Annotated in this window: 54 protein-coding genes and 2 tRNA genes (1 of these 56 running past the window's edge); 39 read left to right on the forward strand and 17 right to left on the reverse strand. The window is 73.0% G+C overall.

Going from position 1 to position 56,387, the window contains the following annotated elements; translation table 11 throughout:
- On the reverse strand, window positions 1-1,853 hold a 1,853-nt coding region (locus AWH51_RS14775; RefSeq protein ID WP_063072815.1), incomplete at its 3' end, for a glycoside hydrolase family 15 protein.
- A 57-nt stretch (window positions 1,854-1,910) separates the two neighbouring features.
- Here AWH51_RS14775 and AWH51_RS14780 point away from each other — a divergent pair.
- A complete protein-coding gene (locus AWH51_RS14780) occupies window positions 1,911-3,293 on the forward strand; it encodes a glucose-6-phosphate dehydrogenase (RefSeq protein WP_063072816.1) in 1,383 nt (460 codons plus the stop codon).
- Window positions 3,294-3,316: 23 nt separating this feature from the next.
- On the opposite strand, the gene AWH51_RS14785 is transcribed toward AWH51_RS14780, so the two are convergent.
- Window positions 3,317-4,009 (reverse strand): hypothetical protein, encoded by a 693-nt coding sequence (locus tag AWH51_RS14785; RefSeq protein WP_254654603.1) that lies wholly within the window; start codon window positions 4,007-4,009, stop codon window positions 3,317-3,319.
- Between the two features lie 210 nt (window positions 4,010-4,219).
- Here AWH51_RS14785 and AWH51_RS14790 point away from each other — a divergent pair, with 210 nt between their 5' ends.
- Window positions 4,220-5,449, forward strand: a complete 1,230-nt coding sequence (locus tag AWH51_RS14790) for a mechanosensitive ion channel family protein (protein ID WP_063072950.1) — start codon at window positions 4,220-4,222, stop codon at window positions 5,447-5,449.
- Window positions 5,450-5,489: 40 nt separating this feature from the next.
- Here the strand turns inward: AWH51_RS14790 and AWH51_RS14795 are convergent, their stop codons facing one another.
- Entirely contained in the window at window positions 5,490-5,678 is a 189-nt protein-coding gene (locus AWH51_RS14795; protein WP_063072817.1) for a hypothetical protein, read from the reverse strand.
- A gap of 163 nt (window positions 5,679-5,841) precedes the next feature.
- Here AWH51_RS14795 and AWH51_RS14800 point away from each other — a divergent pair, with 163 nt between their 5' ends.
- The 5 genes from AWH51_RS14800 (at window position 5,842) to AWH51_RS14820 (ending at window position 13,995) form a co-directional block, all read left to right on the forward strand.
- Window positions 5,842-6,996: an SLC13 family permease gene (locus tag AWH51_RS14800; RefSeq protein WP_063072818.1), complete on the forward strand. Its 1,155-nt coding sequence runs from the start codon at window positions 5,842-5,844 to the stop codon at window positions 6,994-6,996.
- Window positions 6,997-7,085: 89 nt separating this feature from the next.
- Window positions 7,086-7,664: a TetR/AcrR family transcriptional regulator gene (locus AWH51_RS14805; RefSeq protein WP_063072819.1), complete on the forward strand. Its 579-nt coding sequence runs from the start codon at window positions 7,086-7,088 to the stop codon at window positions 7,662-7,664.
- 55 nt (window positions 7,665-7,719) lie between these two features.
- The gene (locus tag AWH51_RS14810; protein ID WP_063072820.1) at window positions 7,720-10,653 is read left to right on the forward strand and encodes an MMPL family transporter; all 2,934 of its coding nucleotides are present in this window, start codon (window positions 7,720-7,722) and stop codon (window positions 10,651-10,653) included.
- Window positions 10,650-12,545 carry a YhgE/Pip family protein gene (locus AWH51_RS14815; protein WP_063072821.1) on the forward strand — a complete coding sequence of 632 codons (1,896 nt, stop codon included), beginning with the start codon at window positions 10,650-10,652 and terminating at the stop codon, window positions 12,543-12,545. The genes AWH51_RS14810 and AWH51_RS14815 overlap by 4 nt, the downstream gene beginning before the upstream one ends.
- Window positions 12,546-12,675: 130 nt before the next feature.
- On the forward strand, window positions 12,676-13,995 hold the full coding sequence (locus AWH51_RS14820) for a hypothetical protein (RefSeq protein WP_063072822.1): 1,320 nt from the start codon (window positions 12,676-12,678) through the stop codon (window positions 13,993-13,995).
- 75 nt (window positions 13,996-14,070) lie between these two features.
- Here AWH51_RS14820 and AWH51_RS14825 read toward each other — a convergent pair whose 3' ends face one another.
- Window positions 14,071-14,373 carry a putative quinol monooxygenase gene (locus AWH51_RS14825; protein ID WP_063072823.1) on the reverse strand — a complete coding sequence of 101 codons (303 nt, stop codon included), beginning with the start codon at window positions 14,371-14,373 and terminating at the stop codon, window positions 14,071-14,073.
- A 157-nt stretch (window positions 14,374-14,530) separates the two neighbouring features.
- Window positions 14,531-15,406, reverse strand: coding sequence for a sugar phosphate isomerase/epimerase family protein (locus AWH51_RS14830; protein ID WP_063072951.1), 876 nt, complete (start codon window positions 15,404-15,406; stop codon window positions 14,531-14,533).
- Between the two features lie 136 nt (window positions 15,407-15,542).
- Here AWH51_RS14830 and AWH51_RS14835 point away from each other — a divergent pair, with 136 nt between their 5' ends.
- The 15 genes from AWH51_RS14835 to AWH51_RS14905 all read left to right on the forward strand — a co-directional run bounded on the left by AWH51_RS14835 (window position 15,543) and on the right by AWH51_RS14905 (window position 32,113).
- Window positions 15,543-16,379, forward strand: a complete 837-nt coding sequence (locus AWH51_RS14835) for a fructosamine kinase family protein (protein ID WP_063072824.1) — start codon at window positions 15,543-15,545, stop codon at window positions 16,377-16,379.
- Between the two features lie 115 nt (window positions 16,380-16,494).
- Window positions 16,495-18,108, forward strand: a complete 1,614-nt coding sequence (gene otsA / locus AWH51_RS14840) for an alpha,alpha-trehalose-phosphate synthase (UDP-forming) (RefSeq protein ID WP_063072825.1) — start codon at window positions 16,495-16,497, stop codon at window positions 18,106-18,108.
- Between the two features lie 5 nt (window positions 18,109-18,113).
- Window positions 18,114-18,941, forward strand: a complete 828-nt coding sequence (gene otsB, locus AWH51_RS14845; RefSeq protein ID WP_063072826.1) for a trehalose-phosphatase — start codon at window positions 18,114-18,116, stop codon at window positions 18,939-18,941.
- 83 nt (window positions 18,942-19,024) lie between these two features.
- A complete protein-coding gene (locus AWH51_RS14850; protein ID WP_063072827.1) occupies window positions 19,025-22,036 on the forward strand; it encodes a Na+/H+ antiporter subunit A in 3,012 nt (1,003 codons plus the stop codon).
- Window positions 22,033-22,593, forward strand: a complete 561-nt coding sequence (locus AWH51_RS14855) for a Na(+)/H(+) antiporter subunit C (protein ID WP_063072828.1) — start codon at window positions 22,033-22,035, stop codon at window positions 22,591-22,593. The genes AWH51_RS14850 and AWH51_RS14855 overlap by 4 nt, the downstream gene beginning before the upstream one ends.
- Window positions 22,590-24,182: a Na+/H+ antiporter subunit D gene (locus tag AWH51_RS14860; RefSeq protein ID WP_063072829.1), complete on the forward strand. Its 1,593-nt coding sequence runs from the start codon at window positions 22,590-22,592 to the stop codon at window positions 24,180-24,182. The genes AWH51_RS14855 and AWH51_RS14860 overlap by 4 nt, the downstream gene beginning before the upstream one ends.
- The gene (locus AWH51_RS14865; RefSeq protein WP_063072830.1) at window positions 24,179-24,853 is read left to right on the forward strand and encodes a Na+/H+ antiporter subunit E; all 675 of its coding nucleotides are present in this window, start codon (window positions 24,179-24,181) and stop codon (window positions 24,851-24,853) included. Before AWH51_RS14860 ends, AWH51_RS14865 begins: the two co-directional genes overlap by 4 nt.
- Window positions 24,850-25,125 (forward strand): monovalent cation/H+ antiporter complex subunit F, encoded by a 276-nt coding sequence (locus tag AWH51_RS14870; RefSeq protein ID WP_081235155.1) that lies wholly within the window; start codon window positions 24,850-24,852, stop codon window positions 25,123-25,125. The genes AWH51_RS14865 and AWH51_RS14870 overlap by 4 nt, the downstream gene beginning before the upstream one ends.
- Window positions 25,122-25,697 carry a monovalent cation/H(+) antiporter subunit G gene (mnhG, locus tag AWH51_RS14875; protein WP_063072831.1) on the forward strand — a complete coding sequence of 192 codons (576 nt, stop codon included), beginning with the start codon at window positions 25,122-25,124 and terminating at the stop codon, window positions 25,695-25,697. Before AWH51_RS14870 ends, mnhG begins: the two co-directional genes overlap by 4 nt.
- A 63-nt stretch (window positions 25,698-25,760) precedes the next feature.
- Window positions 25,761-27,455, forward strand: coding sequence for a dihydroxy-acid dehydratase (ilvD, locus tag AWH51_RS14880; protein WP_063072832.1), 1,695 nt, complete (start codon window positions 25,761-25,763; stop codon window positions 27,453-27,455).
- A gap of 44 nt (window positions 27,456-27,499) precedes the next feature.
- The gene (locus AWH51_RS14885) at window positions 27,500-29,335 is read left to right on the forward strand and encodes an acetolactate synthase large subunit (protein WP_175345537.1); all 1,836 of its coding nucleotides are present in this window, start codon (window positions 27,500-27,502) and stop codon (window positions 29,333-29,335) included.
- Window positions 29,332-29,841: an acetolactate synthase small subunit gene (gene ilvN, locus AWH51_RS14890; protein ID WP_063072833.1), complete on the forward strand. Its 510-nt coding sequence runs from the start codon at window positions 29,332-29,334 to the stop codon at window positions 29,839-29,841. Before AWH51_RS14885 ends, ilvN begins: the two co-directional genes overlap by 4 nt.
- Before the next feature lie 164 nt (window positions 29,842-30,005).
- The gene (ilvC, locus tag AWH51_RS14895) at window positions 30,006-31,031 is read left to right on the forward strand and encodes a ketol-acid reductoisomerase (RefSeq protein ID WP_063072834.1); all 1,026 of its coding nucleotides are present in this window, start codon (window positions 30,006-30,008) and stop codon (window positions 31,029-31,031) included.
- Window positions 31,032-31,187: 156 nt separating this feature from the next.
- Complete coding sequence (locus tag AWH51_RS14900) at window positions 31,188-31,748, forward strand: hypothetical protein (RefSeq protein ID WP_063072835.1); 561 nt, start codon at window positions 31,188-31,190, stop codon at window positions 31,746-31,748.
- Between the two features lie 83 nt (window positions 31,749-31,831).
- A complete protein-coding gene (locus AWH51_RS14905; protein WP_254654604.1) occupies window positions 31,832-32,113 on the forward strand; it encodes a hypothetical protein in 282 nt (93 codons plus the stop codon).
- Window positions 32,114-32,126: 13 nt separating this feature from the next.
- On the opposite strand, the gene AWH51_RS14910 is transcribed toward AWH51_RS14905, so the two are convergent.
- Window positions 32,127-32,528, reverse strand: coding sequence for a DoxX family membrane protein (locus tag AWH51_RS14910; protein WP_063072837.1), 402 nt, complete (start codon window positions 32,526-32,528; stop codon window positions 32,127-32,129).
- 63 nt (window positions 32,529-32,591) lie between these two features.
- Here AWH51_RS14910 and serA point away from each other — a divergent pair, with 63 nt between their 5' ends.
- Entirely contained in the window at window positions 32,592-34,181 is a 1,590-nt protein-coding gene (serA, locus tag AWH51_RS14915; protein ID WP_063072838.1) for a phosphoglycerate dehydrogenase, read from the forward strand.
- A 129-nt stretch (window positions 34,182-34,310) separates the two neighbouring features.
- Here serA and AWH51_RS14920 read toward each other — a convergent pair whose 3' ends face one another.
- Entirely contained in the window at window positions 34,311-34,961 is a 651-nt protein-coding gene (locus tag AWH51_RS14920) for a TetR/AcrR family transcriptional regulator (protein ID WP_063072839.1), read from the reverse strand.
- Window positions 34,962-35,081: 120 nt separating this feature from the next.
- Between AWH51_RS14920 and AWH51_RS14925 the strand changes: the two genes are divergently transcribed.
- Entirely contained in the window at window positions 35,082-36,620 is a 1,539-nt protein-coding gene (locus AWH51_RS14925) for an MFS transporter (RefSeq protein ID WP_063072840.1), read from the forward strand.
- Between the two features lie 75 nt (window positions 36,621-36,695).
- On the opposite strand, the gene AWH51_RS14930 is transcribed toward AWH51_RS14925, so the two are convergent.
- Window positions 36,696-36,950 (reverse strand): DUF6458 family protein, encoded by a 255-nt coding sequence (locus tag AWH51_RS14930; RefSeq protein WP_063072841.1) that lies wholly within the window; start codon window positions 36,948-36,950, stop codon window positions 36,696-36,698.
- Window positions 36,951-37,061: 111 nt separating this feature from the next.
- Between AWH51_RS14930 and AWH51_RS14935 the strand changes: the two genes are divergently transcribed.
- The 9 genes from AWH51_RS14935 (at window position 37,062) to AWH51_RS14975 (ending at window position 44,223) form a co-directional block, all read left to right on the forward strand.
- The gene (locus AWH51_RS14935) at window positions 37,062-38,129 is read left to right on the forward strand and encodes a 3-isopropylmalate dehydrogenase (RefSeq protein ID WP_063072842.1); all 1,068 of its coding nucleotides are present in this window, start codon (window positions 37,062-37,064) and stop codon (window positions 38,127-38,129) included.
- Between the two features lie 8 nt (window positions 38,130-38,137).
- Window positions 38,138-39,262 carry a branched-chain amino acid aminotransferase gene (locus AWH51_RS14940; RefSeq protein ID WP_063072843.1) on the forward strand — a complete coding sequence of 375 codons (1,125 nt, stop codon included), beginning with the start codon at window positions 38,138-38,140 and terminating at the stop codon, window positions 39,260-39,262.
- Between the two features lie 76 nt (window positions 39,263-39,338).
- Window positions 39,339-40,112 carry a fumarylacetoacetate hydrolase family protein gene (locus AWH51_RS14945; RefSeq protein WP_063072844.1) on the forward strand — a complete coding sequence of 258 codons (774 nt, stop codon included), beginning with the start codon at window positions 39,339-39,341 and terminating at the stop codon, window positions 40,110-40,112.
- A gap of 2 nt (window positions 40,113-40,114) precedes the next feature.
- Window positions 40,115-40,888, forward strand: coding sequence for a hypothetical protein (locus AWH51_RS14950; protein WP_063072845.1), 774 nt, complete (start codon window positions 40,115-40,117; stop codon window positions 40,886-40,888).
- Between the two features lie 13 nt (window positions 40,889-40,901).
- The gene (gltX, locus tag AWH51_RS14955; RefSeq protein ID WP_063072846.1) at window positions 40,902-42,422 is read left to right on the forward strand and encodes a glutamate--tRNA ligase; all 1,521 of its coding nucleotides are present in this window, start codon (window positions 40,902-40,904) and stop codon (window positions 42,420-42,422) included.
- Window positions 42,415-43,380 (forward strand): NAD(P)/FAD-dependent oxidoreductase, encoded by a 966-nt coding sequence (locus AWH51_RS14960; protein WP_063072847.1) that lies wholly within the window; start codon window positions 42,415-42,417, stop codon window positions 43,378-43,380. Before gltX ends, AWH51_RS14960 begins: the two co-directional genes overlap by 8 nt.
- 90 nt (window positions 43,381-43,470) lie before the next feature.
- Window positions 43,471-43,542: transfer RNA gene (locus tag AWH51_RS14965), tRNA-Gln, on the forward strand.
- 181 nt (window positions 43,543-43,723) lie between these two features.
- Window positions 43,724-43,987: a CopG family transcriptional regulator gene (locus tag AWH51_RS14970; RefSeq protein ID WP_063072848.1), complete on the forward strand. Its 264-nt coding sequence runs from the start codon at window positions 43,724-43,726 to the stop codon at window positions 43,985-43,987.
- On the forward strand, window positions 43,984-44,223 hold the full coding sequence (locus AWH51_RS14975) for a hypothetical protein (protein ID WP_063072849.1): 240 nt from the start codon (window positions 43,984-43,986) through the stop codon (window positions 44,221-44,223). Before AWH51_RS14970 ends, AWH51_RS14975 begins: the two co-directional genes overlap by 4 nt.
- A gap of 97 nt (window positions 44,224-44,320) precedes the next feature.
- Here the strand turns inward: AWH51_RS14975 and AWH51_RS14980 are convergent, their stop codons facing one another.
- From AWH51_RS14980 to AWH51_RS15010, 7 genes are all read right to left on the reverse strand, one after another.
- Window positions 44,321-45,388, reverse strand: a complete 1,068-nt coding sequence (locus AWH51_RS14980) for a DUF4236 domain-containing protein (protein WP_175345538.1) — start codon at window positions 45,386-45,388, stop codon at window positions 44,321-44,323.
- Between the two features lie 202 nt (window positions 45,389-45,590).
- The gene (locus AWH51_RS14985) at window positions 45,591-46,601 is read right to left on the reverse strand and encodes an aldo/keto reductase family protein (protein WP_063072851.1); all 1,011 of its coding nucleotides are present in this window, start codon (window positions 46,599-46,601) and stop codon (window positions 45,591-45,593) included.
- Window positions 46,602-46,702: 101 nt separating this feature from the next.
- Window positions 46,703-46,999 (reverse strand): hypothetical protein, encoded by a 297-nt coding sequence (locus AWH51_RS14990; RefSeq protein WP_063072852.1) that lies wholly within the window; start codon window positions 46,997-46,999, stop codon window positions 46,703-46,705.
- A 232-nt stretch (window positions 47,000-47,231) separates the two neighbouring features.
- Window positions 47,232-48,242: an aldo/keto reductase family protein gene (locus tag AWH51_RS14995; protein ID WP_063072853.1), complete on the reverse strand. Its 1,011-nt coding sequence runs from the start codon at window positions 48,240-48,242 to the stop codon at window positions 47,232-47,234.
- A gap of 116 nt (window positions 48,243-48,358) precedes the next feature.
- The gene (locus AWH51_RS15000; protein WP_063072854.1) at window positions 48,359-49,450 is read right to left on the reverse strand and encodes a TerC family protein; all 1,092 of its coding nucleotides are present in this window, start codon (window positions 49,448-49,450) and stop codon (window positions 48,359-48,361) included.
- A 251-nt stretch (window positions 49,451-49,701) separates the two neighbouring features.
- Entirely contained in the window at window positions 49,702-50,121 is a 420-nt protein-coding gene (locus AWH51_RS15005) for a DUF3592 domain-containing protein (RefSeq protein ID WP_063072855.1), read from the reverse strand.
- A gap of 119 nt (window positions 50,122-50,240) precedes the next feature.
- Complete coding sequence (locus AWH51_RS15010; RefSeq protein WP_063072856.1) at window positions 50,241-50,879, reverse strand: MBL fold metallo-hydrolase; 639 nt, start codon at window positions 50,877-50,879, stop codon at window positions 50,241-50,243.
- 104 nt (window positions 50,880-50,983) lie between these two features.
- Between AWH51_RS15010 and AWH51_RS15015 the strand changes: the two genes are divergently transcribed.
- From AWH51_RS15015 to AWH51_RS15030, 4 genes are all read left to right on the forward strand, one after another.
- Window positions 50,984-51,059 (forward strand) — tRNA-Glu (locus AWH51_RS15015).
- A 106-nt stretch (window positions 51,060-51,165) separates the two neighbouring features.
- A complete protein-coding gene (locus AWH51_RS15020; RefSeq protein ID WP_063072857.1) occupies window positions 51,166-51,888 on the forward strand; it encodes a Type 1 glutamine amidotransferase-like domain-containing protein in 723 nt (240 codons plus the stop codon).
- Window positions 51,889-51,898: 10 nt separating this feature from the next.
- Window positions 51,899-52,585 carry a uracil-DNA glycosylase gene (locus AWH51_RS15025; protein WP_063072858.1) on the forward strand — a complete coding sequence of 229 codons (687 nt, stop codon included), beginning with the start codon at window positions 51,899-51,901 and terminating at the stop codon, window positions 52,583-52,585.
- 88 nt (window positions 52,586-52,673) lie between these two features.
- Entirely contained in the window at window positions 52,674-53,363 is a 690-nt protein-coding gene (locus AWH51_RS15030) for a GNAT family N-acetyltransferase (protein WP_063072859.1), read from the forward strand.
- Here the strand turns inward: AWH51_RS15030 and AWH51_RS15770 are convergent.
- Window positions 53,245-54,351, reverse strand: a complete 1,107-nt coding sequence (locus AWH51_RS15770) for a CPBP family intramembrane glutamic endopeptidase (RefSeq protein WP_081235158.1) — start codon at window positions 54,349-54,351, stop codon at window positions 53,245-53,247. The genes AWH51_RS15030 and AWH51_RS15770 overlap by 119 nt on opposite strands.
- 132 nt (window positions 54,352-54,483) lie before the next feature.
- Here AWH51_RS15770 and AWH51_RS15035 point away from each other — a divergent pair, with 132 nt between their 5' ends.
- A complete protein-coding gene (locus AWH51_RS15035; RefSeq protein WP_063072860.1) occupies window positions 54,484-54,681 on the forward strand; it encodes a hypothetical protein in 198 nt (65 codons plus the stop codon).
- Entirely contained in the window at window positions 54,678-55,694 is a 1,017-nt protein-coding gene (locus AWH51_RS15040; protein WP_063072861.1) for an NAD-dependent epimerase/dehydratase family protein, read from the forward strand. Before AWH51_RS15035 ends, AWH51_RS15040 begins: the two co-directional genes overlap by 4 nt.
- A gap of 79 nt (window positions 55,695-55,773) precedes the next feature.
- Here the strand turns inward: AWH51_RS15040 and hxlA are convergent, their stop codons facing one another.
- On the reverse strand, window positions 55,774-56,387 hold the 3' portion of the coding sequence (gene hxlA, locus AWH51_RS15045; protein WP_063072862.1) for a 3-hexulose-6-phosphate synthase. It continues 10 nt past the right edge of the window; 614 of the gene's 624 nt are visible here — the last part of the coding sequence; the start codon falls outside the window, past its right edge — the gene reads right to left on this strand; it ends in the stop codon at window positions 55,774-55,776.

The following is a 56,387-nucleotide window of genomic DNA, read 5'->3' on the forward strand; positions in this document are numbered from 1 at the left end:
GCCGCGGCCCGCGCCGCCTCCGCGTGCGCGAGCGCGGCGTTGCCCGCCTGGTGCGCCCGGTCGAGCTCGTCGGGGTGCGCCGCGGCGGCGGCCTCCAGGGCGTCCGCCGCGCGCACGAGCGCGAGGTGCGACAGGGCCTGCGGCACGTTGCCCGCCTGGCGACGCTGGACCGGGTCGTACTCCTCCGACAGGAGCCCCACGTCGTTGGACAGCCCGACGAGCCGCTCCATGAGCTCGCGCCCGTCCGCCTCCCGGCCCGAGCGCGCGTACTGCTCGACGAGCCAGAAGGAGCACGCGAGGAACGGGTTCTCGCCGGCGGGCAGGCCGTCGACGCCGGCGCTCGTGTCGTAGCGGAGCAGGAAGCCCTCGTGCATGAGGGTCCTCTCCATGGCGTCCACGGTGGCGAGCATGTGCGGGTCGTCGTAGGCGCAGAACCCGGCCTGGGCGAGGATCAGCAGCGACGCGTCGACCTCGGTCGTGCCGTAGTGCTGGCGGAAGGCGCCGGTGGCGGGATCCACGCCCCGGTCGAGGATCTCGTCGCGCACCCGGTCGCGCAGCGTCCGCCACTGCTCCACGGGTCCGTCGAGGCCGTGCCGCTCGACGCCCTGCACGGCCGCGTCGAGCGCCGCCCAGATCATCGCGCGCGAGTGGGTGAAGTGCTGCTCGGCGCCGCGGATCTCCCAGATGCCGCTGTCCTGCCGCTCCCAGTTCTCCTCGACGTAGCCGATGAGCGCGCGCTGCAGCGGCCAGGAGAACTCGGTCTCGCCGACGCCGGCGTCGCGCGCGGCCTGGAGCGCCATCATCACCTCGCCGATCACGTCGGCCTGGTACTGCTCGAACGCGCCGTTGCCGACGCGCACGGGGCCGGAGCCCTCGTAGCCGGGCAGGCTCTCCAGGTCGCGCTCGGGGAGGTAGCGCTCGCCGCTCAGGCCGTACATGATCTGCACGTCGCCCGGATCCCCGGCGATGGCCCGCAGGAGCCACGTGCGCCACTCGTCGGCCTCGTCGTCGAAGCCGTGGGCGAGCAGCACCTCGAGGGTGAGGGACGCGTCGCGCAGCCACACGTAGCGGTAGTCCCAGTTCCGCGGGCCGCCGAACTGCTCGGGGAGGCTCGTGGTCGCGGCGGCGACGATGCCGCCGGTGTCCTCGTGCGTGAGCGCGCGCAGCACGAGCAGCGAGCGGCGGACCGCGGCCTGGTGGGGGCCGGAGTGCTCGATGGAGCTCGCCCAGCTCTCCCACCACTCGGTGGTGTGCTCGAGCGCCGCGTCCACGTCGAACGCGGGCGGCTCGCTGCGGTGCGAGGGGTACCAGGTGAGCGTGAGGTCGACGGTCTCGCCGGCCCGCACGTCGAAGCCCACGCCGTGGTGGTGGTTCGTGGCGGTGAGCTCGGGGCCGCGGACCACGACGGCGTCGGGGCCGGCCACCGCGACGAGGCGCGGGTCGCCGTCGTCGAGCTTGCGGATCCACGGCAGCGCGGTCGCGTAGCCGAAGCGCAGGCGGAGGTCGCCCTGCATCCGCACGGTGCCGCTGATGCCGCGGACGCGCCGCACGACGTCGGCGCGGCGGTTGCCCATCGACATGAAGTCGGTGACCTCGACGGCGCCCTCGGGCGTCTCCCACCGGGTCCAGAGCACGAACGTGTTGCCGAGGTAGGTGCGCATCGAGACCGAGGCGTCCGGGTGCGCGGGGGCGAGGCGCCAGGACCCGTGCTCGTCCGTGCCGAGGAGCGCCCCGAACATGGACGCGGAGTCGAAGCGCGGCAGGCACAGCCAGTCGATGGAGCCGTCCCGCCCGACCAGCGCTCCCGTGTGGCAGTCCCCGATGAGTGCGTAGTCCTCGATGCGCATGGCCATGGCCCATCGTCCCATGTGCCGCCTGTCGATCCCGTCCGCCCCGCGTACCCTGGCCGCATGCCCGCGACCTCCACGCTCCTCATCCTCGGCGCCAGCGGCGACCTCTCCGCGCGCCTCCTCCTCCCCGGCCTCGGCGAGCTCCTCGCGCACCGGCCCGACCTCGACCTGCAGCTCGTCGGCGCGGGCACGGAGGACTGGGACGACGACCGCTGGCGCGACGTCGTCCGCACCTCGTTCGCCTCGCTCGGCGCGGAGGGCCCGGCGGTCGACCGCGTGCTGGCGGGCACGACCTACCTCTCGGCCGACGTCACCGCCCAGGCCGACCTCGAGCGCCTGTTCGCGGCGTGCGATGCGGCCCCGGCCGTCTACTTCGCGCTGCCGCCGGCGGTCACCGAGAGGGCGTGCGAGGCCATGACCGGCATGACGCTGCCCGCGGGCACGTCGCTCTCGCTGGAGAAGCCGTTCGGCACCGACCTCGCGAGCGCCCAGGCGCTCAACCGGCTGCTCGCGACGCTCGTGCCCGAGGAGCGCACGCACCGGGTGGACCACTTCCTCGGCCGCTCCACCGTGCGGAACCTCCTCGGGCTGCGCTTCGCGAACCGGCTGCTCGAGCCGGTGTGGAACGCGCAGCACATCGCGAGCGTCGAGATCGTCTACGACGAGCAGCTCGCGCTCGAGGGCCGCGCCCGCTACTACGACACCGCGGGCGCCCTCACCGACATGATCCAGAGCCACCTGCTGCAGGTCATGGCCGTGTTCGCGATGGAGCCGCCGGCCACGACGGACGCGCGCGACATCCGCGACCAGAAGGCGCTCGTGCTCCGGGCCACCCGGCCCTTCGGCGGCGACCCGGTCGCCTCCTCCCGCCGGGCCCGCTACTCCGCGGGCGACGTGGAGGGCCGCGAGCTGCCGGCCTACGCCGACGAGGAGGGTGTGGATCCGTCGCGCGGCACGGAGACGCTCGCCGAGCTGACGGTCGAGATCGCGAACTGGCGCTGGGCCGGCGTGCCCTTCCGCCTCCGCTCCGGCAAGGCGATGCGGGACCACCGCCGCGAGATCGTCGTGACCTTCCAGCCCGCGCCGCACGTGCCCACGGGTCTCTCGGGCGCGGGGGAGCCGGACCGCATCCGGATCCTCCTCGCGCCCGACGAGCTGCACCTGGAGCTCAACGTCAACGGGCCGGCCGACCCCGACGTCATCGACCGGGCCGAGCTCGTGACCGCGTTCGACGCGGGCGACCTGCCGCCGTACGGCCAGGTGATCGACGGGATCATCTCGGAGGACGAGAGCCTGTCGGTGCGCGGCGACACGGCCGAGGAGTGCTGGCGGATCGTCGAGCCGGTGATCGCCGCCTGGCGCGCGGGCGACGTGCCGCTCGAGGAGTACCCGGCCGGATCCGCGGGGCCGTGGGACGGGCCGCAGGTGGCCCCGAGGGGCTGAGCTGTCGCCGACGGCCGTCCTGGCTAGGCGCTTCGCATCCCGCGCAGCAGCGCGGGCACGCGTCGGGGGTCGCCCGCGAGCTCGGCGAGCGTGCCGTCGAGCGGATCCTCGTCGAACACCGCGAGCTCGCGCGTCACCGCGTCCTCCCGGGCGGACTCCGCACGGGAGGGCGATGCGGCGGAGCCGGTCGCGCGCGCGTCCGTGAGCGGGAGGTCGGCTGCGGCCGGAGCGGCGCCGAGCGCGAGGGCGACGTCGCGGGCGATGTGCGCGGTCATCAGCTCGTCGAAGAACCCGGCCGTCGTGTCGGGCGTCCGGCGCACGAGCGCCCACGCGCCGTCGGGACCGAAGTGATGCGCGAGCGCCGCGTGCACGATCAGCGCGAGCGGCCGGAGGTCGGGATCCGCGTCGGCGGGGGAGACCGTGGCGTCCGCGGGCGCGTCGTGCGCCGGTGCCCCCGCCGGGGCTCCGGCCTCGTGCGCGGCGACGTGCGGCGGACGCCCCGGCCCGCCGTGCAGCCGGGCCGCGCTGGCGGCGAGCTCGCCGGTGGCGAGCGACGCGGACGGGCTCTCCGTCGGCGTCGACGCCGGCGCGTCGGCAGCGGGCGCGTCGGCAGCGGGCGCGTCGGCAGCGGAGGCGCCGGTGCCGGCGGATCGTGCATCCGGCGCCGCGGGCGCGGCCTCGGTCGAGCGGGTCCTGCGCCTCAGCCATCGGAACATGATCCCGACCTCCCCGATCGCACCGCCGCGATCGGGACCATGATCGCCGCCGACACGCCCGGGCGTCCTCGCGACACGCCGAGCGGATCCGCATGGGGGCGCGGAGAGCGCGCCCCCGTCCCCGTCGACGGCCACGTCCCTCCCGGGCCGCGGCTGCGACACTGGATCCTCCCGGGACAGCGCGGTCCGCCCCACCCGACCGGAGGATCCATGGACCTGCCCGCCCTGCTCGCCCAGCCCGCCGTGGCCGTGATCGTCACGCTGCTCGCGGCCGTGGCCGCCGCCCTGCTCGTCACCGCCGTCGTCGCCCTCGTCGTGCGGGTCATCGCCCGTCGCCGCGAGTGGGCGGCCCGGCTGGTGACGCGCGCCCGGCGCCCCTTCCGCGTGCTGCTCCTCGTCGTGGCGCTGTGGGTCGCGCTCCGTGCCTCCATCGCCCCGGGCGAGCTGCGCGACGGGCTCGACCACCTGCTGCACGTCGTGACGATCGTCGCGTCCGCCTGGCTCGTCTGCGCCCTGGCCATCTTCTTCGAGGACCTCGGGCTCAGCCGCTACCGCGTGGACGTCGCCGACAACCGCGTCGCGCGCCGGGTGCGCACGCAGGTGCTCATCATCCGCCGGCTCACCGTGGTCGCGATCGTCGTGGTCGCCGTCGGCGCGATCCTCCTCACCTTCCCCGGGGCGCGGACGGCGGGGGCATCCGTGCTCGCGTCCGCCGGCCTCGTGTCCATCGTCGCCGGCCTCGCGGCGCAGTCGACGCTCGCCAACGTCTTCGCGGGGATGCAGCTCGCCTTCAGCGACGCGATCCGGGTCGACGACGTGGTCATCGTGGAGAAGGAGTGGGGCCGCGTCGAGGAGATCACGCTCACCTACGTGGTGGTGCACATCTGGGACGACCGCCGCATGGTGCTGCCGTCCACCTACTTCACGACCACGCCGTTCCAGAACTGGACGCGCACGAAGTCCGAGCTGCTCGGGGCCGTGGAGCTCGACCTCGACTGGCGCGCGACCCCCGCGAGCATGCGCGAGGAGCTCGACCGCGTGCTCGCGACGACCGACCTCTGGGACGGCCGCGTCTCCGTGCTGCAGGTGACGGATGCGGTGGGCGGCTACGTGCGGATCCGCGTGCTCGTCTCGGCCGTGGACGCGCCGACGCTCTTCGACCTGCGCTGCCTCGTGCGCGAGCGCCTCGTGACGTTCCTGCACGAGAGCAGCCCGCAGTCGCTGCCGCGCACGCGCGTGCAGATGGTGGATCCGGGCGAGCACGAGGACGCATCCCGCGCGCGACGGCGGACCGCGGAAGCGGAGCCCACGGGCCTGTTCTCCGGCACGGCGCAGGGCGACTCGCGCGCGGGGCTGTTCACCGGACCGATCTCGACCGTACCGGCCGCCGAGCGCATCGACCTCGGGGTCGACGGGGACCGCTGGCGCACGCACGAGTGACGCGCACGCCCGGGGGCATGCGCGTCACGGCGCGGGGCGGCTAGTTGCCGAGCTGCCCGTCGCGGGAGTCCTCGATGACGGTGCCGACGGCGATCGCCATCGTGATGCCCCAGCTCAGCCACATGAGGCCGAGCTTCCAGTCGCGCGGACCCCGACGGGTCGTCTGGAGCGTGCTCCAGCCGCCGATGAGGGCGCTGAGGACGCTGCCGTTCAGGATGTACTTGCGCATGACACCTCCCAGTGTGCTTCCACGGTACCGGGATCCGGTCGCCGCGACCGCCGCCCGGCGCGCGCCGCCCCGCCGCCCTCCCGCCGCCGTCCCCTTTCCGCAGGCGGTGCGGGCTCCCGGCGCGCGATGAGTACAGTGATCGCGGATCAGACAGGAGGCGCCCGTGCGCACAGCCCTCATCGGGGTGGTGCTCCTCGTCGTCGGCGCCGTCGCCGTGGCCACCGGAGCCCTCCCGCTCGACGACCTCGGCGTGCTGTACGAGCGGGTCTGGCCGATCCTCCTCTTCGTCGTCGCGATCACGGTGGTCACCGAGCTCGCCAGCGAGGCGGGCCTGTTCACCTGGATCGCCGAGCGGGCCGCGGGCCTCGGCCGCGGCCGCACCTGGGCGTTGTGGCTCGCGACCGTCGTGCTCGCGTGCCTCTGCACGATCTTCCTGTCGCTCGACACCACGGCCGTGCTCCTCACGCCCGTGGTCGTCGTGCTCGCGCGCCACTGCGGGCTGCCGCCGCTCCCGTTCGCGCTCACCACGGTGTGGCTCGCGAACACGGCGTCGCTGCTCCTGCCCGTCTCGAACCTCACGAACCTGCTCGCGGAGCACGAGCTCGGCGGCCTCGGCCCGGCCGGCTTCGCGGCGCTCACGGTCGCGCCCGCCCTCGTCGCCATCGCCGTGCCCGTGCTCGCGATCCTCGTCATCCACCGCAAGGACCTCTTCACCCGCTACGAGGTGGGGGCGCCCTCGGCGCCGACCGACCGCGTGCTCCTCGTCGGCAGCGCCGTCGTGGTGGGGCTGCTCGTGCCGGCGCTCGTCTCGGGCGTCGAGGTGTGGATCCCGGCGCTCGCCGCGGCCGTCGTCCTCGCGATCCTCACGGCCGTCCGCCGCCCGCGGGTGCTCCGGCTGGGGCTCCTGCCGTGGCAGCTCGTCGTGTTCGCGTCGGGCCTCTTCATCGTGATGGAGGCCGCGCAGTCGCTCGGGCTCACCGCCGTCATGGCCGCGATCTCGGGCCAGGGCCAGGACGCCGCGTCGCTCTTCCGCCTGGCGGGCGTCGCGACGCTGAGCGCCAACGCGGTCGACAACCTGCCGGCCTACCTGGCGCTGGAGCCCGTCGCCGGATCCCCGGAGCGGCTCGTCGCGATCCTGGTGGGCGTCAACGCGGGTCCGCTCATCACGCCGTGGGCGTCGCTCGCGACCCTGCTCTGGCACGAGCGGCTCGTGAGCATGGGGGTGCACATCAAGTGGTCGCGGTACGTGCTGCTCGGCCTCGTGGTCGCGCCGCTCACCGTCGGCCTCGCGATGCTCGCGTTCGTGCTCATCCGCTGACCCGCCGTCCGGCCGTCCCGCCTGACAGGCGGCTGGCAGTCTGACCGATCGTGCAGGACCTGACCGATCGGTCGACCTAGGCTCGACGGGTGACCCGAACCCCCCGCGCCTCCGCCGGCGACGAGCTGCGGACGATCGCCGCCGCGCGCTTCGCCCGCGACGGCTTCCAGGCGACCTCGCTGCAGCAGATCGCCGACGAGGCGGGCTACTCGAAGTCGAGCGTGCTCTACCACTTCGCGTCCAAGGAGGCGCTGCTCGACGCCCTCCTGGAGCCCACGATCGACGCGCTCGCCGAGGTCATCGAGCGCGCCGACTCCATCCGCGGCGACGCGGACGCGAGGCGGCTCTTCGTCGAGCGCTTCATCGACTTCCTCCTGCTGCACCGGCACGAGGTGGCGCTGTTCATCACGCAGGGCCGGTCGCTCGGCCACCTTGCCGTGATCGAGCGCGCGAACGACCTCGTGCGCACGCTCGGCGAGACCGCCGGCGCCCTCGACAGCACGCTCGACCAGCTGCGCTTCGGCGTGGCCCTCGGCGGCGCGGCGTACATCCTCGCCGCGAGCGACGACTGGTCCACCAACGAGCCGCTGCCCGACGACGAGCTCCGGGCCGCTCTCGTCGTGGTCGTGGGGGAGCTCCTCGCCCCCCTCGGCGCCCGCTCCGCCTGATCCCCGCTCCGCCCGTCCCCCCCCCGCACCACCCTCCGAAGGAGAGCCACCGCCCATGGCCACGCTGCTGTACCGACTCGGACGCATCTCGTTCCTCCACCCGTGGCGCGTCGTCGCCGCGTGGATCGTCATCCTCGGCATCCTGCTGGGCGGCGGCCTCGCGCTCGGCGGGAAGACCCAGGAGTCGTTCTCGATCCCGGGCACGGAGTCGCAGGAGGCCATCGACCGGCTGGCCGCCGTGTTCCCGCAGGCCGCGGGCGCGAGCGCCCAGATCGTGACGGAGGCGCCCGCGGGCGGCAAGGTCACCGACGACGCGGAGAAGGCCGCCATCGAGGCGACCGCGACGGCCGCGGCCGACGTGCCGGGCGTCGAGACGGCGCTCTCGCCCTTCTCGGAGTACGCGAGCGACGCGGTGTCCGCGGACGGCACCGTGGCGATCACGACCGTGCAGTTCGCCGGGCAGAGCGACCAGGTGACGCCCGCGACCCTCGACGCGCTCAAGGCGTCCGCGCAGGCGGCCGAGGATGCGGGGATGACGGTGTCGTTCGGCGGCCAGGTCTTCCAGGACGTCCACTACGGCGTCACCGTGACCGAGGCGTTCGGCGTGCTCTTCGCGGGCCTCGTGCTCGTGCTCACGTTCGGCTCGATGCTTGCGGCGGGGCTGCCGCTCATCGGCGCGCTCGTCGGCGTCGCGGCCTCGGCGGGTGCCCTGATGGCGGCTTCGAAGTTCGTCACGGTCTCGAGCGCGTCGCCGCTGCTGGCGGTGATGATCGGGCTCGCGGTCGGCATCGACTACGCCCTCTTCATCCTCATGCGGCACCGGACGCAGCTCGCCAACGGCATGCCCGTCGAGCGCTCGGCGGCGACCGCGGTCGCGACCGCCGGCAGCGCCGTGATCTTCGCGGGCGTGACGGTGATCATCGCGCTGCTCGGCCTCCTCGTGGTGCAGATCCCGTTCCTCACGGTCATGGGCCTCGGCGCGGCCTTCGCGGTGCTGCTCGCCATGGGCGTCGCCACCACGCTGCTGCCGGCGATGCTCGGCTTCGCGGGCGAGCGCCTCCGGCCGAAGGAGGGCTCGCGGGCCGCGCGCCGCGCCAAGGCGCAGGCCGAGGGCACCCAGCGCACGCTCGGCGCGCGCTGGGTGGCGGTCGTCACCAAGGTGCCGATCATCCCCGTCGTGATCGTCATCGGCATCGCCGGCCTCCTCGCCGTGCCCGCGTCGCAGCTGCAGCTGGGGCTGCCGAGCGGGGCGACCGAGCCCGCCGGATCCACGAGCCGCGTCGCGTACGACACCGTCTCGGACGCGTTCGGCCCCGGCCACAACGGCCCGCTCGTCGTGCTCGTGGACATCACGCAGACCACCGACCCCATCGGGGTGCTCGGGAAGATCGGCGACGAGATCCGCGGGCTCGACGACGTGGCCTTCGTCGGCACCGGCACGCCCAACCCCTCGGTCGACACCGCGATCATCCAGGTGCTCCCGGACAGCCCGCCCGAGTCGGCGGAGACGACCGCGCTCATGCAGTCGATCCGCGACCTCGCGCCCGGCCTCCGGGACCGCTACGACACGCGCGTGTCCGTCACCGGCACCACCGCGGTGCAGAACGACATCTCGCAGCGGCTCGACCAGGCGCTCGTGCCGTTCGGGATCGTGGTGGTGGGGCTGTCGATCATCCTGCTGATGATCGTGTTCCGCTCGGTCTTCGTGCCCGTGAAGGCCGCGGTCGGCTTCCTGCTGAGCGTCGTCGTCTCGTTCGGCACGGTCGTGCTGATCTTCCAGCAGGGCGCGTTCGCCGACGTCCTCGGGGTCACGCCCGGCCCGATCCTCAGCTTCATGCCGATCCTCCTCATGGCGATCCTGTTCGGGCTCGCCATGGACTACGAGGTCTTCCTCGTCTCCGGGATGCGCGAGGACTTCGTGCACCACGGCGATGCGCGGCGGGCCATCGTCACGGGCTTCTCGGGCGCCGCCCGGGTCGTGACGGCGGCCGCGCTCATCATGTTCTTCGTCTTCGCGGCCTTCGTGCCCGAGGGCGCGGGCGTGATCAAGACCATCGCGCTCGGCCTCGCCGTCGGCATCTTCTTCGACGCGTTCCTCGTGCGCATGACCCTCGTGCCGGCCGCCATGGCGCTGCTCGGGAAGCGCGCCTGGTGGATCCCGCGCTGGCTCGACCGGATCCTCCCCGACGTCGACATCGAGGGCGAGGGGCTCCGCGAGCACCAGGACGACGTGGACTGGGCGCATGCGTCCGGCGCCGCCGTCGCGGCCGAGCGGCTCGTCGCGGGCGTCCCCGGGCGCCGGCTCCTGCCGGTGGACCTGCGTGCGCCATCCGGATCCCTCGTGCTCGTCGAGGGCGACGTCGCCGACCGCCGGCTCCTCGGCGCCACGCTCGGGGCCCGGCTCACGCCGCTCTCCGGCCGCGCGCAGGTCGCGGGCCACCCGCTCGCGTCCGAGTCCGGCCGCGTGCTCACGAGCGTCGCCATGGCCGACCTCGGCAGGGTCGACCGGGTGGACTCGGGGCTGACGGTGGGGGACCTCCTCGCCGAGCGCATCGACCTGTCCGAGCCGATGGGCCGTCACAGGCGAGCCCGCGCCCGGCAGGCCGAGTGGCTCGAGCGGATCGACCAGGCGGCCGACGCCGCTGGCGCGCTCCGCATCGGCGCCGACGACCCGGTCGGATCCCTCCTGCCGCTCGAGCGCGCCATCGCCCTCACCGCCATCGCCGCCTCGGGACGCGCCCCCGTGCTCGTGCTCGACGTGGTGGACCCATTCCCGGACGCCGCCGCCGAGCGCGCGTTCCTCGCCGCCCTGCCCGCGCTCGTCCACGAGAGCACGACCGTCCTCCTGGGCGCGCCGTGGTTCCCGGACGACCACGGGATCCCCGGGCGGCCGACCGTCCGCCTCCGGCTCGAGGCCGACACGGCGCCGCCAGCCGACCAGCCCGGCCACGACCAGACCGTCACCACCGTCGAGGAGACCCTCCGATGACCGCTCGCTCCACCCGCCGACGCCTCGCCGTCGCCCTCGTCGCGATCGTGCCCCTCGCGGTCGCCGGCCTCTTCATCGGCTCGCTCTCGGACGTCGCGAAGGGCGTCGAGCGCGTGCCCGCCGCCATCGTCAACCAGGACGAGATCGTGCAGCAGAAGGCGCCCGACGGCACGGAGTCGCCCGTGCTCGCGGGCCGCCTGCTCGTGACGCAGCTCACCTCGGACGACAACCAGGCCTTCGACTGGACCATCACCAACGCCGACGAGGCCCAGAGGATGCTCGACGACGGCGAGGTCTACGCGGTGCTGACCGTGCCGAAGGACTTCTCCTCCTCGATCGTGTCGCTCTCGACCGATGCCCCGAAGCGCGCGCAGATCAGCGTGGAGACCGACGACGCGCACGGCTACCTGACGGGCGCGGCCACGCAGGCCGTCGGGGTCGGCATGACCAGCGTGTTCGGCAACGCCATCACGTCGCAGTTCGTCTCCGGCATCTACACGACCTTCGGCGGGCTCAAGGGCTCGCTCACCGACGCGGGGACCGGCGCCGACAAGCTCGCGGACGGAGCCACGCAGCTCTCCTCGGGCGCGACGACGCTCGGCGACGGGATCACGCAGCTGGGCGACGGCATCGGCCGCACGCAGCAGGGCGCGTCGCAGCTCGCGGACGGCCTCGGCACCTACACGGGCGGCGTCTCGCAGCTCTCCTCGGGACTCGACCGGCTGCAGACCGGGGCCGCCGGGCTCTCGCAGGTCTCCGACGGCGTCGGGCAGTACGCGGGCGGGGCCGGGCGGATCGCGACGCAGGTCCAGGGGATCCGGCAGCAGCTCGCCGCGAACCCGCAGACGGCGCCGATCGCCGCGCAGCTCGCGCCGCTCGAGCAGGGGATCGACGAGTACGCGGCGCAGGGGCAGGCCCTCGCGACGAAGACGGCGGCCGGGATCCAGGGCGTGCAGCAGGGCATCGGCCAGAGCGCGTCCGGGGCCTCGCAGCTCGCGGCGAACGGCGGGGCCCTCGTCTCCGGCGCGCGCCAGCTGGACGACGGCCTCGGCCGGCTCCGCACGGGCGCGACCGGCGCGGCCACGGGAGCGGGCGACCTCGCCACGGGCGCGACGGCGCTCTCCTCCGGCGCGACCGAGCTCGGCCAGGGCCTCACGCGGGGCGCCGAGCAGATCCCGTCGCTCGACGCCGACCAGGCGGCCTCCGCCTCGGGCGTCGTCGCGGATCCGGTGGGCCTCACCGTGCAGCGCGAGAACGAGATCGAAAACCCGGGCGACGCCGTCGCCGCGATCTTCGTGCCCATCGGCCTCTGGCTCGGCGCCTTCGCGACCTTCCTCGTGCTGCGTCCGGCCGCGCGCCGCCTGCTCGCCTCGTCGGCCGCGACGGGCCGCGTCATGGGGCGCGTGCTCGCCCGCGCCGCGCTCATCGCGCTCGCCCAGGTCGTGCTGCTCGTCGCCCTCGTGCACGCCGCGCTCGGGCTGTCGCTCGCGCTGCTTCCCGCGACCCTCGGGTTCGCCGCCGTCACCGCGGCGGCCTTCACGGCGATCCACTACCTGCTGCGCCAGGCGTTCGGCCGCACCGGCATGGTCGTCTCGCTCATCCTGCTGGCGGTGCAGGCCGCGGCGATGGGCGGGGTCATCCCGCTGCAGCTCGTGGCGGAGCCGTTCCAGGTCATCAGCCCGTTCCTGCCGCTCACGTACGCGGCGTCGGGCATGCAGGCGATCATCGCCGGGGGAGCGCCCGCCGTCGCGTGGGGAGCCGCGGGCACGCTGGCCGTGTTCCTGCTGCTGAGCCTCGCCGTCTCCTACCTGGTGACGCGGCGCTCGCGGCGGGCGCGGAGCCTCGGCCTCCTGCCGGGCAGCGCGCCGGCGTCGGCGGCCGTCGCCGTCTGACGCCTTCCGCACGACCCGACGCCGGGCGCTCCCGCGGGTGCCCGGCATCGCGCGTCTGGGGGGCGTGACGGAGACGAGGCCGCCGCACCGCCTAACATTCGAGAACCGTTCTCGACAAGGAAGTCGCCCCATGCGCACCCCCTCCCTCCTCGGCGTCGGCCTCGTGGTCGTCGGCCTGCTCGCCGGCGGCGTCGGATCCGTCGCCGCCCCGCCCGAGACCGCGTCCGCCGCCGGCCGCGCGTCGTGGCTGCTCGTCGCCGACCCGGTGGCGCACGCCGTCTCGATCGTCGACTCGGCGACCGGCCGCACCACGGGCTCCCTCAGGGACACGACGCTGGGCGCGCACGCCGGCGTCGTGCAGCTGGGGCACGGCCGCATCGCCTTCGTCGACGAGAGCGGCCCCCGGCTCGACGTGGTCGACATCTCCTCCGCCGGGGTCCCGCGCCTCGCATCGGCGACCCCGATCCCGTCCGCGGCCGGCGCCTGGACGCGCGCCGGCTGGATCTCGGACGACGCCGGCCACCGGTACGTCGCGGTCGGGTCGGACCTCGACGGATCCACCACGCAGCAGGTCACGCTCGTCGACACCCGCACGGGCCGCGCGAGCACGGCGGCCGTCCGCACGAGCGAGGTGGCCCTCGCGACCACGGGCGAGCGCGGCACCGAGGAGATGGAGACGTTCCTCGTGGGATCCCCGCTGCGCCTCGTCGTGAGCGCCGGCGGGCACCTCGACGCCTACGACGCCGGTGCCATCCTGCGCGGCGACGAGCACCCGGCCCCGATCGCCTCGACGCCGCTCGGCGCCTACCCGCACGGGCCGATCGCCGACGCGCGCGGCACGGTCGTCGGCTCGACCCTGCACGACGGCGTCGAGACGGTGCCGGTGACCCGCGACGGCTTCGGCCCGGCGACCACGCGGCCCTACCCGGAGCGCGCGCAGCAGAGCTACCGGCCGCGGATGGCCCCCGACGGCACGACGGCCGTGGGCGCGCAGGCGGGCGCCACGGCGGCCGACCCGGCGGTGCTGACCTCGTCGTCGATGCGCGGCGCGGGCATCGCGAGCGTCGCCCTCGGCACGGGCACGCCCACGCGCGCGGCCGTCGCGCCGTCCTACGCGGCGGCCGTGGTGACGGCGGACGGCGTCGACACGCTCGACCTCGTCGGGCGCGGTGCGGACGGCCTCTACGACGGGGCGGTCACGCGCGTGCGGCTCCCCGCGCTCGGGCAGGCGGCGGGCACCGGATCCTCCGCGCGCTTCCTCGCGGCCTCGGCCGACGGGTCGGAGCTGTTCCTCTCTCGGGCGGGCACGGGATCCGTGCTGGAGATCGACGTGCGCGGCACGACGGCCACCGTCCGCGGCACGATCGCCGTGCCGTCGGCCCTGGCGGACGGCGGCTACCTCGCCACCGTGGACCAGCACCAGCGGCCGTACGACCTCAGCGGGCGCTGACGCGCACGGCGCACCGCACGCACGACGAGGGCCGCCCGGATCACCGGGCGGCCCTCGTCGTGCGTGCGGTCGCGGCTACAGCGCGAGCGCGATGCGCCCGCTGAACACGCGGGTCACGGGCGGCGCGGCCAGCACCTCGCCGAGGCGCGCGGCGCCCTCGGGGGTGGCGCGCCAGGCGACGTACGCGTCGTGGTCGGCGGTCGACGCCCACTGCTCGACGACGACCATGCGGGCCGGGTCGGCGTCGTCGACGAGGACCTCGAGGCCCTCGTTGCCCGCGAAGGCGCGGGTGGCCTGCAGGGTCTCGGCGAGGACGTCCGCGACGTCGCCGAGGCGCGTCTCGTCGACCTGGATCTCGAGGTGCACGGTGGTGCTCATGGTGTCTCCGGTCCCGACGCCGGGCGGGCGGGGCCCCGTGCGACGTCGCTCATGTGCGGGGACGTTCCCCTCGTCCATCCAACCCCGGCCGCCGTCGGGGCATGCCCGCACGCCCGGCGCGGGCGTGTCGGCCGAGCGACCCAGGCGGCGGCGCCGCTCAGCGATCGCGGCGGAGCGCGGTGCGCAGCTTCCGGTACCCGGAGAGCGTGGGCGGGGCGACGGGCGTGCGCTCGGGCGCCGTGTCGAGCCGGAGCTGGCGCTGGGCGAACTCGCGCGTCTCGATGAGCATCGCGAGCCGCTGCTCCTCCGTCTTCGCCTTGCGGGTGTTGACCTCGGCGACGACGCCGCCCTGCCAGCCCTGCTCGGCGAGCCAGCGGAGGGTCTCGGCGACCGGCTGCGTGCCGCGGCCGGGGAGGAGGTGCTCGTCGAGGATCCGGCCGTCGTCCTGCGAGCCGGATCCGTCGCACAGGTGCACGTGGCGGAGGCGCGGGCCGAGGGCCTTCGCCATCTCTAGGGCGTCCTGGCCGGAGAGCGAGGCATGCGAGAAGTCGAGGGTGGTGGCGTCGCAGTCCATGTCGCGCGGATCCCAGCCGGGTGAGTACGCCTTCATGCTGCGGCCGGCGACCTGCCACGGGAACATGTTCTCGACCGCGATCTCCACGCCCGTCTCCGTCTGGATCGAGCGCACGATCTCGAGGAACGACTCGGCGTAGCCGGCCTGCCAGCGGAACGGCGGGTGCACCACGACGGCCGGGGCGCCGACCGCGCGCGCGAGCTCGGCCGACCTCTCCAGCTTCACCTTCGGATCCCGCCCCCACACGAAGTGGGTGAGGAGGAGGACGGGCGCGTGGATCGACAGGATCGGCAGGCCGTGCTTCTCCGACAGGGCGCGGAGCGCGTCGGCGTCCTGGGTGACCTGGTCGTTCGTCACCATGATCTCGACGCCGTCGAATCCGGCGCGCTTGGCCATGAGGAAGGCGTTCTCGACGGGCTGGGGGTACACGCAGGTCGTGCTCATGCCTACTCGGATCACGTCGGCGACCATACCCGGCGCCGCTGGGCCCGAGGGGTACGCGCGCGGTCCGGCGCGTGTCGGGTGCGCGACGCGGACAGGCGGCGTCGGCATGCTGGACGCACGCGGCGCACGTCCGCGGCGGGAGGAGGCCGGCATGGCGTCGGACGGATCGGACGGCGCGGCGGACGCGTACCGCAAAGAGCGGGCGGATGCTCCCCACGGCTTCTTCGAGGCGGAGGCCGCGGGCCTGGCCTGGCTCGCCGAGGCGGAGCCGGCCGGGGGAGCGCGCGTCGTGCGCGTGCTCGGCGTCGCGCCCGGCCGCATCGACCTCGAGCGGCTGCGACCGTCGCGCCCCACGCGGGAGGGGGCGCGCGCGTTCGGGGCGGCCCTCGCGATCACGCACGACGCGGGGGCGCCGGGGTTCGGGGCGCCGCCCGCCGGGCACGACGGCCCGGCCTTCATCGGGCGGCAGCCGCTGTCGGTCCTCCGCGGCGGTGCCCGGGGCGACGGCGCGGGCCCGGCCGACGACGCCGGATCCGGCTGGGGCGCCTGGTACGCCCGCGAGCGCGTCCTGCCCTACCTCCGCCGGGCGGTCGACGCCGGCAACGCCACCGCCGCGCAGGCGGCCGACGTGGAGCGCGCGTGCGCCGCCGCATCTGACGGCCGGTTCGACGACGGCGCGCCGCCGGCCCGGATCCACGGCGACCTCTGGTCGGGCAACGTGCAGTGGACCGACGGGGGAGCGGTCCTCATCGACCCGGCCGCGCACGGCGGCCACCGCGAGACCGACCTCGCGATGCTGGCGCTCTTCGGCTGCCCGGGCCTCGACGACGTGCTCGGCGCGTACGCCGACGCCGGATCCCTCGCCCCGGGCTGGCGCGACCGCGTCCCGCTGCACCAGCTCCACCCGCTCGCCGTGCACGCGGCGTCGCACGGCCCGGCCTACGGCGACGCGCTCCGCGACGCGGCGCGCGCGGTCCTCCGGAGGTGAGGGGCGGACGGCCGCCGTCACGAGCCGACGCGGACCCGGTCGGTCGCCGACCGCACTGGTAGCCTCGGATGACCGAGCAGGCACGACAGACCTCTGCGAGAACGAGACGGGAACCGTGACTCCGCCACCCTCATCCACGCCCTCCGCGACCGAGCCGACCGAGCCGACCGAGCCGACCGCCGCCGAGCAGGCGGACGGCGGAGACGTCCGGCCCGGCATCTACGACCTCGTCGTCGTCTCCAACCGCCTCCCGGTCGACCGGGTCGTCGCGGCCGACGGCACCACCTCGTGGCGGCACTCCCCGGGCGGCCTCGTCACGGCCCTCGAGCCCGTCATGCGCGCCAACGAGGGCGCGTGGGTCGGCTGGCCCGGCATCGCCGACCACGACGTCGACCCGTTCGTCGACGCGGGCATCTCGATCATCCCCGTCACGCTCAGCGAGCAGGACCTCGCCGAGTACTACGAGGGCTTCTCCAACGACACCCTGTGGCCGCTGTACCACGACGTCATCGCGCAGCCGAGCTACCACCGCGAGTGGTGGGACACCTACGTCAAGGTCAACCAGCGCTTCGCCGACGCCGCCGCGAAGGCCGCCGCCCCCGGGGCCACGGTGTGGGTGCAGGACTACCAGCTGCAGCTCGTGCCGAAGATGCTGCGCGAGCAGCGGCCGGACCTCACCATCGGCTTCTTCAACCACATCCCGTTCCCGCCCTACGGCATCTACTCGCAGCTGCCGTGGCGCACGCAGATCATCGAGGGCCTCCTCGGCGCCGACGTCATCGGCTTCCAGCGCGTCGCCGACGCGGGCAACTTCACGCGCGCGGTACGCCGCCTCTTCGGGTACACGACCCGCGGATCCACGGTCGACGTGCCCGTGCGCGGCGGCATCCCGCTCACCGTCCCCGGCACCAAGCCGTCGAAGCCCGTGCGCGAGCTCCGCACCCGGCAGGTCGTCGCCAAGCACTACCCGATCTCGATCGACGCCCGCAGCTACGAGGAGATGGCCAAGGACCCGGCCATCCAGGAGCGCGCCCGCCAGATCCGCGCCGACCTCGGCAACCCGAAGACGATCCTCCTGGGCGTCGACCGGCTCGACTACACCAAGGGCATCGGCCACCGCCTCAAGGCGTTCGGCGAGCTGCTCGCCGAGGGCCGCGTCACGGTGGAGGACGCGACGCTCGTGCAGGTCGCGAGCCCCAGCCGCGAGCGCGTGGAGACGTACAAGCAGCTGCGCGACGAGATCGAGCTCACGGTCGGCCGCATCAACGGCGACTACGGCTCCATCAGCCATACCGCCATCAGCTACCTGCACCACGGCTACCCGCGGGAGGAGATGGTGGCGCTGTGCCTCGCGGCCGACGTGATGCTCGTCACGGCCCTCCGCGACGGCATGAACCTCGTGGCCAAGGAGTACGTCGCCACGAAGCACTCCAACGAGGGCGTGCTCGTGCTCAGCGAGTTCGCGGGCGCCGCGGACGAGCTGAAGGCCGCGCTGCTCGTGAACCCGCACGACATCGAGGGGCTCAAGGAGGCCATCCTCCGCGCCATCGAGATGCCGAAGGCCGAGCAGCGCAAGCGCATGCGGTCGCTCCGCAAGCGCGTGTTCGAGAACGACGTCGCCGCGTGGTCGAGCTCCTTCCTCGCGGACCTCGGCCGCACGCACGCCGCCGCGATCCACGAGGGCCCCGACGAAGAGGTCGTCGAGCCCCTCATGGACGAGGGCTGGTAGCGGGCGTGGCCGAGCTGACCACCGACATCCAGGCCAAGGGCGGCCGCGGCTTCCCGGGCCGGCTGTTCGAGGCGCTGACGGAGCTCGCGCGCACGCCGCGCCTGCTCGTCGCGCTCGACTTCGACGGCACGCTCGCGCCCGAGGTCGACGACCCGGAGAAGGCGCGCGCGGTGCCCGAGGCGCGCGCCGCCGTGCTCGCGCTCCTCGCCCTGCCCGACACGCGGGTCGCGCTCGTCTCGGGTCGCGCGCTCCGCAGCCTCGAGGCCGTCGCCGACCTGCCGGACGACGTGCTCCTCGTCGGCTCGCACGGCGTGGAGATCCGCCTCGACAGCGACGACATCGAGCTCACCCTCGACGAGGGCGAGCTCGCGCAGCGCGGCGTCCTCTCGGACGTGCTCGGCCAGGTCGCCGACTCCCTCGACGAGGTGTGGATCGAGGAGAAGCCCGCGGGCTTCGCCCTGCACACGCGCCTCGCGACCGAGAAGCACAGCCGCATCGCGCACCTCGTCGCGACGCAGGAGGCGCACGCCGAGGTCGACGGCCTCAAGGTGCGCTCCGGCAAGGACGTGCTGGAGTTCAGCATCCGCCAGGCCACCAAGGGCGAGGCCGTCGAGCACCTGCGGCGGTACGCCGAGGCGTCCGCCGTCTTCTACGCGGGCGACGACGTCACCGACGAGGACGCCTTCGCCGCGCTCCAGGCCGGCGACCTCGGCCTCAAGAGCGGCACCGGCGCGACCGCGGCGGACTTCCGCGTCGACGGCCCGCACGACGTCGCGCGCGTGCTCCAGGTGCTCGCGGACCTGCGCGGCGAGCCGGCCGTGCTGCCCGACTGAGCTCGCGGGCGGATCCATCGCGGTCTCCCAGGCAGGGCCCAGGTAGACTGGGGAAATAGCCGACTCGCGAGAGGAGACCGCAGTTGCTCGTCCTCCTCTCGGCGTTCCTGATCGCCTCGATCGTCCTGCCGTTCCTCACCCGGGCCCTCGGCGTCCGCGCGTTCGTCGTGGCCGCGCTCGTGCCCGCCGCGGCCTTCGCCTTCACCGCCCTGCAGGGGCCGGCCGTGCTGCCCGACGGCGAGGTCGTCGAGCGGCTGGAGTGGATCCCGTCGCTCGGCATCACGCTCGACATGCGGATGGACGCGCTGTCCTGGCTCCTCGCGCTCGTCGTGACGGGCGTCGGAGCCCTCGTCCTCCTCTACTGCGCGCGCTACTTCCGCTCGAGCGAGGACGGGCTCGGACGGTTCGCGGGCCTCCTGCTCGCCTTCGCCGGGGTGATGTACGGCCTCGTGCTCGCCGACGACGTGTTCGTGCTCTTCACGTTCTGGGAGGCGACGAGCGTCCTGTCCTACCTCCTCATCGGCCACTACACGGGCAAGAAGGCGAGCCGCGGCGCGGCGCTGCAGGCCCTCCTCGTGACGACCGCGGGCGGGCTCGCGATGCTCGTCGGCCTCGTGATCCTCTCGGTCGCGGGCGGCACGACGAGCCTGGCGGCCCTCGTGGCGGATCCGCCCGGCGGCCCGCTCATCCCGGTCGCCGTGGTGCTGATCCTGCTCGGCGCGCTCTCGAAGTCGGCGCTCGTGCCCTTCCACTTCTGGCTGCCCGCCGCGATGGCCGCGCCCACCCCGGTGAGCGCGTACCTGCACGCCGCCGCGATGGTGAAGGCCGGCATCTACCTCATCGCCCGCCTGGCCCCCGGCTACGCCGACGTGCCGGGCTGGCGCGTGCTGCTCGTGTCGCTCGGCGTCGCGACGATGCTCGTCGGCGGCTGGCGCGCCCTCAAGCAGATGGACCTCAAGCTCGTCCTCGCCTACGGCACCGTCAGCCAGCTCGGCTTCCTCACGGTGGTCGTCGGCTACGGCACGCGCGACGCCGCGCTCGCGGGCGTCGCCCTCCTCCTCGCCCACGCGCTCTTCAAGGCCACGCTCTTCCTCGTCGTCGGCGTGGTGGACCACCGGGCCGGCACCCGCGACCTCCGCAAGATCAGCGGGCTCGGCCGCAAGGCGCCCGTGCTCGCGGTGATCACGGCGCTCGCGCTCGCCTCGATGGCGGGCCTCCCGCCGTTCCTCGGCTTCGTGGCCAAGGAGGCCGTGCTCTCGGCGCTCCTCCTCGACGCGGAGCTCGGCGGCGGCCTGGGCTGGGTCGCGCTCGTGGGCGTCTCGGTCGGATCCTGCCTCACGGTCGCGTACAGTGCCCGGTTCCTGTGGGGCGCGTTCGCCCGCAAGCGCGGCGTGGACGAGGTCCAGCCCGTGCACGAGCACCTCGACTTCCTGGTGCCGCCCGCGGTGCTGGCGGCGACCGGCCTCGTGCTCGGCTTCCTCGCCTCGTCCGTCGACGGGTGGATCGCCGGCTACGCGGACACGCTGCCGGCCGTGAGCGCCGGCGCCTCGGGCGAGCCCGACCACACCTACCACCTGGCGCTCTGGCACGGGATCGAGCCGGCGCTCCTCATCTCCGCGGGCACGCTGGTCGTCGGCCTCGCGATGTTCCGGTTCCGCGACGGCGTCTTCGCGCTGCAGTCGCGTGTGCCGTCCTGGGTCGACGCCGCGCGCGTCTACTGGGCCTCGATGCGCCTCATCGACCGGGTCGCGGCGCGCACCACGGCCACCACGCAGCGCGGCTCGCTGCCCTTCTACCTCGGCGTGATCCTGCTCGTGCTCATCGGCTCGGTGGGATCCGCGCTCGCCCTCAACCGTTCCTGGCCCGCCACGGCCGTGCCCTTCGACCACCCGGCGCAGCCCGTCATCGGCGTCGTGATGATCGTCGCCGCCATCGCCGCCGCCCGCGCCGGCAAGCGGTTCCAGGCCGTCGTGCTCGTGGGCGTCACGGGGTACGGCATGGCCGCGCTCTTCGCGCTGCACGGCGCCCCCGACCTCGCGCTCACGCAGGTGCTCATCGAGACCATCACCCTGGTCGCCTTCGTGCTCGTGCTCCGCCGCCTGCCCGTGCGGCTGGGGGAGCGGAACCGGTCGGTGCACCCGATCTGGCGCGCGTCCATCGGCATCGCGGTCGCCGCGCTCATGTCGACTGTGGCCGTCGTCGCGCTCGGAGCCCGCGTGGCGACGCCCATCTCGCTCGAGTTCCCGCGCCTGGCCTACGAGCAGGGCCACGGCAGCAACGTCGTCAACGTCACGCTCGTGGACCTCCGCGGCTGGGACACCATGGGCGAGATCTCGGTGCTCATCGTCGCGGCCACGGGCGTCGCGAGCCTCATCTTCCTCAACCGCCGCACCGACTCCCTGCCCCGGCTCACGGCGCCGTCGCGCCGCAGCCTGCTCGCGCGCCTCTCCGGCCGGCACGACCCGGCGACCACCACGGAGGCGCCCCTCGAGGTGGAGCAGGGCGCCGCGGGTCCACGCATGGCGGCGCGCGAGGCGGTCAAGGACCAGGGCCGCACCGAGCGGAGCCCCTGGCTCCTCGCCGGGCGCACGCTCGCGCCGCAGAACCGCTCGATCCTCCTCGAGGTCGTGGTGCGGCTCCTGTTCCACAGCCTCATCGTGGTGTCGGTCTACCTGCTGTTCTCCGGCCACAACCTCCCCGGCGGCGGCTTCGCGGGCGGGCTCCTCGCCGGCATGGCGCTCGTCGCGCGCTACCTCGCGGGCGGCCGCTACGAGCTCGGCGCCGCCGCGCCCGTGGATGCGGGCCGCGTGCTCGGCACCGGCCTCGTCTTCGCGGTCGGCACGGCCATCGTGCCGCTCGTCTTCGGCGCCGACGCCCTCACCTCCACCTGGATCGACACCGAGGTGCCCTTCGTCGGCCACGTCGAGTTCGTCACCAGCACCTTCTTCGACGTCGGCGTCTACCTCGTCGTCGTCGGCCTCACGCTCGACGTGCTCCGCAGCCTCGGCGCGGAGGTCGACCGCCAGGAGGAGAGCGACCGGACGGTCGAGCAGGGAGCGGACGGCATGGAGACCGAGCAGGGGGTGAGCGTGTGAGCGTCTCCGTCACCCTCATCGTGATCATGGCCGCGCTGTACGCGACCGGGATCTACCTGATGCTCGAGCGCAGCATGACGCGCGTGCTCCTCGGGTTCCTGCTCGTGGGCAACGCGACGAACATCCTCATCCTGATCATGTCGGGCCGCGTGGGCCTCGCGCCCATCTACGACCCCGAGGTCGACCCGTCGGAGTACGCCGACCCGCTGCCGCAGGCCCTCATCCTCACGGCCATCGTGATCACCTTCGGCGTCTCGGCGTTCCTCATGGCGCTCATCTACCGCTCCTGGCGGCTGGCCAACGCCGACGTGGTGACGGACGACGAGGACGACCTCGCGATGCGCGGGCCCCGCACGGGCCTCGGCGAGGAGCCCACCGTGCCCGACGACGACGACACCGAGTTCGGCACCAACGCCGAGGCGGCCATCGCCTCCGCCCGCGAGCTCCGCGGCAATCGATCCGACCTGGAAGAAGCCATCGACGACTCCGCCGACGACGACGACGACCGCGACTTCCGCACGAAGCGCGCCGAGAAGGGGGAGGGGGAGGGCTCGTGACGATCTTCCAGACCCTCATCCCGCTGGTCGTGCTCGTGCCGCTGCTCGGCGCGGCGGCGGCCCTCGTCGCGGCGCGCCAGCGCCGCCTGCAGGTCGCCGTCTCGGTGCTCGCGCTCGTGGTCGTCGTCGCGATCAGCGCGGTGCTCCTCGTGCTGGTGGACCAGCAGGGCGGCCAGTCCGTGGAGGTCGGCGGGTGGGCGGCGCCGTTCGGCATCGTGCTCGTGGTCGACCGGCTCTCGGCGCTCATGCTGCTGATCTCGTCGATCGTGCTGCTCGCGGTCCTGATGTTCTCGATCGGCCAGGGCCTCGAGGACGGCGACGGCGAGACGCCCGTCTCCATCTTCAACCCGACCTACCTGATCCTCGCGGCCGGCGTCTTCAACGCCTTCGTCGCGGGCGACCTCTTCAACCTCTACGTCGGGTTCGAGATCCTGCTCGTGGCGAGCTACGTGCTGCTGACGCTCGGCGGCACCGAGGCGCGCATCCGGGCGGGCGTCACCTACATCGTCGTGAGCCTCGTCTCCTCCATGCTGTTCCTCGCGTCCATCGCCATGATCTACGGCGCCCTCGGCACGGTGAACATCGCGCAGATCTCGGTGCGGCTCGACGAGATCCCGCCGGACGTGCAGCTGATCCTGCACATCATGCTGCTGGTCGCGTTCGGCATCAAGGCGGCCGTCTTCCCGCTGTCGTTCTGGCTGCCGGACTCCTACCCCACGGCGCCCGCGCCCGTCACCGCGGTCTTCGCGGGCCTCCTCACGAAGGTCGGCGTCTACGCGATCCTCCGCACGGAAACGGTCATGTTCCCCACCGACCAGCTCTCCACGGCCCTCATGGTGGTGGCGGCGCTGACCATGGTGATCGGCATCCTCGGCGCGGTCGCGCAGGCCGACATCAAGCGGCTGCTGTCGTTCACGCTCGTGAGCCACATCGGCTACATGATCTTCGGCATCGCGCTCAACACGGTGGCCGGCATGACCGCGACCATCTACTACGTGATCCACCACATCGTCGTGCAGACGACGCTGTTCCTCGCGTCCGGGCTCATCGAGCGCACGGGCGGCAGCACGTCGATCAACAAGCTCGGCGGCCTGCTCAAGGCGGCGCCGGTGATGGCGATCCTGTTCTTCATCCCGGCGCTCAACCTCGGCGGCATCCCGCCGTTCTCGGGGTTCATCGGCAAGGTCGCGCTGTTCGACTCCGGCGCCGAGGTCGGCGGCTGGCTCACCTACGCGGTCATCGCGGCGGGGGCGGCCACGAGCCTCCTCACGCTCTACGCCCTCGCCCGCGTCTGGAACATGGCGTTCTGGCGCGGGGCCGAGGAGGTCGAGGACTACGAGTCGCCGCTGCTCGAGCAGCTGTCCGAGCGGCCGGGCGGCGAGGGCACGACCACCGTGCGGAAGACCCCCGTGCTCATGACCGGCGCGACCGCCGGCATGGTCGTCGTCAGCGTCGCCCTCACCGTGTTCGCCGGCCCGGTCTACGCCCTCTCCGAGCGCGCGGGCGAGAGCCTCACCGGCCCCGGATCCGGCAACGGCTCCGGCGAGCAGGGCTACGTCGAGACCGTCTTCCCGGGCGGCGTCCGATGACCCCGCGCCGCGCCCGCGCGCGCGCCGAGCGGCTCACGCTCCTGGTGCAGCTGCCGCTCCTCGTCTGGCTCGTGATCCTGTGGCTCCTGCTGTGGGGCCACGTCACCGTCATCTCCGTGGTCACCGGCATCGTCCTGGCGCTGCTCGTCACGCGCGTGTTCTACCTGCCGCCCGTGGAGCTCTCGGGCCGGTTCGACATCCGCTGGGCGCTGATCCTGCTCGGGCACTTCGCGGTCGACCTCGTGCGCGCGTCCTTCCAGGTCGCCGCGCAGGCGTTCGACTGGCGCCGCGTGCCCGTCAACTCGGTCATCGCCGTGCACCTCCACACGCGCAGCGACTTCGTCATGACGCTCACGGCCGAGGTCGTGTCGCTGGTCCCCGGCTCCATCGTCGTCGAGGCCGACCGGGAGCGGTCGATCCTCTACCTCCACGCGCTCGGCACCTCCACCGCGGAGGACGTCGAGCGCGTGCGGCGCACGACGCTCGACGTGGAGAGCCGCATCGTCTTCACGCTCGGCACCGCCGACGACGTGTGGCGCGTCAACCGCGAGCGGCGCGAGACGGGCCGCGAGCCGCTGCTCCAGACCCGTCGGCAGCGCGCGCACGAGCTGGTGCGCGACCGCGACCTCGAGGCGGGGCTCATCACGACGACGGGGGAGGAGCTCGCGTGAGCATCGTCATGCAGGTCGGCTGGGTGCTCGTCGGCGCCCTCTTCTTCTCGGCCGCGGTGATGGCGCTCGTGCGCATCGTGCGCGGTCCGAGCATCCTCGACCGGATCATCGCGTCCGACGTGCTGCTCACCACGCTCATCTGCGTGCTCGGCGCCGAGATGATCTTCAACGGACACACCCGCACGGTCCCGGTGATGCTCGTGCTCGCCATGACCGCGTTCCTCGCGACCGTCGCCGTCGCCCGCTACGTCTCGAAGCAGGACCCCTCGTGAGCGACGTGCTCGCCTCCGGTCCGCTCGCCGACGCCCTCGACGTCGTGAGCCTCGTGCTCCTCCTCCTCGGCGGGGTGCTGTCGGTCGCCGCGGGCGTCGGCCTCCTGCGCTTCCCGGACCCGCTGGCGCGCATGCACGCGGCGACCAAGCCGCAGATCCTCGGCGTGATCCTGGTGCTCCTGGCCCTCGCCCTCCAGTCGCAGAGCCTCAGCACGGTCGCGATGCTCGTGCCCGTCCTCCTCTTCCAGATGCTCACGGCGCCCATCTCCGCCCACATGGTCGGCCGCGCCGGCTACCGCCTCCGCCACTTCCTGCGCGAGGACCTGCTCGTCGACGAGCTCGAGGAGGCCATCGACCGCGCCCACGAGGAGCTGCGGGACGCGGAGGAGGTGGACGCGTCGACCCTGCCCGTGGGATCCGCCGAGAACATCGCCGCCGAGGAGGCCGGCCACGTCCCGGGCGGCGCGGGTCCCCGCGACGAGGCGGCGCCCGTGGCATCGCCCGCCGACCCCGGGCACGGCGGCCGCGCGGACGAGCCGGACGACGGCCGCCTGCCGCCCGGCATCGGCTGACGCGTCGGTCCGCCGACCCCCAGGCCGCCGGGACTGCTCCGCGCGAGGATCTAAGCTCGTGCCATGCCTGAGATCGACATGAAGCCCCGGAGCCGTGACGTCACCGACGGGATCGAGGCCACCTCCTCGCGCGGCATGCTCCGCGCGGTCGGCATGGGCGACGAGGACTGGGAGAAGCCCCAGATCGGCGTCGCCAGCTCGTGGAACGAGGTCACGCCGTGCAACCTCAGCCTCGACCGCCTCGCCCAGGGTGCCAAGGAGGGCGTGCACGCGGGCGGCGGCTACCCGCTCCAGTTCGGCACCATCTCCGTCAGCGACGGCATCGCGATGGGCCACGAGGGCATGCACTTCTCGCTCGTCTCGCGCGAGGTCATCGCCGACAGCGTCGAGACCGTGATGATGGCCGAGCGCCTCGACGGCTCCGTGCTCCTCGCCGGCTGCGACAAGTCCCTGCCCGGCATGCTCATGGCCGCCGCGCGCCTCGACCTCTCCTCCGTGTTCCTCTACGCGGGATCCATCGCCCCCGGCTGGGTCAAGCTCTCCGACGGCACGGAGAAGGAGGTCACCATCATCGACGCCTTCGAGGCCGTCGGCGCGTGCAAGGCCGGCACGATGAGCCAGGAGGACCTGACCCGCATCGAGAAGGCCATCTGCCCGGGCGAGGGAGCCTGCGGCGGCATGTACACCGCGAACACCATGGCCAGCGTGGCCGAGGCCCTCGGCATGAGCCTCCCCGGCTCCGCCGCCCCGCCCAGCGCCGACCGCCGCCGCGACTACTTCGCGCACCGCTCCGGCGAGGCCGTCGTGAACCTCATCTCGAAGGGCATCACCGCGCGCGACATCATGACGAAGGAGGCGTTCGAGAACGCCATCTCCGTCGTCATGGCGTTCGGCGGATCCACGAACGCCGTCCTCCACCTCCTCGCCATCGCGCGCGAGGCCGAGGTCGACCTCCAGCTCTCCGACTTCAACCGCATCGCCGACCGCGTGCCGCACCTCGGCGACCTCAAGCCGTTCGGTCGCTTCGTGATGAACGACGTCGACCGCGTCGGCGGCGTCCCCGTCGTCATGAAGGCGCTGCTCGACGCGGGCCTCCTGCACGGCGACGTCATGACGGTCACGGGCCGCACCATGCGCGAGAACCTCGAGTCGATGGACCTCGCGGGCCTCGACGGCACGGTCCTCCGCACGATGGACGACCCCATCCACGCCACCGGCGGCATCAGCGTGCTGCACGGCTCGCTCGCCCCGGAGGGGGCGGTCGTCAAGACGGCCGGCTTCGACCTCGACGTGTTCGAGGGCCCCGCCCGGGTCTTCGAGCGCGAGCGCGCCGCGATGGACGCCCTCACCGAGGGCCGCATCTCGAAGGGCGACGTCATCGTCATCCGCTACGAGGGCCCCAAGGGCGGCCCCGGCATGCGCGAGATGCTCGCCATCACGGGCGCCATCAAGGGCGCCGGCCTCGGCAAGGATGTACTACTCTTGACGGACGGTCGATTCTCAGGCGGCACAACCGGACTGTGCATCGGCCACATTGCTCCCGAGGCGGTGGACGCAGGTCCCGTCGCCTTCGTGCGCGATGGAGACCGGATCCGCGTCGACATCGCCGCTCGCACGCTCGACCTACTGGTCGACGACGCCGAGCTCGCCGCCCGCCGTGAGGGGTGGGCCCCTCTCCCGCCGCGCTACACGCGCGGGGTCCTCGCCAAGTACGCCAGGCTCGTGCACTCGGCCGCCGAGGGCGCCATCACGGGATGATCCCCTCCCCACCTCCCGCACCACCTCCCAGGAATCGCGCACTCATGCCAGCTCTGCCCACCCCGCCCCCCACGCCGCAGGCGCCGACCGCCCACCAGGGCGACGAGATCCTCACGGGCGCCGAGGCCGTCGTCCGCACGCTCGAGCTCCTCGGGGTCGACGACATCTTCGGCCTTCCCGGCGGCGCCATCCTCCCCACCTACGACCCGCTCATGGACTCGACGAAGCTGCGCCACATCCTCGTCCGCCACGAGCAGGGCGCCGGCCACGCCGCCGAGGGCTACGCGTCCTCGAGCGGACGCACGGGCGTCTGCATCGCCACCTCCGGCCCCGGCGCCACGAACCTCGTGACCGCCATCGCCGACGCCTACATGGACTCGGTGCCCCTCCTCGCCATCACCGGCCAGGTGTTCTCCACCCTCATGGGCACCGACGCCTTCCAGGAGGCCGACATCGTGGGCATCACGATGCCCATCACGAAGCACAGCTTCCTCGTCACCAAGCCCGAGGACATCCCGGCGACCATCGCGTCGGCGTACCACATCGCCTCCACGGGCCGCCCGGGTCCCGTCCTCGTCGACATCACGAAGGACGCCCAGCAGCTCGAGGCGCCGTTCGTCTGGCCCCCCAAGATCGACCTGCCCGGCTACCGCCCCGTCGTCAAGGCGCATGGCAAGCAGATCCAGGCCGCGGCGCAGCTCCTGGTCGAGGCGAAGAAGCCCGTCCTCTACGTCGGCGGCGGCGTGATCCGCGCGAAGGCCCACGAGGAGCTCCTCGCGCTGGCCGAGGCGGTCGGCGCCCCCGTCGTCACGACGCTCATGGCCCGAGGTGCCTTCCCCGACTCGCACCCGCAGCAGCTCGGCATGCCGGGCATGCACGGCACGGTGCCGGCGGTGCTCGCGCTCCAGGAGTCCGACCTGCTCGTCTCGCTCGGCGCCCGCTTCGACGACCGCGTCACCGGCAAGGCGTCGCTGTTCGCGCCGCACGCCAAGGTCGTGCACGTCGACGTCGACCCGGCGGAGATCTCCAAGATCCGCATCGCCGACGTGCCCATCGTGGGCGACGCGAAGGACGTCATCGCCGACCTGGTGGTCGCGTTCCGCGAGGCGAAGGCCGCGTCCGCCGCGGAGCAGGACATCGCCGAGTGGTGGACGTACCTCGACGGGCTGCGCGAGCAGTTCCCGCTCGGCTACACGGAGCCCGCGGACGGCCAGCTCGCGCCTCAGTACGTCATCCAGCGCATCGGCGAGATCACCGGCCCGGAGGGCGTGTTCGCCTCGGGCGTCGGCCAGCACCAGATGTGGGCCGCGCAGTTCATCAAGTACGAGCGCCCCAACTCGTGGCTCAACTCGGGCGGCGCCGGCACCATGGGCTACTCGGTGCCCGCGGCGATGGGCGCGAAGGTCGCCCAGCCCGACCGGCACGTGTGGGCGATCGACGGCGACGGCTGCTTCCAGATGACCAACCAGGAGCTCGCCACCTGCACGATCAACGACATCCCCATCAAGGTCGCGATCATCAACAACTCCTCGCTCGGCATGGTGCGGCAGTGGCAGACCCTCTTCTACGAGGGCCGCTACTCCAACACCGACCTCAACACGGGCGGCGGCACCCGCATGGTGCCCGACTTCGTGAAGATGGCCGACGCGTACGGCGCCCTCGGGATCCGCGTGACGAAGCCGGAGGAGGTGGACGACGCGATCCGCCTGGCGCTCGCGACGAACGACCGCCCCGTCGTCATCGACTTCGTGGTCAGCCGCGACGCCATGGTGTGGCCGATGGTGCCGCAGGGCCTCAGCAACAGCGCCGTGCAGTACGCCCGCGACCACGCGCCCGACTGGGACGACGACCTCGCCGAGACCGGGAGGACCGAGAAGTGAGCCACATCCTGAGCCTCCTGGTGGAGGACAAGCCGGGCCTCCTCACCCGCGTCGCGGGCCTGTTCGCCCGCCGCGGGTTCAACATCGAGTCCCTCGCGGTGGGCGCGAGCGAGATCGAGGGGCTGTCGCGGATCACCGTCGTCGTCGACGTGGAGGCGCTGCCGCTCGAGCAGGTGACCAAGCAGCTGAACAAGCTCGTCAACGTCATCAAGATCGTCGAGCTCGATCCCGGCCAGGCCGTCGAGCGCGAGCACCTGCTCGTGAAGGTGCGCGTGGACAACGCGACCCGCTCGCAGGTGCTCGAGGCCGTGAACCTCTTCCGCGCCCGCGTGGTCGACGTGGCCACCGACGCGCTGATCATCGAGGTCACGGGCGACTCGGGCAAGGTGCAGGCGCTCCTGCGCGTGCTCGAGCCCTTCGGCATCAAGGAGCTCGCGCAGTCGGGACTCCTCGCCATGGGGCGCGGATCCAAGTCGATCACCGACCGCGTCTTCCGCACATCGTAGGGAACGTGCGGCTACGCCCGCGGCCCAGCCGCTAGGCTCCCCGCGCACGGCACGATGCACGCACCCGAACGTCCACGACCCACGCCCCGCGCGAGCGCGGGGCGCCTCGGCACGACCGCCCCTCGCACCACCCGCGGGGACGACAGAACAAGGAGATCCATCACGTGACTGACATCGTCTACGACAAGGACGCCGACCTCTCGCTCATCCAGGGTCGCAAGGTCGCCGTCATCGGCTACGGCTCGCAGGGCCACGCGCACGCGCTGAACCTCCGCGACTCCGGCGTCGAGGTCGTCATCGGCCTCAAGGAGGGCTCGTCGAGCCGCGCCAAGGCCGAGGAGCAGGGCTTCGAGGTCAAGACGCCGGCGGACGCGTCCGCCTGGGCCGACGTGATCGTCATCCTCGCGCCCGACCAGCACCAGCGCGGCCTCTACGCCGACAGCGTCCGCGACAACCTCACCGAGGGCAAGACGCTCGTCTTCGCGCACGGCTTCAACATCCGCTTCGGCTACATCGAGGCGCCCGAGGGCGTCGACGTCATCCTCGTCGCCCCCAAGGGCCCGGGCCACACCGTGCGCCGCGAGTTCGAGGCCGGCCGTGGCGTCCCCGTCATCGTCGCCGTCGAGGTCGACGCGTCGGGCAAGGCGTGGGACCTCGCCTGGTCGTACGCCAAGGGCATCGGCGGCCTGCGCGCCGGCGCCATCCGCACCACCTTCACCGAGGAGACCGAGACCGACCTGTTCGGCGAGCAGGCCGTGCTCTGCGGCGGCACCTCGCAGCTGGTGCAGTACGGCTTCGAGACGCTGATCGAGGCGGGCTACCAGCCGCAGATCGCGTACTTCGAGGTGCTGCACGAGCTCAAGCTCATCGTCGACCTCATGTGGGAGGGCGGCATCGCCAAGCAGCGCTGGAGCATCTCCGACACCGCCGAGTACGGCGACTACGTCTCCGGCCCGCGCGTCATCACGCCGGACGTCAAGGAGAACATGAAGGCCGTCCTCGCGGACATCCAGTCGGGTGCCTTCGCCAAGCGCTTCATCGAGGACCAGGACGCCGGTGCGCCCGAGTTCCTCGAGCTGCGCAAGAAGGGCGAGCAGCACCCCATCGAGTCGACCGGTCGCGAGCTGCGCAAGCTCTTCGCGTGGAACAAGGCCGACGACGACTACACGGACGGCTCGGTCGCCCGCTAGCCGACGCCCCCGCATCACCGGACGCCCGGTCGCCTCGTGCGACCGGGCGTCCGTGCGTGCGGGCCCGGCGTCCCGCCAGGTGGGCGCCTGGGGTGTGGGCGCCCGCGGTGTGGCGCCCGCGGCGGCCGCTCGGTGCGGAGCCCGTACCATCGGGGGATGCCCCGGACTCCCGATGACGACGCCCTGAGCTGGGCCGGCGAGGAGGCGGACCCGACGCTCGCCCGCTCGCCGGAGCCGCAGCGCGCCCAGCCGCACCGCACCTCCGCCGACCCCCGCGCCGCGGGCGCCGGTCGCGCGTCCGCCCTCGGGGCCACGGCCGCGCGCCGGGCCGCCTCGGCCGACGCGTCCTCGGCCGGCGCGTCCTCGGCCGACGCGTCCTCCGGTGACGTCCCTTCCCCGCGCGGCCGCCTGGTCGCCGACGACGAGGTCGCGCCCGAGGCGTCGCCCGAGGTCGTCGGGCTGGCCTTCTTCGGTGCCGTCGCGATCCTCGAGGCCATCGCCTGGTTCTTCGTGGTGCGCGACAACCCGTCGAACGCGGGATCGGCGTTCCAGGTGGGCGTCGCGCAGGCCACCGAGGCGCTCACCGTGCTCGCGCCCGTGCTGTGGCTCGCGGCCGTGATCGCCGCCGGGCGCGGGATGCGCCTCGGCGGACGCATGCTCGTGCTCGCCGTCGGCGCCGTGATCCTGTTCCCGTGGCCCTGGCTGGTGACCCGGTGAGCGCCCGTCGCACCGCGTCAGGGTCGCCGGCGTCCGTCCCCGTCCGCCCGCGCCGTGGCCGGCCCACGCGCACCGGCTGGGTCGTGGGGATCCTCGGGGCCCTCGCCCACGGGGTCCTCGTGTGGCAGGCGGTCGACCAGTACACGGCCTTCCGCGACATCGCGGCGGCCTTCGGCGGGACGCTCCGCGGCGGGACCGTCGCGGCCCTCGTCGGCGCGATCGTGGTCCCCGTCGCGGCGTTCGTCGTCGCCGCGCGCGCCACGCGCGGGCGGCCGGTCGCCGCGCGCGTCCTCGTGATGCTCGCGGGCCTCGCCGCCGCGAGCGCGCTCACCGTCGGTGTCGCGACCCTGGTGCCGATGCTCTGAGGCCGGCGTCGGCCTAGAGCGGCCAGCCCGCGAACAGCACGAGCGCGATCAGCACGACCTGCGCCACGAGGCGCGGCACCAGCGGGATCGCGATGCGGCCGAAGCGCTCGGGGTGCCGGGCCGCGAAGGCGTTCGCGGGGAAGACCGCGACCAGGAACACGGCCAGCGCGATGCCCGCCGCGAGCCGCACGGGGTCGACGAGGAGGCCGACGCCGCCGGCGATCTCGCACACGCCCGTGATCCACACGAGCGCCAGCGGAGAGGGCACCCCTGGACGCCGGAACGACGGCGGGATGATCTCCGCCATGACCCGCGCGGCCTTCGGCGCGAAGTGGTTCACGCCCATGCCGACGAACACGAGGGCCAGCAGGATCCGCACGGCGAGCTGGATCGCAGCCCACGTCTCATCGCTCATCCGCCCATTCTGGGGCCACTAGCATGTGAGGGTCCCAGCCGCCCCCGCCCGAAGGACCGCCTCTTGACGAAGCCCGTCGTGTTGATCGCCGAAGAACTCTCGCCCGCCACCGTCGACGCCCTGGGGCCCGACTTCGACGTCCGCTCCGTCGACGGCACCGACCGCCCGGCGCTGCTCGCGGCCCTCGCGGAGGCGGACGCGGTGCTCGTGCGCTCCGCCACCCGGATCGACGCGGAGGCCATCGCGGCCGCCCCGCGCCTGCAGGTGGTCGCCCGCGCCGGCGTCGGCCTCGACAACGTCGACATCAAGGCCGCGACCACCGCGGGCGTCATGGTCGTCAACGCGCCGACCTCGAACATCATCTCGGCCGCCGAGCTCGCCATCGGCCACATCCTCTCGCTCGCGCGGTTCATCCCGGATGCCAGCGCGTCGCTCAAGCAGGGCCTCTGGAAGCGCTCGTCCTTCACGGGCGTGGAGCTCTACGAGAAGACCATCGGCATCGTCGGCCTCGGCCGCATCGGCACGCTCGTCGCCCAGCGCCTCGCGGGCTTCGGCGCCACGCTCGTGGCCTACGACCCCTACGTCACGCCGGCCCGCGCGCAGCAGCTCGGCGTGCGGCTCCTCCCGCTCGACGAGCTCATGGCGGCGTCCGACTTCATCACCATCCACATCCCCAAGACGCCCGACACCACGGGCCTCATCTCCACCGAGCAGTTCGCGCTCGCGAAGCCCTCCCTGCGCATCGTCAACGCCAGCCGCGGCGGCATCATCGACGAGGACGCGCTGTACACGGCGCTCAAGTCGAAGCGCATCGCGGGCGCCGGCCTCGACGTGTTCGTGAGCGAGCCGCCCACCGGGTCGCCGCTGCTCGAGCTCGACAACATCATCGTCACGCCGCACCTCGGCGCCTCCACCGACGAGGCCCAGGAGAAGGCCGGCGTCTCGGTCGCGAGGAGCGTGCGCCTGGCGCTCGGCGGCGAGCTCGTGCCCGACGCGGTGAACGTCGCCGGCGGCGTCATCGACCCGTACGTGCGCCCCGGCATCCCGCTCATGGAGAAGCTCGGCCAGGTGTTCTCCGGGCTCGCGCACGAGGCGCTCACGAGCATCGACGTCGTGGTGCGCGGCGAGCTCGCCGGCTACGACGTCAGCGTGCTCAAGCTCGCGGCGCTCAAGGGCGTGTTCACGAACGTCGTCAGCGAGAACGTCTCCTACGTCAACGCGCCGCTCCTCGCCGAGCAGCGCGGGCTCGAGGTGCGGCTCATCACCGACGCCGTCTCGGAGGAGTACCGCAACGTGCTCAGCATCCGCGGCGCGCTCTCGGACGGCACGACCGTGTCGGTCTCGGGCACGCTCACGGGCACGAAGCAGATCGAGAAGCTCGTCGAGATCGACGGCTACGACGTCGAGGTGCCCTTCAGCCGCCACCTCATCGTCATGAAGTACGAGGACCGCCCCGGCATCGTCGCGGTCTACGGCAAGGAGTTCGGCGACGCCGAGGTCAACATCGCGGGCATGCAGATCGCCCGCCAGGAGGCCGGCGGACGCGCGCTCAGCGTGCTGAGCGTCGACTCGCCCGTGCCGGACGGCGTGCTGGAGAACGTGCGCCGCGCGATCCAGGCCACGTCGCTGCGCGAGATCGACATCGCCGACTGATCCCGGTCGGGCCGGACCGCGCGAGGGCGGCCGCTGCGGCGGTCGCCCTCGCGGCGCGTCCGGGGACGGTCGGCTGCGAGTCGGTCGGCTGTGAGCGTTCGGCCGTGAGCGGCTCGGCCGCGGGGCCGGTCAGCCGCGGGTCGAGCGGAGCCGCACGAGGTCGTCGACCACGCGGATGAGCTCGTCGAGCGCGGAGTCGGCCGGCGCGGATCCGCCCAGCCACGGCTGCAGCGCCGAGTTGTAGTAGAGCCCGTCGCCGATGAGGAGCACGGCGCGCGCGACGGCGGGGTCGCCGACGGCCTCGAGGATCACGGCGGCCCACTCGTCCTGGAGGTGCGTGAGCGTGTCGCGCGCCCGCGAGTGGTTGCCCTGCGCGAGGCGGGACGTCGCGACGTAGGCGCGGTCGAACGGCGTCGCGGTGGAGAGCGAGCCGCGGATCCACCGGTCGACCGGCCCGCGCTCGGCCCGCCGCAGCCGCTCCACGTCCTCGCGGGCGAGCGCCGACATGCGAGCGAGGAGCCCTTCGACGAGCGCCTCCTTGCCGCCGAAGTGGTACAGGAGGCCGCCCTTGGAGACGCCGGCCGCGGCGGCGACCGACTCGAGCGTCGTGCCCCGCTCGCCCTGCTGGACGAGCAGCTCCTCGAACGCATCGAGGATCCGGTCGCGCGCGGTGGCGGTCGCGGTGGTCGCGGGGGAGCCGGCGCCGGGCGCGACGGCCTCGATGGAGGCGGACGGATCGGCGGCGTGGGGCGCGGGCGAGTCGGGCGGTGCGTCGGGCATGACCCCAGCGTAACCGCGGCTTGCCCGCTGTACCGACCGGACGGTACAGTGATCTCGGCCGCCCGGCGGCCCCGTCCGCGCGCCCCGCGCCGTCGCCTCCCGACGTCAGGAAGCCCCGTCATGTCCAGCCCCCGCACCGCCTCCGTCCCCGTGACCGCTCCGGCGCGCGCCGGGACACGACAGTGGGCGGCGCTCGTCGTGCTCATGCTCCCCGTGCTGCTCGTCTCCATCGACAACACCGTGCTGAGCTTCGCGATGCCGTCCATCGCGCGCGACCTCGAGCCGTCGGGGGCTGCGCAGCTCTGGATCATCGACGCGTACCCGCTCGTGCTCGCGGGGCTCCTCGTCGCGATGGGCAACATGGGCGACCGCTACGGCCGACGCCGCATGCTCATGATCGGCGCCGCGGGCTTCGGCCTCGTCTCGGCGCTGGCCGCCTTCGCCACCGACGCGTCCCAGCTCATCGCCGCCCGTGCCGCGCTCGGCTTCTTCGGCGCGATGCTCATGCCGTCGACGCTCTCGCTCCTCCGCTCGATCTTCACCGACCGCAAGCAGCGCCGCCTCGCCATCGCGATCTGGGCGTCCGGCTTCTCCGGCGGATCCGCGCTCGGCCCGCTCGTGGGCGGCGTGCTGCTCGAGCACTTCTGGTGGGGATCCGTGTTCCTCGTCGCCGTGCCCGTGCTGCTGCCGCTGCTCATCCTCACGCCCGTGCTGGTGCCGGAGTCGAAGGACCCGGCCCCCGGCCCCATCGACGTGGTCGCGATCCTGCTGTCGCTCGCGACGGTCGCGCCCATCGTCTACGCGATCAAGACCTTCGCGACCGAGGGCGTTACGCCGCTCGCGATCGCGGCGCCCGTCGTGGGCGTCGTGGCCGGCATCCTCTTCGTGCGCCGCATGTCGCGCGCCCGGAACCCGATGCTCGACGTGAGCCTCTTCCGCGAGCCCGTCTTCACGGGCGCGGTGCTCGTCAACCTGCTGAGCGTGGTCTCGCTCGTCGGCTTCCTCTTCTTCGTGACGCAGCACCTGCAGCTCGTCGCGGGGCTCGATCCGCTGTCCGCCGGATTCGCGCTCATCCCGGGATCCGTCGTGGTGATCGTCTCCGGCCTCGTGATCGTGCCCATCGTGGCGCGCGCCCGGCCGTCGCGGGTGGTCGCGATCGCGCTCGCGTTCTCGGCGATCGCCTACGTGATCCTGGCGGCCACCGGGAAGGGCGCCTCGGTCGGGCTCCTCGTCTTCGCGTTCTGCCTGCTCGGCGCGGGCATCGGCGCGTCGCAGACCATCTCGAACGACCTGATCATCGCGGCCGTCCCGCCCGCCAAGGCCGGGGCCGCGTCCGCCGTGTCGGAGACGGCGTACGAGGTCGGCGCGGTGCTCGGCACGGCCGTGCTCGGCAGCATCCTCACGGCGACCTACCGCACGGGCCTCGTGCTCCCGGCCGGCCTCTCGGAGGGCGACGCCGTCGCGGCGCGCGAGACGCTCGGCGGAGCGGTGTCCGTCGCCGACCGCGTGCCGTCCGACGTGGGCGCCGCGCTGCTCGAGTCGGCGCACACCGCGTTCGACGGCGGCGTCGTCACGACCTCGATCATCGGCGCCGTGCTCATGGTGGGGGCCATCGTCATCTCGCTCACGAGCCTCCGTCGGGCCAGCTCGCACGACTGAGCGCGGCCGGTGCCGTGATGTACGTCGGGCCCGTCACCTCGCGAGGTGACGGGCCCGACGCGCTCGGGAAGGGGATCAGACGATGTTGTCGTCCGAGCGCTCGCTGCGGGTGATGCGCTGTCCCGTGGCGGGGTCGATGCGCGTGCGCGTCTCGCTCACGGCCGTGCGGCGACGGGCGAGGAGCGCGACGCCGATGATGACGACGAGCGCGCCGCCGCCGATGAGGATGTAGCCCACCAGCCGCAGGTCGACGCCCGGGACGGTGATGTCGACGGCGAACGCGAGGATCGCGCCGACGATGACGAGGAAGATGCCGAGGCCGATGCTCATGGGGGTCCTTCAGTCGAACCCGCCGGTCGGTCGGGTGCGTACACCGTAGCGCGCGGGTGCCGTCGGCGTGCGGGTAACCTGGCCCGACACCCACCGAGCCCGGGAGGATCCATGCCCCGCACCATCTCGCTCGCCGTCGTCCCGGGGGACGGCATCGGCCCGGAGGTCGTCCACGAGGCCCTCCGCGTGCTCCGGGAGGCGGTCCCCGCGGACGTGTCGCTCGACACCACGCAGTACCCGTTCGGCGCCGGCCACTTCCTCGAGACGGGCGAGATCCTCACCGACTCCGACCTCGCCGCCCTCGCGCAGCACGACGCGATCCTCCTCGGCGCCGTCGGCGGAGACCCCCGCGACGCGCGCCTGGCCGGCGGCATCATCGAGCGCGGGCTGCTGCTCAAGCTGCGCTTCGCGTTCGACCACTACATCAACCTCCGGCCCACCGCGCTGCTGCCCGGCGTCGTCTCGCCGCTGGCCGCGCCCGGCGAGGTCGACTTCGTCGTGGTCCGCGAGGGCACCGAGGGGCCGTACGCCGGCAACGGCGGCGTTCTCCGTCGCGGCACCGAGCACGAGATCGCGACGGAGGTGTCGGTCAACACGGCGCACGGCGTCGAGCGCACGGTCCGCTTCGCGTTCGAGCTGGCCGAGAAGCGCGACCGCAAGCGCGTCACGCTCGTGCACAAGACCAACGTGCTGACCTTCGCCGGATCCCTCTGGCAGCGCACCGTCGACCGCGTCGCCGCCGAGCACCCCGGCATCGAGGTCGACTACCTGCACGTCGACGCCACCATGATCTTCCTGGTCACCGACCCGGCCCGCTTCGACGTCGTCGTCTCCGACAACCTGTTCGGCGACATCATCACCGACCTCGCCGCGGCGATCTCGGGCGGCATCGGCCTCGCCGCGTCCGGCAACGTCAACCCCACGGGCGCGTTCCCGAGCATGTTCGAGCCGGTGCACGGATCCGCGCCCGACATCGCCGGGCAGCAGAAGGCCGACCCGACCGCCGCCATCCTCTCGGTCGCGCTCCTGCTCGACCACCTCGGCCTGCCCGAGGCGGCCGCGCGCGTCACGGCCGCGGTCTCGGCCGACCTCGCGGCGCGCGCCGCGGGCGACACGGCACCCCGTTCCACCGCGGAGGTCGGCGACGCCGTCATCCGCGCCCTCTCCACGAACCGCTGAAGGACCCCATGAGCACCACCAGCAGCACCACTCCGAGCCCCGCCGCCTTCCCCCTGTCCTTCGAGCGGACCCCGTCGGAGCGCGCCCGCGCCGACGCCGAGCGGGAGGCGATCCTCGCGGACCCCGGGTTCGGCAAGCACTTCACCGACCACATGGTGCAGATCGACTGGACCCTCGACGGCGGATGGCACGACGCCCGCGTCGTCCCGTACGGCCCGCTGCAGCTGGATCCGGCCGCGAGCGTGCTGCACTACGGCCAGGAGATCTTCGAGGGGATGAAGGCGTACGCGCACGCCGACAGGTCCGTCTGGACCTTCCGCCCCGAGCGCAACGCCGCCCGCCTCCAGCGCTCGGCCCGCCGCCTCGCGCTGCCGGAGCTGTCGACCGAGGACTTCGTCGAGTCGGTGACGCAGCTCGTCCGCGCGGACATCGACTGGGTGCCGCGCGCCGCGGAGCAGAGCCTGTACCTCCGCCCGTTCATGATCGCCAACGAGAGCTTCCTCGGCGTGCGCGCCGCCCAGCGCGTGGGCTACTACGTCATCGCGAGCCCCGCGGGCGCGTACTTCACGGGCGGCGTCGCGCCCGTCTCCATCTGGCTCTCCACGCAGTACTCCCGCGCGGGCAAGGGCGGCACGGGCGCCGCGAAGTGCGGCGGCAACTACGCCGCGTCGCTCCTCCCGCAGGCCGAGGCCGCGTCGCACGGCTGCGCGCAGGTGCTCTTCCTCGACTCCGAGGAGGGCCGCTACCTCGAGGAGCTCGGCGGCATGAACATCGTGCTGGTCTACCGGGACGGCCGGATCGTCACGCCCGACTCCGAGAGCATCCTCGAGGGCATCACGCGCGACTCCATCCTCCAGCTGGCGCGCGACCGCGGCCTCACGGTCGAGAAGCGGCGCATCGAGCTGTCCGAGTGGGTCGACGGCGTCGCGTCCGGCGAGATCACCGAGGTGTTCGCGTGCGGCACCGCGGCGGTCATCACGCCCATCGGCCGCCTGATGGGCGAGGGCCTCGACGTCGGCGACATCGACGCGCCCGCGGGCGAGCTGACGATGTCGCTGCGCCAGGAGCTCACCGACATCCAGTACGGCCGCGTCCCCGACCGCCACGGCTGGCTCACGCGCCTCGACGCGTAGCGCGCACCGGGCTCCGGGCGCCGGGCGCCGCTCGTGCGGGCGGACGGGATCCGCCCGCACGGCTAGGGTCGACACCGTGAAGATCGCGCGATTCAGCACCGGTGACGACCCCCGCTTCGGCATCCTCGACGAGGAGGAGGGGCACCTGGTCGTCCTCTCCGGCGACCCGATGTTCAGCGGCTACCAGACCACGGGGGAGCGGGTGCCGCTCGCCGACGCCCGGCTGCTCGCGCCGGTCATCCCGCGCTCCAAGGTCGTCGCCGTGGGCCGCAACTACGCCGCGCACGCCGCCGAGCACGGCAGCGAGGCGCCCACCACGCCGCTCATCTTCCTGAAGCCGAACACCTCGGTCGTCGGCCCCGACGACGCGATCCGCCTGCCCGCCGACAGCGAGCGGGTCGAGCACGAGGGCGAGCTCGCGGTGGTCATCGGCCGGATCACGCGCGACGCCACCGTGGAGGACGCGGCCCGCTCGGTGTTCGGCTACACGATCGGCAACGACGTGACGGCCCGCGACATCCAGCACTCCGAGAGCCAGTGGGCGCGCGCCAAGGGGTACGACACGTTCTGCCCGCTCGGCCCGTGGATCGAGACCGAGGGCTCGTTCGAGGACGCGCTCATCGAGACGCGCGTGGACGGCGAGCTGCGGCAGTCGGGCCGCACGAACGAGATGGTGCACACCGTGCCCGAGCTCATCGCGTTCGCGTCGCGCGTCTGGACCCTGCTGCCGGGTGACGTGATCCTCACGGGCACGCCCGCGGGCGTCGGCCCGTTCACCGACGGCCAGGTCGTCGAGGTGTCGATCGAGGGGATCGGCACGCTCTCGAACCCCGCGCGCGCCCGCGCCTGACGATGACCCGCCCCGGCCGCGCGCTGCGCCTCGCGCTCACGGCCGGAGCGGTCGCCGTGCTCGCGGGGTGCGTGTACGACGTGTCCGACTACGGGCTCGAGACGCCGGGACCCTCGGACGCCTCCGCGCCGACCGCGTCGCCGACCCCGGGCGCCGCGGAGCTCCGGCTGCCCGCGGGGTGCACGCCCGCCGACCTCTCGATCGACTGGGCGGAGCCGGAGTCCGGACCCGCCGACGAGCTGCTGGCCGTGCGCGTCATGACCGTGCGGATCCCGAGCGCGGGGGAGCAGCCCGGCCTCGGCTCCACCACCCAGCGGGTCACGCGCACCGACACCGCGCTGCGGCCGGCGCTCCGCCTGGAGCTGGACGAGCGGGACGGATCCCCCGTCCCCGTCCCCGTCGCCGACAGCCTCGCCCCGCCGGAGACCTGGGCGGCCTTCCTCGGCGCGGACCTGCGCGACCGCGACCTCGTGGGGCCCCGGTTCGGGCGGCCGCTGCAGATCACGTCGTTCGATCCCGTGCTCGACCGCGAGGCGCGCTACGTGATCGGCTACCTCGGCTCCGCGCAGTCCGCGCACGTCACGGTGACGGGCTGCGACGGCGCCTTCCGCGGATCCGGGACCCTCGAGGGGCTCGACCCCACGCGCGCCGCGGGCGCCGTGCTCCTCGAGTGCGGCGTGCCGCCCGGCGACCAGTACGACCGGTGGGACCTCCTCGAGCCGTACTGCGCGGACGGCACGCCCGGCACCGACGGGGAGCCGCAGCCCGAGCCCTAGAATCGTGACCAGGATGACTGACGCAACGACCCACCCCGTGACCACCGCCTCCGGCACCGACGTCCGCGTCCGGTTCTGCCCGTCCCCGACCGGGACGCCGCACGTCGGGCTCATCCGCACGGCCCTGTTCAACTGGGCCTATGCGCGCCACACCGGCGGCAAGCTCGTCTTCCGCGTCGAGGACACCGACGCCGCGCGCGACAGCGAGGAGAGCTACGAGCAGCTCATCGAGGCGCTGCGCTGGCTCGAGATCGACTGGGACGAGGGCGAGGGCGTGGGCGGACCGCACGCGCCGTACCGCCAGTCGCAGCGCACCGACCTCTACCTCGACGTGATCCGGAAGCTCACCGAGTCCGGCCACCTCTACGAGAGCTACGCGACGGCCGAGGAGATCGAGGCGCGCAACCGCGCCGCCGGCCGCGACCCGAAGATGGGCTACGACAACTTCGAGCGCGACCTCACCGAGGACGCGCGCCAGGCGTTCCGCGACGAGGGCCGCGCGCCCGCCCTCCGCCTCCGCGTGCCGGACACCGACCTCTCGTTCGACGACCTCGTGCGCGGCACGGTCACGTTCCCGGCCGGGTCCTTCCCCGACTTCGTGCTCGTGCGCCCCAACGGCGCCCCGCTCTACACGCTCGTGAACCCGGTCGACGACGCGCTCATGGGCATCACGCACGTGCTCCGCGGCGAGGACCTGCTCTCGTCGACGCCCCGGCAGATCGCGCTGTACCACGCGCTCATCGACATCGGCGTGGCCGACGCCATCCCGCGCTTCGGCCACCTGCCCTACGTGATGGGGGAGGGCAACAAGAAGCTCTCCAAGCGCGACCCCGAGTCGAACCTGTTCCACCACCGCGACCGCGGCTTCATCCCCGAGGGCCTCATCAACTACCTGGCGCTCCTCGGCTGGTCTCTCACGCACGACCGCGACGTGTTCTCCCGGATGGAGATGATCACCGCGTTCGACGTTGCCGACGTCACGCCGGCGCCCGCGCGCTTCGACCTCAAGAAGGCGGAGTCGCTGAACGGCGACCACATCCGCCTGCTGGCGCTCGAGGACTTCGCGCAGCGGCTCGTGCCGTACCTCCAGGCCGCGGACGTCGTCGGCGCGGAGCTCACGCACGACGAGCAGCGGATGCTCGACGCCGCGGCCCCGCTCGTGCAGGAGCGCATGCAGCTCCTCGGCGAGGCGCCCGACCTCCTGTCGTTCCTCTTCACCACGGCCGACGCGCTGCCCTACGACGACGCCGCGGTGCAGGCCCTCAAGGACGATGCCCCCTCGGTGCTCGCCGCGTCGCGCGGTGCGCTCGACGGCGTCCCGCACACGCAGTGGGATGTCGACCTGGTGCAGGAGATGCTGCAGAACACCCTCATCACGGGCCTGGGCATGAAGCCGCGCCTCGCCTACGGGCCGCTGCGCGTCGCCGTCTCCGGGCGCCGCATCTCGCCGCCGCTGTTCGAGTCGATGGTGCTGCTCGGCAAGGACGAGACCATCGCGCGCCTCGACCGCCTCGCGGGGATGCTCGGTGAGTGATCCCGCGGGTGCCGGCGCTGACGGTGCCGGATCCACCGCGACGGGCGACTCCTACGACGTCGTCGTCATCGGCGCGGGCCCCGCGGGCCTCTCCGCTGCGCTGAACCTCGTGCGCGCCCGGCGCCGCACCCTCGTGCTCGACAGCAGCCGTCCGCGCAACGCCGCGACGCTCATGTCGCACGGCTTCGTCACGCGCGACGGGATCTCCCCGCTCGAGCTCCGCAAGCTCGGCCAGTTCGAGGTGGAGTCCTACGACGAGGGCGAGTTCCAGCTCGCCGTCGTGCAGTCCGCGGAGCCGTCCCCGGGTGGGTTCACCATCCGCGCGAAGGGCGTGCGTCGCGCCCCCGACCGCGAGGTGCGCGCCCGTCGCATCCTCATCGCCACAGGCCTCGTGGAGACGCTGCCCGACCTGCCGAGCATCCGCGCGTACTACGGCACCGCCGTGCACAGCTGCATGGAATGCGACGGCTACGAGAAGCGCGACGAGCCGCTCGCCCTCATCGGCGAGACCGACGACCTCGTGGAGCGCGCGCTGCTGCTCTCGCAGTGGTCGCGGGACATCATCGTGTTCACGAACGGCGTCGCGGAGGTCGACGAGGCGGGGGAGCGTGGGCTCGCGTCCCTCGGGATCCGCGTCGACCGCCGGCCTGTCGCCGACATCGAGGGCGAGCGCGCGGTCGTCACGGGCATCCGGATGCAGGACGGCTCGGTCGTCCCGCGCTCCGGCGGCTTCGTGCGCCCGCGCTACTCGACGGCGCTCGACTTCCTCGCGGGGCTCGACCTCGACACGGACGACGACGGCCACATCGCCGTCGACGCCGAGGGCCGCACGTCGCACCCGGGCGTCTACGCGGCGGGCGACAGCTCGCAGCCGGGCCCGCAGCAGCTGATCATCGCGGCTGGCTTCGGCGCGCGCGCCGCGAGCGCGATCAACCGGGACCTGCTGCCGGTGATCTGACGCGTCGTGGGCCCGCCGGGCACGCGCCGGTTTGGCGTCGATCCGGCCGATGGGCTACACTCGACGAGGCCCGATCGCGCATCGGGGCCTTGGGGTATGGTGTAATTGGCAACACGGAAGATTCTGATTCTTTTGTTCTTGGTTCGAGTCCAGGTACCCCAGCACTGAATACGCAGGAAATGACAGGCCCGGTCCATCCGGGCCTTTTCCTTTTCCCAGACCATCTCCGAGCGGTCGTCGCCGGCTTCGCCTCCCGGGCTCCAGCGCCGGGTGAGGTCGCCCCGCACGTCCTGTCCACGTGCGTCTCTCGACACCGAGCCGGTGGGCGTATTACGTTATTCGCATGACTGGCGACGAGACCATCGACGGCGTGCCCGTGACGGAGGAGCAGATCCAGGCGTGGGCTGATGAGGCCGAGGCCGGGTACGACGTGGACGCGCTCACGAAGCGCGGCCGCGGCCGACCCGGTCGCGGAGCGCGACCGTCCCAGGTCGTCGCCGTGCGGCTGACGGATGACGAGCTCGCCGCGGTGGACGCGCGAGCGACGCGCGAGGGCACATCCCGATCCGAGGTGATCCGGCAGGCCCTCCACGATTCCGCGGCGTGAGGGCCCACCCTTCCGCGCGGAAGCACGGGATCGAACCCGAGGACGCCATTGAGGCTGCATCGTGGGCGATCTGGATCGAGGATCTGGACGACGACAGCCCCGCGCGGCAGCTCCGTCTCGGCTTCGAAGGCTCGGGTCGGCTGCTGGAGACCGTGGTGCTGGTGTTCGACAGCGGGAACGAGCTCGTCATCCATGCGATGCGAGCGCGTCCGCACATGCTGCGTCTCCTGCCCTGAACATGACGACGGCCCCGCCCGAGCATCTGCTCGAGCGGGGGCGGCCTAGCCAGGGTGAGCGTCTCCGGGTCGATGCCTCAGGCCAGCATCGATCGAGTCAGCGAGCGCCGTCCTCACTACTCAGGGGGGACGATTCCAGCACACGAGCGAGCTGACGTGCGGCGACATGGCTCGACGTCTGCAGGATCCAGCTCAATCCCCGGGGCGAGGTGATCCGCAAGGATCCGTACCGCATGATCGGCAGCACGGTGTTGTTCTTGTAACGCCTATCCGGCCCGCCCTTGACGTTCACGTATCGCCACGTCTCGCCCACCTTCTCCGCGTCGGATGCGAGAGGACCCGGGTCTTCGATGAAACGCTCCGATACCGCGGTCACAATCAGTTCGCGGTAGGGGACGGCCGCGAAGTGCTTGCCGTCACGGACGAGGACCCTGTCGGGGAGGAAGTAGAGCGCCGAGTCGCCGACGGTCACCGACGGGACGGCGACATTCGTCGCGAGGTGCTTCGTGCCTGCGGCATCACTCCGAGCGGTCGTGCGTCGGACGAGTTCCCCAGCTCCGGCATTCGTCTTGTGCTGATGGGTCGTCCGCACCTTCCCGGACGTGGTGACCCTCCAGACCCTCTCCGCGGGACCGGAAGGGGTCCATGCGGTGACGAGGGCCTCGAACCAGGCCGCTGCGGAGTCGTCGACGTCGTAGATGACAGCCACCGTTCGTCGCGCAGCGTCCCGTGCGAAGAGCCACAAGCAGAGGGGTACCGCGAGCACCCACACGACGACTCCATACGGGAGGGAGACAGCCCCGACCACGACGCACACGAGCACGGCCAGCCACGCCCAGCGGCGTCGAGCCGCCGCCTGGTTGAGCTGCTCGACGAGATCATCACCGTCGGTGGGTGAGAGCTCCATTGCGTCAGCGCCAGTCACGTCCTCCATCAGCACTGCGCTCGGCTGATACGGCGCCGCTGCGGGTCGCCCGGCTCCGCGAGGACGGGATGGTCCTGTCGCCCTGTAGGAGAGGCCGGCGGCATTCACGCTCACGTAGTTGCCCCGAGGTCCGGAGCCGGCGCGGAACCCGGGAATCCCCGCGCTCACGTTCACGCCTGCTCTGCCGGCGGTGAAGCGGAACGGCCCCGCCTTCACGCTCTTCCGGACATAGATCCCCATGTGGCCTCCTTCGCCCATGTCGATCCTGCCGGAAGGATCAGTCGGCGTCTTCCGGATGGTCCGATCCCGCCCGCGGATGCTCCGCGCTGGCCGGAGCCGTCGGTCTCGCGGGCCTTCCCCGGCGCGCACCGCCGATCCGCGCCGACGGCCCCGCCCGAGCATCTGCTCGAGCGGGGCCGTCGTCGCCTTCAGCGGGATCGGATCAGGCGAGGCGCCCCTTCGGCGAGCTGTCGCTCGTCTTGGACGGGTCCTTCTCCACGACGTCGCCGAGGGCGTCGTCGATGCGGGTCAGGAGCTCGGCCGGGATCTTCACGCCCGAGGCCTTGACGTTCTCGTGCACCTGCTCGGGACGCGAGGCGCCGATGATCGCCGAGGCGACGTTCTCGTTCTGCAGCACCCACGCGACCGCGAGCTGCGCGAGGGACAGGTTCAGCTCGTCCGCGACGGGCTGCAGCTCCTGCACGCGGGTGAGCGTGTCGTCGTTCATGTAGCGCTTGATCATGTCGGCGCCGCCCTTGTCGTCCGTGGCGCGCGAGCCCTGCGGCAGGTCCTGGCCCGGCTTGTACTTGCCGGTGAGGACGCCCTGCGCGATGGGGGACCAGACGATCTGGGAGATGCCGAGGTCCTTCGACGTGGGGACGACCTCCTCCTCGATGACGCGCCAGAGGGCCGAGTACTGCGGTTGGTTCGAGATCAGCTGGAAGCCGAGCTCGCGGGAGAGGCCGTGCGCCTCGCGGAGCTGCGCCGGGGTCCACTCGCTGACGCCGATGTAGAGCGCCTTGCCCTGGCGGACGACGTCGGCGAACGCCTGCATCGTCTCCTCGAGCGGGGTCTCGTAGTCGTAGCGGTGGGCCTGGTAGAGGTCCACGTGGTCGGTCTGGAGGCGCTTGAGCGAGCCGTCGATCGACGCCATGATGTGCTTGCGGGAGAGGCCGGTGTCGTTGTGGCCCTTGGCGCCGGTCGGGAAGTAGACCTTCGTGAAGATCTCGAGCCCGTCGCGGTTCTCGCCCTTGAGCGCGTCGCCGAGGACCTTCTCGGCGACGGTGTTCGCGTAGCCGTCGGCCGTGTCGAACGTGGTGATGCCGGCCTCGAGGGCCGCCTGCACGCACTGCGTGGCGGTGTCGTTCTCGACCTGCGACCCGTGGGTCAGCCAGTTGCCGTACGTGATCTCGGAGATCTTGAAGCCTGAGTTGCCTAGGTAGCGGAATTCCATGTCCCGACCCTACGCCGCAGCCGCTGGAGCCCCGTCGGACGCGGTCTGTCGGGGCGGTGACCGCGGGGTGGACATGCGCCGGCCTGGCGGCCGCGCGGACGTCAGCGTGGGGTCGATGCCGTCCGGCGTCGGAATGCCGCGACCGACAGGGGCAGCGCGAGGAGAACCACCACGACGGCTGCCCCCATCCATGATCCGGTGATGGAGACGCTCGGCGATCCGGACGGCTCGACGCCGCCGTCGAGCGCGAGGACGAACGGGATGCGGATGTCGAGGCCGCTGCCGAAGGCGAGGGCCGCGAGCAGCATGCCGGCGATGGCGACGATGCCCATGGCGACGACGAGTGAGCCGAGGGCGACGGAGGCCCTCTCGGCGCGCGGCAGCGACCTCGGCGTCATGGCGTCCTCCTGTGCTCCGTCGGCACGGGACGCGCCTTCCGGGTGATCATCGGCGTCAGATGCTACCGCCCGGACGACATCGCGCAGGAGGCCGCCGCGCAGGTCCGTCGTGAGGCGACGGGAGCCGGGCGACCGCGGTCGGATGTGGCCGCGCGGCACCAGGCGCGCGGCCCCGCCCGATCATCTCGGGCGGGGCCGCGCGGTCGTGCGTTCGTGCGGGCGGGGCGCCGGATCAGGCCTCGCGGGTCTTCGGCGAGCTGTCCTCCGTCTTGCGCGGGTCCTTCTCGACGATGTCGCCGAGCGCGTCGTCGATGCGCGTCAGCAGCTCGGCGGGGATCTCCACGCCGGAGGCCTTCACGTTCTCGTGCACCTGCTCCGGACGCGAGGCGCCGATGATCGCGGACGCCACGTTCTCGTTCTGCAGCACCCACGCGACCGCGAGCTGCGCGAGAGAGAGGTCGAGCTCGTCGGCGACGGGCTGCAGCGCCTGCACGCGGGAGAGCGTGTCGTCGTTCATGAACCGCTTGATCATGTTCGCGCCGCCCTTGTCGTCGGTCGCGCGGGATCCGGACGGCAGCTCCTGGCCGGGCTTGTACTTGCCGGTGAGCACGCCCTGCGCGATGGGGGACCACACGATCTGCGAGATCCCCAGCTCCTTCGAGGTGGGCACGACCTCCTCCTCGATGACGCGCCAGAGCGCCGAGTACTGCGGCTGGTTCGAGATCAGCTGGAAGCCCAGCTCCGTCGCGAGCGCGTGGCCGGCGCGCAGCTGCTCGCTCGTCCACTCGCTCACGCCGATGTAGAGCGCCTTGCCCTGGCGGACGACGTCGGCGAACGCCTGCATCGTCTCCTCGAGCGGCGTCTCGTAGTCGAAGCGGTGCGCCTGGTACAGGTCGATGTAGTCGGTCTGGAGCCGCTGGAGCGAGCCCTCGACCGAGTCCATGATGTGCTTGCGCGAGAGCCCCACGTCGTTGTGGCCCTTGGGCCCGGTGGGGCCGAAGACCTTGGTGAAGATCTCGATGGAGGCACGTCGCTCGTCCTTGAGCGCCTCGCCGAGCACGGTCTCCGCCTTGGTGTTGGCGTAGACGTCCGCGGTGTCGAAGGTGGTGATCCCCGCCTCGAGCGCGGCCTTCACGCACGCGGTCGCGGTGTCGTTCTCGACCTGCGATCCGTGGGTGAGCCAGTTGCCGTAGGTGATCTCGGAGATCTTGAGGCCGGAGTTGCCGAGGTATCTGAATTCCATGGTCCGACCGTACGCCGGGCACCTCCGCGGTTCCGCACGAAAGTGTGCGACGGCGGCACGCACGACGACGCCCGCCCCCGAGTCCGGGAGCGGGCGTCGTGGTCGTGCGGGGAGCGCTAGCGGCGCGGGGCGTCCGCGTCCGCTTCCACGCTGCGGCCGGAGTCGCGCGCCGCGTCGTCGTCCGCGTCGGCCGGGGCCTTCTCGCCCGCGACGGCGGCCGCCTGGTCGGTGCCCTCGACGGCGGACGCGTCGCGCTTCGTCTTCGCGAGGCTGGCGACGGTCGCCACCGTGATGGTGAGGAGGATGAACGACAGCGAGAACCAGATCGGGATCTCGGGGGCCCACAGCATCGGCTCGCCGCCGTTGATGAAGGGCACCTCGTTCACGTGCATGGCGTGCAGCACGAGCTTCACGGCGATGAAGCCGAGGATGACCGCGAGGCCCTGCGAGAGGTAGACGAGGCGCTCGAGAAGGCCGGAGATCAGGAAGTACAGCTGGCGGAGGCCGAGCAGCGCGAAGGCGTTGGCGGTGAAGACGATGTACGCCTCCTGCGTCAGCCCGAAGATCGCGGGGATGGAGTCGAGCGCGAACAGCACGTCGGTGAGGCCGATGGCGAGCATCACCAGGAACATCGGGGTGAAGAGCCTCTTGCCGTCGACGCGGGTCGTGAGCTTGTCGCCGTCGTAGTGGTCCGAGGTGGGGATGAAGCGGCGGAGCACGCGGATGAGCTTCGAGTCGGACTCGTCCTCGTCGTGCGTCTCCTTCATCTGCTTGTAGGCCATCACGAGGAGCAGGGCCCCGAAGAGGTAGAAGACCCAGGAGAAGTTGTCGATGATCGCGGAGCCCATCGCGATGAAGATGCCGCGCATCACGAGCGCGATGGCGATGCCGACGAGCAGCACCTTCTGCTGGAAGGCCCGCGGCACGGCGAAGCTCGACATGATGATGAGGAAGACGAAGAGGTTGTCGACGCTCAGCGCCTTCTCCGTCACGTAGCCGGCGAAGTACTCGCCGCCGAAGGTCCAGTTCGAGAAGACGCCGACGCCCACGCCGAAGACGAGCGCGATGACGATGTAGACGACCGACCAGGTCGCGGACTCCTTCAGCGTCGGCTCGTGCGCCTTCCGCACGTGCGCGAAGAAGTCGAAGACGAGCAGGCCGAGGACGGCCGCGATGGTCGCGGCCCAGAGCCAGAAGGGGACATCCATTTCGGGGGTTCTCCAGTACTCGGACCGCTTGTGGGTCCGGTGGGGTACTGAAGGTCTCCTCCACCCCGCGAGCTGCTGCTCACGGAACCGGCCGCACGGGTCGGAGTGGTCCGACCGTATTGACGACACGACCGCCGGATGGGAGTACTCCCCTTCGGGACACGAGTGTATACGGCCGCATGGAGCGCATCCGACCACGCGGGCGGATCCCCAGCCGGGCGAGCGTGCTCGGGCCCGGCGTAGGAGTCCCGCTACTCGAGGAAGAGCAGCGCGATGCCGGCGACCGCCGCGACGGCGCCGATGCCGATCAGCACGAGGCCGGTGATGCGGAGCGCACGGCCGTCGAGCTCGGGCGCGTGGGTGCGGACCCGCCAGGGGGCGCGAGGCGAGAACCAGACGCGCACGTCGGATCCGGCGGCCAGGTCGCGGGTCTCGTCGGTGTCGGCGGGCGCCTCGTGCACGTCGCCGTCGTCGTCGAACCACCGGAGGACGCGGGCGGATCCGGCGCCGTCGTGGCCCGCCGGCGCGTCGGCAACGAGCCCCTCCGTCGCCGTCCAGCGGCGGCCGAGCACGCGGACGGAGACGCCCGCCACGTAGAGCGCGATGCCCGGGACGAGCGCGATCCAGGTGAGGAACTCGATGATGAGGGACGCCGCGGCGAGACCGTCCATGCGTGGTGCCCCCGCGTCCGCTCGTGGTGGACCCGACCGGGCCCGGAGCTCGATGCTATCGGGGCGCCCCCCGTGGTCCGGGCGGGGGAGGCGCGGAGCGGCGTCGCTCGGCCCGCCGCCTAGAGGTCGATGCTGTCGCCGGGCTCGAGCGCGTGGAACTCGCCGCCGCCCTGCTCGGTCGCCCACTGCAGGCGCCCGTTCGACATGGCCTTGCCCGCCGCCGACAGCACCATCTCGTGGGTGGGGAACGCGCGACGCGGCTTCACCGCGAGGACGTAGTCGATGGACTCGCTGATCTTCATCCAGGGCGCGCCGGCCGGAGCGGCCAGGAGGTCGACCTCCACGCCCTCGGGGATCGTGAACGAGTCGCCCGCGTAGTAGAGGGCGTCGTTCACGAGCACGCCGAGGTTCTGCACGACGGGGATCGACTCGTGGATGACGGCGTGGTCGCCGCCGAAGAAGCGCAGCGTGAACGGGCCGACCTCGACGACGTCGCCCGCCTCGACGACGGTCACGTCGAAGTCGGTCGCTGCGGCCGCCACGCCGGACGGCGCGTAGACGGGCACGCCCTCGTTCTTGTCGAGGATCCGCTTCAGCTGCTCGGGCGTCCAGTGGTCGGGGTGCTCGTGCGTGATGACGATCGCGTCGGCGTTCATCGCCTCCGTGATGGGGGTGGTGAAGGAGCCCGGGTCGATGAAGAGCTTCCGTCCGCTCTGTTCCAGGACCAGGGCGGCGTGCTCGAGCTTCGTCAATCGCATGAGAGGAGCCAACACCGTCGAGGCGGCGGGGGCAAACCGGCCCGGTCGGGGCTCGATTTGGTCGGGCTGTGCGCGCTGTGGCATACTCGACGAGTTGCAAAAACGGCCCCATCGTTTAGCGGCCTAGGACACCGCCCTCTCACGGCGGTAACACCGGTTCGAATCCGGTTGGGGTCACCACCGCATCATCCAGCCCGGTCCCTCCTCACGGAGGGCCCGGGCTTTCTTCTTCTCCCCGGCGGCGGATCCGGCTCGGGGCGACACCCGCGGCCTGTACCGTCGAGGGGTGAGTGTGCACCTGGTCGGAGGCGGCCTGTCGGATGACGACACCCCCCTCCTCGCGCGGTTCCTGTCCGAGGCGACGACGAGGGCGACCGCGGCCGCCCGGTTGGAGCCGGCCCGCATCGCCGTGGTCCTCGTCCACGACGGCCTCGGCGCCGAGTGGTTCGACCAGTACGCCCAGGCGCTGCGTGCCGGCGGTTCGTGCGAGCCGGTCGCGGTGCTCGCGCCCGAGGGCGGATCCATCGAGGTCGCGCAGCTGCAGGACGTGGACGGCATCGTCGTCGGCGGGGGCCTCACGCCCGCGTACCGCCAGGCGCTCGAGCCGGTCTTCGGCGAGATCCGCCGCCAGGTCACCGCGGGCGTCCCGTACCTCGGCTTCTCCGCCGGCGCCGCGGTCGCCGCCGAGACCGCCATCGTCGGCGGCTGGCGCATCGGCGACGTCGAGGTCGTGCAGGAGTCCGCGAGCGAGGACCTCGACGAGGTCACGGTCGAGCAGGGCATCGGCCTCATCGACGTCGCGGTCGACGTGCACGCCGCGCAGTGGGGCACCCTCACCCGGCTCATCGCCGCCACCGAGGCCGGGCTCGTCGAGGGCGGCGTCGCCATCGACGAGGGCACCGTGCTCATCGTGGGCGAGGGCCAGCTGGTCGTCGAGGGGCGCGGCAGCGTCTGGTCGGTCATCGGCTCGGAGACCGGCGTCACCGTCAGCTCCGCCGGCGCCTCCTGATCGGCCGCCCGTGGCGCTGACCCTGCCGGAGCTCGTCGAGCGCGGCCTCATGGACGCCGGCTGGGCCGAGGCGCTCGTTCCCGTCGCCGACGACATCGCGCGGATGGGCGAGTGGCTGCGCGGCGAGGTCGCCGCCGGCCGTCCCTACCTCCCCGCCGGGGACCGCGTGCTGCGTGCGTTCCAGCAGCCGCTCGCCGACGTGCGCGTGCTCATCGTGGGGCAGGATCCGTACCCCACGCCCGGCCATCCCGTCGGCCTCTCGTTCTCGGTCGAGCCCGACGTGCGGCCCGTGCCGCGGAGCCTCGTCAACATCCACCGGGAGCTGCGCGACGACCTCGGCATCCCGACCCCCGAGCACGGCGACCTCACCGCGTGGACCCGCAGCGGCGTGCTGCTGCTCAACCGCGTGCTCACGGTGCGGCCGGGCGCGCCCGCCTCGCATCGCGGCACGGGCTGGGAGGCCGTGACGGAGTGCGCCATCCGTGCGCTCGCCGACCGCGGCGGCCCGCTCGTCGCGGTCCTCTGGGGCAAGGACGCCGGGTCGCTCGCGCCGATGCTCGCGCCCGTGCCGTCCATCACGTCCGTGCACCCGAGCCCGCTGTCGGCATCGCGCGGCTTCTTCGGGTCGAGGCCGTTCAGCCGGGCCGACGCGCTGCTCCGCGAGCAGGGCGCGGATCCGGTCGACTGGCGGCTCTGAGCCCGCGGCCGTCCGCACCTGATCCGCGCTGCGGGCGGCCGCGCACACCGCCCGGACCGGCGCGCGGCCCTGGCCGTAGGATCGCCCCATGCTCGAGGAGGAATACCAGACGAGGCGCCGCCTGCCCGCCCACCTCCGGAAGCCCGCGCCGCCCGTGCCCGTGTTCTCCTTCGAGATCCGCGCAGCCGCCGTCTCCGATCTCCCGGACATCCGGGAGATCTACAACCACTACGTCATGAACAGCACTGTCACCTTCGACGAGACCCGCATGACGCTCGCCCGGTGGCGCGGCCGGTTCGGCCAGCTCGAGCGGATGGGGATGCCGTTCCTCGTCGCCGTCTCGCCGTCGGGCCAGGTGCTCGGCTACGCGCTCGTGGAGCCCGTCGGGAACCGCCGCTCGTCGCGCACGACGGTGGAGGACTCGATCTACCTGGGCGCCGCGTCCACCGGCAAGGGCCTCGGCCGCGCGCTGCTGGAGGCGCTCCTCGACGCGTGCCGGGAGGCGCGGATCCGGGAGGTCATCGCGGTCATCGCCGACCAGGGCGCCGAGGCGTCCATCCGGCTGCACGCGTCGCTCGGCTTCACCGAGAGCGGGCGGATGGGCCGCGTCGGCTGGAAGTTCGGGCGCTGGCTCGGCACCGTCACCATGCAGGCGAGCCTCAAGCCGACGGAGCGGCCGGGCCGGTGGGCGCGGGCCATGCGGCGATCGTCTCCTGGCGACGACGCTCCTCGTCCCACCACGCCCGCTGCCGCTCCTGGAGCTGCTCCTTCGCGGTGAGCGGGCGCGGCGCGACGGTCTCGACGCGGTGTCGGCGGGCCCACCACCCGGTGAGGAGGGCGGATCCGAGCACCACGGCCATCGGCAGGATCATGAACGGGCCGCCGGTGCCGTCGCTGCGGTCCAGCGACTCGGACATCTGGCCGAGGAGCGCCGTGGGGATGAACAGCAGCGTGTTGTTGAGCGCGTGGATGAGCACGGGCGCCTCGAGGCCGCCGGTCAGCCGTGCGGAGATCGTGGCCGAGATGCCGAACACGAAGTAGTAGGCGATGAGCCACGGGTCCTCGGCGAGGTGGGCGAGCGCGAAGAGGGAGCTGGCGACGATGGCACCGACGACGAGCGCGACCCGCGTGTCGCGGAACCAGGATCCGACCGAGCGCTGCACGAGGCCGCGGAAGCCGTACTCCTCGCCCGCCGACTGCAGCGGGGTCGTGAGCAGCACGATGACGAGGAACGCGACCACCTCGCCGTCGACGCGGATCTCGCCGGTGGGGTCGAGCGCGAACGTGACCGCGATGTAGACGAGGAAGACCGGCGCGATCACCAGCGCGACGCGGCCGAGCCAACGCCAGCGGAAGCGGCCGACGACGGACGACAGCGTGCCCATGCGCACGCCGAAGAGCCAGCGCTGGAGGAGCATCGAGACGGGGATGAGGGCCGCGAGCGAGAGGTTGGTGGCCAGCATGATGACGGGCGTCATGGTCTCGAGCGACGACGCGTCCGACGCGTCGAGGCGGCCCGTGGCGAACTCGATGCCGAAGGCGACGAGGCCGAAGACGAGCGACAGGACGAAGAAGGCGACGGCGCCGAGGACGAGCGCGACGACGCCGCGCCACGGACCGCCGGTGTCGCGGAGGCCGTGGTGGTACGGCACGGGCGGGCGCTCGGGGAGCGGCGGCAGGGCCGGCGGCGCGGGGACCGGGAAGCCGACGGCCGCGGCCCCGGTCGTCGACGGCGGGGCGGGGGGCATCGGCTCCGGTGCGCTCATGCGGCAAAGGTACCGGGGCACGGCTGCGCGGACATCCACCCGAGGGTGGAGGGCGCGCGGCGGAGGGGCGGGGTCGCGCGCGACCGGCGGCGGCCCGTGCCGCGTACGGTGGACCGGACGAGAGGCGCACCGATGCAGCAGGATCAGGACCGACCCGAGGACTTCGACGAGAAGCGGCACGAGCAGCTCACCACGGCCCCGAAGGCGGTGGAGTCGGATGCGGCGCCGCGCGTCGACGTGTCGGAGCCGGAGGACGGCGTGACGCGGATCGACGTGGCGGAGACCGCGTCGGTGCGGCCGGGGAAGCCCACGCCGACGCGCGACGCGTGAGCGCCGCGGAGGCCGGGCGAGCGGCGGCCGGAGCGCGGGAGCCGCGCGACGTGCTCGTGCTCGGCGGCACCGCGTGGATCGGCCGGCTCGTCGCCGAGCGCCTGGTGGCGCGCGGCGACCGGGTGACGTGCCTCGCGCGCGGCGCCTCGGGATCCGCTCCCGCGGGAGCGCGGCACGTCGTCGCCGACCGCGACGGCGACGACGCCTACGACGCGGTGGCGTCTGCGGACTGGGACGAGGTCGTCGACCTCACCTCCTCGGCCGCGCACGCGCGCGCCGCGGTGGCGGCGCTCGCCGACCGGGCCCGGCACTGGACCCTCGTGAGCACCGTGTCGGTGTACGCGTCCTTCGAGCGCGCGGGCGACGACGAGTCGGCGGCGGTCGTGGATCCGGTGGACCTCGACGAGTACGGCCAGGCCAAGGTCGCGGCCGAGCGCGCGGTGACCGCAGCGCTCGCCGGACGCCGCATGATCGTGCGCCCCGGCCTCATGGCGGGTCCGGGCGACGACAGCGACCGGTTCGGGTACTGGCCGGCGCGGTTCGCGCTCGCGGGCGACGGGCCGGTGCTCGTGCCCGACGCGTCCGACCGCCGGGTGCAGGTGATCGACGCGCGCGATCTCGCCGACCTCGTCGTGGAGGTCGGCGTCCGCGGGCTCGACGGCGTGGTGGACGCGGTGGGGGAGAGCGTGCCGCTCGCGGAGGCGCTGGACCTCGCGGCGGACGCCGCGGGATCCACGGGCGAGCGGGTCGTCGTCTCGGACGCGCGGCTGGCGGATGCGGGCGTGCGGCACTGGGCCGGCCCGCGGTCGCTGCCGCTGTGGCTGCCGCGCGAGGCGGGCGGGATGCTGGCCCGGAGCGACGCGGGCATCCGGGCGCTGGGCGTCGCGCGTCGCCCGCTCGCCGAGACGATGCGCGACGTGCTGGCGGACGAGCGGGACCGCGGGGTCGACCGGGCGCGGCGGTCCGGGCTCACGCGCGACGAGGAGCTCGCGGTCCTCTCCGACCTGCGCTGACGGGACCCGCGCCCGCACGCACGAGCGCCGCGCACCGTCCGGGGACGGGTGCGCGGCGCTCGTGGTTCGCGCGGGTGGATCAGCGGATCGCGGCCCGCAGCTCGGCGGCGGCCGCGGCCGGGTCGTCGGCCGAGTAGATCGCGCCGCCGGCGACGGCGACCACGGCGCCCGCGTCCTGGACGTCGCCGATGGTGCCGGGCTTCACGCCGCCCGCGACGGAGAACGCCACGCCGGACGCCTTGCCCGCCTCGAGGAGGTCGCCGAACGTGTAGCCGTCCTCCGCCTGCTCGTCGAGGCCCGCGTGCATCTCCACGAACTCGGCCCCGAGCTCGGTGACCTCCTTCGCGCGCGTCGCCTTGTCGGCGACGCCGATGAGGTCGACGACGATGCCCTTGCCGTGCTTCTTCGCGGCCTTCACGGCGCCCGCGATGGTGCTGTCACCGGCGACGCCGAGGACGGTCACGAGGTCGGCCCCCGCGGAGAACGCGATGTCGGCCTCGAGCTCGCCGGCGTCCATCGTCTTGAGGTCGGCGAAGACGATCTTGTCGGGGTGCGCCTCCTTGATCGCGGTGATCGCGGAGAGGCCCTCGGCCTTGATGAGGGGGGTGCCCAGCTCGATGATGTCGACGTGCGGCGCGGCCTTGCCGGCCAGCTCGAGCGCGTCCTTCGTCGTGAGCACGTCCATGGCTACCT

Source organism: Clavibacter tessellarius, from assembly GCF_001618005.1.
Classification (GTDB): domain Bacteria; phylum Actinomycetota; class Actinomycetes; order Actinomycetales; family Microbacteriaceae; genus Clavibacter; species Clavibacter tessellarius_A.

Bases quoted from the DNA above. Each gene is read 5' to 3' on its own strand.
- AWH51_RS14865 (WP_063072830.1), top strand. From the start codon at position 24,179: ATGACCCCGCGCCGCGCCCGCGCGCGCGCCGAGCGGCTCACGCTCCTG.
- AWH51_RS14950 (WP_063072845.1), top strand. From the start codon at position 40,115: ATGACCCGCCCCGGCCGCGCGCTGCGCCTCGCGCTCACGGCCGGAGCG.
- AWH51_RS15000 (WP_063072854.1), bottom strand. From the start codon at position 49,450: ATGGATGTCCCCTTCTGGCTCTGGGCCGCGACCATCGCGGCCGTCCTC.
- AWH51_RS14925 (WP_063072840.1), top strand. From the start codon at position 35,082: ATGTCCAGCCCCCGCACCGCCTCCGTCCCCGTGACCGCTCCGGCGCGC.
- AWH51_RS14825 (WP_063072823.1), bottom strand. From the start codon at position 14,373: ATGAGCACCACCGTGCACCTCGAGATCCAGGTCGACGAGACGCGCCTC.
- AWH51_RS14815 (WP_063072821.1), top strand. From the start codon at position 10,650: ATGACCGCTCGCTCCACCCGCCGACGCCTCGCCGTCGCCCTCGTCGCG.
- AWH51_RS14980 (WP_175345538.1), bottom strand. From the start codon at position 45,388: ATGGGGATCTATGTCCGGAAGAGCGTGAAGGCGGGGCCGTTCCGCTTC.
- AWH51_RS14785 (WP_254654603.1), bottom strand. From the start codon at position 4,009: ATGTTCCGATGGCTGAGGCGCAGGACCCGCTCGACCGAGGCCGCGCCC.
- AWH51_RS14995 (WP_063072853.1), bottom strand. From the start codon at position 48,242: ATGGAATTCAGATACCTCGGCAACTCCGGCCTCAAGATCTCCGAGATC.
- AWH51_RS14885 (WP_175345537.1), top strand. From the start codon at position 27,500: ATGCCAGCTCTGCCCACCCCGCCCCCCACGCCGCAGGCGCCGACCGCC.
- AWH51_RS14790 (WP_063072950.1), top strand. From the start codon at position 4,220: ATGGACCTGCCCGCCCTGCTCGCCCAGCCCGCCGTGGCCGTGATCGTC.
- AWH51_RS14940 (WP_063072843.1), top strand. From the start codon at position 38,138: ATGAGCACCACCAGCAGCACCACTCCGAGCCCCGCCGCCTTCCCCCTG.
- AWH51_RS14985 (WP_063072851.1), bottom strand. From the start codon at position 46,601: ATGGAATTCCGCTACCTAGGCAACTCAGGCTTCAAGATCTCCGAGATC.
- AWH51_RS15035 (WP_063072860.1), top strand. From the start codon at position 54,484: ATGCAGCAGGATCAGGACCGACCCGAGGACTTCGACGAGAAGCGGCAC.
- AWH51_RS14930 (WP_063072841.1), bottom strand. From the start codon at position 36,950: ATGAGCATCGGCCTCGGCATCTTCCTCGTCATCGTCGGCGCGATCCTC.
- AWH51_RS14835 (WP_063072824.1), top strand. From the start codon at position 15,543: ATGGCGTCGGACGGATCGGACGGCGCGGCGGACGCGTACCGCAAAGAG.
- gltX (WP_063072846.1), top strand. From the start codon at position 40,902: ATGACTGACGCAACGACCCACCCCGTGACCACCGCCTCCGGCACCGAC.
- AWH51_RS14900 (WP_063072835.1), top strand. From the start codon at position 31,188: ATGCCCCGGACTCCCGATGACGACGCCCTGAGCTGGGCCGGCGAGGAG.
- AWH51_RS14910 (WP_063072837.1), bottom strand. From the start codon at position 32,528: ATGAGCGATGAGACGTGGGCTGCGATCCAGCTCGCCGTGCGGATCCTG.
- AWH51_RS14780 (WP_063072816.1), top strand. From the start codon at position 1,911: ATGCCCGCGACCTCCACGCTCCTCATCCTCGGCGCCAGCGGCGACCTC.
- AWH51_RS14795 (WP_063072817.1), bottom strand. From the start codon at position 5,678: ATGCGCAAGTACATCCTGAACGGCAGCGTCCTCAGCGCCCTCATCGGC.
- AWH51_RS14970 (WP_063072848.1), top strand. From the start codon at position 43,724: ATGACTGGCGACGAGACCATCGACGGCGTGCCCGTGACGGAGGAGCAG.
- AWH51_RS15005 (WP_063072855.1), bottom strand. From the start codon at position 50,121: ATGGACGGTCTCGCCGCGGCGTCCCTCATCATCGAGTTCCTCACCTGG.
- AWH51_RS14810 (WP_063072820.1), top strand. From the start codon at position 7,720: ATGGCCACGCTGCTGTACCGACTCGGACGCATCTCGTTCCTCCACCCG.
- AWH51_RS14935 (WP_063072842.1), top strand. From the start codon at position 37,062: ATGCCCCGCACCATCTCGCTCGCCGTCGTCCCGGGGGACGGCATCGGC.
- AWH51_RS15030 (WP_063072859.1), top strand. From the start codon at position 52,674: ATGCTCGAGGAGGAATACCAGACGAGGCGCCGCCTGCCCGCCCACCTC.
- AWH51_RS14990 (WP_063072852.1), bottom strand. From the start codon at position 46,999: ATGACGCCGAGGTCGCTGCCGCGCGCCGAGAGGGCCTCCGTCGCCCTC.
- AWH51_RS15010 (WP_063072856.1), bottom strand. From the start codon at position 50,879: ATGCGATTGACGAAGCTCGAGCACGCCGCCCTGGTCCTGGAACAGAGC.
- AWH51_RS14920 (WP_063072839.1), bottom strand. From the start codon at position 34,961: ATGCCCGACGCACCGCCCGACTCGCCCGCGCCCCACGCCGCCGATCCG.
- AWH51_RS15770 (WP_081235158.1), bottom strand. From the start codon at position 54,351: ATGAGCGCACCGGAGCCGATGCCCCCCGCCCCGCCGTCGACGACCGGG.
- AWH51_RS14820 (WP_063072822.1), top strand. From the start codon at position 12,676: ATGCGCACCCCCTCCCTCCTCGGCGTCGGCCTCGTGGTCGTCGGCCTG.
- ilvD (WP_063072832.1), top strand. From the start codon at position 25,761: ATGCCTGAGATCGACATGAAGCCCCGGAGCCGTGACGTCACCGACGGG.